Raw genomic sequence first — 54387 nt, 5'->3', positions numbered from 1 at the left:
CGGTGCGGTTCCGAAGGAATACATCCCGGGCGTCGAGAAGGGCATCAACAGCGTCATGGGTTCCGGCCCGTTCGCCGGCTTCCCGATGATCGGTGTCAAGGCCACGCTGATCGACGGCGCCTTCCACGACGTCGACTCCTCGGTGCTGGCGTTCGAAATCGCCTCCCGCGCCTGCTTCAAGGAAGCCGCTCCGCGCCTCGGCGTGCAGTTGCTCGAGCCGATCATGAAGGTCGAGGTCGTGACGCCGGAAGATTACGTCGGCGGCGTCATCGGCGATCTCAACGGCCGTCGTGGTCAGATCCAGGGTCAGGAAGCGCGCGGCGTTGCCGTCGTCATCAACGCGATGGTGCCGCTCGCGAACATGTTCAAGTACGTCGACAATCTGCGTTCGATGTCGCAGGGCCGCGCCCAGTACACGATGCAGTTCGACCACTACGAGCCGGTTCCGACCGCGGTCGCCCAGGAAGTTCAGAAGAAATACGCGTAACTCGAGCGGGTTGCACGAGACCTTAATTCAAGGCCCGCACGGGCAGGCAGGAATGGAGAGATCACATGGCAAAAGGTAAATTCGAGCGCACCAAGCCGCATGTGAACATTGGCACGATCGGCCACGTCGATCATGGCAAGACGTCGCTGACGGCGGCGATCACGAAGTATTTTGGCGAATACAAGCGCTATGACCAGATCGACGCGGCGCCGGAAGAGAAGGCGCGCGGCATCACGATTTCGACGGCGCATGTCGAGTATGAGACGGCCAACCGTCACTATGCCCACGTCGACTGCCCCGGCCATGCCGACTATGTGAAGAACATGATCACCGGTGCCGCGCAGATGGACGGCGCGATCCTGGTTGTTTCGGCCGCCGACGGCCCGATGCCGCAGACCCGCGAGCACATCCTGCTTGCCCGCCAGGTCGGCGTTCCCTCGATCGTTGTGTTCCTGAACAAGGTCGACCAGGTCGACGACGCCGAGCTTCTGGAACTGGTCGAGCTCGAGGTTCGCGAGCTTCTGTCGAAGAACGAGTTCCCCGGCGACGACATTCCGATCGTCAAGGGCTCGGCGCTGGCTGCGTTGGAAGACTCCAACAAGACCATCGGCGAGGACGCCATCCGCGAGCTGATGGCCCAGGTCGACGCCTACATCCCGACACCGGTTCGTCCACTTGACAAGCCGTTCCTGATGCCGATCGAGGACGTGTTCTCGATCTCGGGCCGCGGCACGGTGGTGACCGGCCGCGTCGAGCGCGGCATCGTCAAGGTCGGCGAGGAACTGGAGATCGTCGGCATCCGTCCGACCACCAAGACGACCTGCACGGGCGTGGAGATGTTCCGCAAGCTGCTCGATCAGGGCCAGGCCGGCGACAACATCGGCGCGCTCTTGCGCGGCGTCGACCGTGAAGGTGTGGAGCGCGGCCAGGTTCTGGCCAAGCCCGGCACGGTGAAGCCGCACAAGAAGTTCGTTGCCGAAGCCTACATCCTGACCAAGGACGAGGGCGGCCGTCACACGCCGTTCTTCACCAACTACCGTCCGCAGTTCTACTTCCGCACGACGGACGTGACGGGCATCGTGACGCTGCCGGCCGGCACCGAGATGGTGATGCCCGGCGACAACATCACCGTCGACGTCGAGCTGATCGTGCCGATCGCCATGGAAGAGAAGCTGCGCTTCGCCATCCGTGAAGGCGGCCGCACCGTCGGTGCCGGCATCGTCGTCACCATCAAAGAGTAATTTGGACTGAAACCGATCTGTCGCGGGCGCGGGAGCTGCCCGCGCCGCGCCAGAACAAGGAATTGACGCATGAACGGACAGAATATCCGCATCCGCCTTAAGGCGTTTGACCACCGGGTGCTCGACGCCTCGACGCGCGAAATCGTGTCGACCGCCAAGCGCACCGGCGCCAACGTCCGCGGCCCCATTCCGCTGCCGACGCGGATCGAGAAATTCACGGTCAACCGGTCGCCCCACGTCGACAAGAAGAGCCGTGAGCAGTTCGAGATGCGCACGCACAAGCGGCTGCTCGACATCGTCGATCCGACCCCGCAGACGGTCGATGCTTTGATGAAGCTCGATCTGGCGGCCGGTGTCGACGTCGAGATCAAGCTCTAAGGGAATGAGAGCGCGGTAAGGGGCGGTGCCCCTGGCCCGGAACTCTAAAGGAACAAGAGGCGTGGAGGGGCGATAGCCCCGACAGGGAACTCTAAAGGAATTGAACCGATGCGTTCAGGTGTGATTGCAAAGAAGGTGGGAATGACCCGCATCTACAACGATGCCGGGGAACACGTTCCCGTCACCGTTCTCCAGATGGAGAACTGCCAGGTCGTGGCCCAGCGCACGCAGGAGAAGAACGGCTACACCGCCGTCCAGCTCGGCGTTGGCCTTGCCAAGGTGAAGAACACGTCGAAGGCGATGCGCGGCCATTTCGCCGCCGCTTCCGTCGAGCCGAAGGCGAAGGTCGCCGAGTTCCGCGTCTCCGCCGACAACATGATCGACGTCGGCGCCGAGCTGACCGTCGAGCACTTTGTCGCCGGCCAGAAGGTCGACGTCACCGGCACTTCGACCGGCAAGGGCTTCCAGGGCGTGATCAAGCGTCACCACATGGGTGGCGGCCGCGCCACGCACGGTAACTCGGTCTCGCACCGCACGCACGGTTCGACCGGTCAGCGCCAGGACCCCGGCAAGGTGTTCAAGGGCAAGAAGATGGCCGGCCACATGGGCGACACCCGCGTCACCACGCAGAATGTCGAGGTCGTCTCGACCGACGCCGATCGCGGCCTGATCCTGATCCGCGGCGCGGTTCCCGGCGTCAAGGGCGCCTGGATCCTGGTTCGCGACGCCGCCAAGGTTGCGCTGCCGGCCAATGCGCCGAAGCCCGCCGCGATCCGTGCCGCTGCTGCCGCCAAGAACGAAGCCCCGGCCACTGAGGGAGCCGAATAATGGATCTCAAGATCACAACGCTGGGCGGCAAGGACGCCGGCAAGGTGAAACTCTCCGAGGAGATTTTCGGCCTTGATCCGCGCGAGGACATCCTGCAGCGCGTCGTGCGCTGGCAGCTTGCCAAGAAGCAGCAGGGCACGCACAAGGCCAAGGGCCGCGCCGAAATCGCGCGCACCGGCGCCAAGATGTACAAGCAGAAGGGTACGGGCCGCGCCCGTCACCACTCGGCTCGCGCTCCGCAGTTCCGCGGCGGCGGCAAGGCACACGGCCCGGTCGTTCGCAGCCACGAGCACGAGCTGCCGAAGAAGGTCCGTGCGCTTGGCCTCAAGCACGCTCTCTCGGCCAAGGCCAAGAGCGCTTCGCTGATCATCGTCGACGAGCTGAAGCTCACCGAAGCCAAGACCAAGGCGCTGGTGGCGAACCTCGAGACGCTGGGGCTGACCAACGCCCTGGTTATCGGCGGCGCCGAGCTTGACCAGAACTTCAAGCTGGCCGCGACCAACATTCCCAACATCGACGTGCTGCCCATCCAGGGCATCAACGTCTACGACATTCTGCGCCGCGGCACGCTGGTCCTTTCGAAGGCCGCCGTCGAGGCTCTCGAGGAGCGCTTTAAATGACCGACCTCCGTCACTACGACGTGATCGTCTCGCCGGCGATCACCGAAAAGTCGACCATGGCTTCCGAGCAGAACCAGGTCGTCTTCAACGTCGCCAAGAAGGCGTCGAAGCCGGAAATCAAGGCTGCCGTGGAAGCTCTCTTCGGCGTCAAGGTGACGGCTGTGAACACGCTCGTCCGCAAGGGCAAGATCAAGCGCTTCCGCGGCACTGTTGGCCGCCAGGGCGACGTCAAGAAGGCGGTTGTGACGCTGGCCGACGGCCAGTCGATCGACGTCGCGACGGGTCTCTGAGCAAGGCCGCGAGGACAGGACAATGGCACTTAAGAAATTCAACCCGGTAACGCCGAGCACCCGCCAGTTGGTCATCGTCGACCGCTCGGGCCTCTACAAGGGCAAGCCCGTCAAGGGCCTGACCGAAGGCCTGACCAAGTCGGGCGGCCGCAACAATTACGGCCGCATCACGGCCCGCTTCATCGGCGGCGGTCACAAGCGTTCGTACCGCATCATCGACTTCAAGCGTAAGAAGTACGACGTCGTCGGCACGGTCGAGCGTATCGAATACGATCCGAACCGCACCGCCTTCATCGCGCTGATCAAGTATGATGACGGCGAGCTGTCCTACATCCTGGCCCCGCAGCGTCTTGCTGCCGGCGACAAGATCGTGGCCGGCGAAGCGGTCGACGTGAAGCCGGGCAACGCGATGCCGCTGGCGTCGATGCCGGTCGGCACGATCGTCCACAACATCGAGCTGAAGCCGGGCAAGGGCGGCCAGGTCGCTCGTTCGGCTGGCGGTTACGCCCAGCTCGTCGGCCGCGACCAGGGCATGGCGATCCTGCGCCTCAACTCGGGCGAGCAGCGTGTCGTGCACGGCTCCTGCATGGCCACCGTCGGTGCCGTGTCGAACCCCGACCACGGCAACATCAACGACGGCAAGGCCGGTCGCACCGTGTGGCGCGGCAAGCGCCCGCACAATCGCGGCGTGACCATGAACCCGGTTGACCATCCGCATGGCGGCGGCGAAGGCCGCACCTCCGGTGGTCGCCATCCGGTTTCCCCTTGGGGCAAGCCGACCAAGGGCAAGAAGACGCGGTCCAACAAGGCGACCGACAAGTTCATCCTGCGCTCGCGTCATCAGCGCAAGAGCTAAGAAGAGGTAACGCCAAGTGACTCGTTCGATTTGGAAAGGCCCCTTTATCGACGGCTACCTTCTCAAGAAGGTGGACAAGGTTCGTGAAGGTGGTCGCAATGAGGTGATCAAGATGTGGAGCCGTCGCTCCACCATCCTGCCGCAGTTCGTCGGCCTCACCTTCGGTGTCTACAACGGCCAGAAGCACGTTCCCGTCTCGGTGAACGAAGACATGGTCGGCCACAAGTTCGGTGAATTCGCTCCGACCCGGACCTATTACGGTCACGGCGCGGATAAAAAGGCGAAGAGGAAATAATCATGGGCAAGGCCAAAGCTCCGCGCAGGCTTGCTGATAACGAGGCGCGTGCCGTTCTGCGCACGATCCGCATCAGCCCGCAGAAGCTCAACTTGGTTGCCGCGCTGATCCGCGGCAAGAAGGTCGCGACAGCGCTTTCCGATCTTGAATTCTCGGCCAAGCGGATTTCCGGCACGGTCAAGAAGACGCTGGAATCGGCGATCGCCAACGCGGAAAACAATCACGACCTCGACGTTGACGCTCTGATCGTGGCGGAAGCCTATGTCGGCAAGTCGATCGTCATGAAGCGTTTCCACGCCCGTGGCCGCGGTCGCGCCAGCCGTATCGAAAAGCCGTTCTCGCACCTCACGATCGTCGTTCGTGAAGTCGAGGAAAAAGGGGAGGCCGCATAATGGGCCAGAAAGTCAATCCGATCGGGCTGCGTCTCGGCATCAACCGTACCTGGGATTCGCGCTGGTTCGCGAACACCGGCGAATACGGCCAGCTGCTGCACGAGGACCTCAAGATCCGCAAGTATCTCGAGAAGGAACTCAAGCAGGCCGCGATCTCGAAGGTCGTGATCGAGCGTCCGCACAAGAAGTGCCGCGTCACCATCCACGCCGCGCGTCCGGGCCTCATCATCGGCAAGAAGGGTGCCGACATCGAGAAGCTTCGCAAGAAGCTGACCGAGATGACGAAGTCCGAAACGCACCTCAACATCGTCGAAGTGCGCAAGCCGGAAATCGACGCCACGCTGGTCGCCCAGTCGATCGCCCAGCAGCTCGAGCGCCGCATCGCGTTCCGCCGCGCTATGAAGCGTGCCGTTCAGTCGGCCATGCGTCTCGGCGCCGAAGGCATCCGCATCAACTGCTCCGGCCGTCTCGGCGGCGCCGAAATCGCGCGCATGGAGTGGTATCGCGAAGGCCGCGTGCCGCTGCATACGCTGCGCGCCGATGTCGACTACGGCACGGCCGAGGCGAACACGGCCTACGGTATCTGCGGCGTCAAGGTGTGGGTGTTCAAGGGCGAGATCCTCGAGCATGACCCGATGGCCTCCGAGCGCCGTGCAACCGAAGGTGATGCCGCGCATGGCGGCGGTGCTGGCGGTGAGCGTGAACGCGGCCGCCGTCGCGAGAACGCCTGAGACATTTGAGAATTTGGAGTTAGAACGATGCTGCAGCCAAAGCGCACAAAGTTCCGCAAGCAGTTCAAGGGCCGTATCCACGGTACCGCCAAGGGCGGCACCAATCTGGATTTCGGCGGTTTCGGGCTGAAGGCGCTTGAGCCGAACCGCGTCACCGCGCGCGAGATCGAGGCGGCCCGCCGCGCGATCACCCGCGAGATGAAGCGCGCCGGCCGCGTCTGGATCCGGGTGTTCCCGGACCTGCCGGTCACCTCGAAGCCGACCGAAGTCCGCATGGGTAAGGGCAAGGGCGCAGTCGACTACTGGGCGGCGCGCGTCAAGCCCGGCCGTATCATGTTCGAGATCGACGGCGTCAGCGAGGAGACGGCTCGTGAAGCGCTGCGTCTTGGCGCCGCCAAGCTCTCGGTCAAGACGCGCTTCGTGCAGCGCATCGCAGAATAAGGACAGGCGATCATGAAAGCCGAAGACATCCGGACCAAGACCCAGGATCAGCTGACCGACGACCTGGCGGCCCTCAAGAAGGAGCAGTTCAACCTGCGCTTCCAGAAGGCCACCGGCCAGCTCGAGAAGACCGCGCGCGTGAAGCAGGTCCGCAAGGACATCGCGCGCATCAAGACCATCGCCGCGGAAAAATCCGCGGCCAAGAAGGCTTAAGGACGAGAACCATGCCAAAGCGCATCCTGCAGGGCACCGTCGTCAGCGACAAGAACGAGAAGACGGTCGTGGTCAAGGTCGAGCGTCGCTTCACCCATCCGGTGATGAAGAAGACCGTGCGCATGACCAAGAAGTACAAGGCGCACGACGAGAACAACGCCCACAAGGTCGGCGACCAGGTGTTCATCCAGGAATCGAAGCCGATTTCCAAGGACAAGCGCTGGGTTGTTGTCTCTTCGGATCAGGCTTGATCCGGGCGAACAAACCGAATTTTGGACAGACCGGGGAGGGGTGAAAGAACCCGTCCCGTTAGAAAAGAAGAAGGCGGCCAGTCATGATTCAGATGCAAACAAACCTCGACGTCGCGGACAATTCCGGCGCCCGTCGTGTCATGTGCATCAAGGTGCTGGGCGGCTCGAAGCGGAAATATGCCTCCGTCGGCGACATCATCGTGGTGTCGATCAAGGAAGCCATTCCGCGCGGCCGCGTTAAGAAGGGCGATGTGATGAAGGCGGTCGTGGTTCGCACGGCCAAGGACATCCGCCGCCCGGACGGCAGCGTGATCCGTTTCGACAAGAACGCGGCCGTTCTCGTCGACAATAAGAAAGAGCCGATCGGCACCCGTATCTTCGGACCGGTTCCGCGCGAATTGCGCGCCAAGAACCACATGAAGATCATCTCGCTCGCGCCTGAAGTGCTGTAAGGAGCCGGACCAATGCAAAAGATCAAAAAAGGCGACAAGGTCGTCGTGCTTGCCGGCAAGGACAAGGGCCGTTCGGGCGAAGTCCTGTCGGTGCAGCCGAAGGAAGACACCGCGGTCGTCCGCGGCGTGAACCTCATTCGCCGTCACCAGAAGCAGACCCAGTCCCAAGAGGCCGGGATCATCACAAAGGAAGCGCCGATCCACCTGTCGAATATCGCGCTGGCCGACCCCAAGGACGGCAAGCCGACCCGCGTCGGCTTCACCATCCAGAAGGATGGCAAGAAGGTGCGCGTCGCCAAGCGTTCGGGAGAAGTCATCAATGGCTAAGGCTGAAACCAAGCAGGCAACTGCCAAGAACGAGCCGCGCCTCAAGAAGGTCTACAACGAGACCATCCGCAAGGCGATGCAGGAGCAGTTCGGCTACGACAACGACATGCAGGTTCCGCGCATCGACAAGATCGTGCTGAACATGGGTGTCGGCGAAGCAACCGCAGACTCCAAGAAGCCCTCGGTCGCGGCCGAGGATCTCGCGCTGATCGCCGGCCAGAAGGCCGTCGTCACCCGCGCCCGCAACTCGATTGCCGGCTTCAAGGTGCGCGAGAACATGCCGATCGGCGCCAAGGTCACGCTGCGCAAGGAACGCATGTACGAGTTCCTGGACCGCCTCGTGAACATCGCGCTGCCGCGCGTTCGCGACTTCCGCGGACTGAACCCGAAGAGCTTTGACGGCCGTGGCAACTATGCCATGGGCATCAAGGAGCACATCGTGTTCCCGGAGATCAACTACGACAAGGTTGATCAGGTCTGGGGCATGGACGTCATCGTTTGTACGACGGCGAAGACGGACGACGAGGCAAGAGCACTGCTCAAGGCCTTCAACTTCCCCTTCCGCCAGTAACGGCAGCGAAAAAGGAAACATCTGAAATGGCAAAGACCAGCTCAGTCGAGAAGAACAACCGGCGCCGCAAGCTCGCCGACCAGTATGCCGCCAAGCGCACGGCGCTCAAGGCCATCATCATGGATCAGTCCAAGCCGATGGAAGAGCGTTTTCGCGCCCAGTTGAAGCTTTCGGCGCTGCCGCGCAACTCGGCCAAGATCCGCATCCGCAACCGCTGCGAAGTGACGGGCCGTCCGCGCGCCTATTATCGCAAGCTGAAGCTTTCGCGTATCGCGCTTCGCGATCTGGGCAATACCGGCCAGATCCCGGGCCTGGTCAAGTCGAGCTGGTAAGGAGACACTGAGATGTCATTGAGCGATCCTCTCGGCGATATGCTGACCCGCATCCGCAACGCCTATGGCCGCAAGAAGTCGAGCGTTTCGACCCCGGCCTCGCGTCTGCGCGCCCGCGTCCTCGAAGTGCTGAAGTCGGAAGGCTATATCCGCGACTACAGCCAGACCGATTTCGAAAACGGCAAGTCCGAAATCGAGATCGAGCTGAAGTATTTCGACGGCGCTCCGGTCGTGCGCGAAATCGAGCGCGTCTCGAAGCCCGGCCGCCGCGTCTATGTCTCGGCCAAGTCGATCCCGCAGGTCGCCAACGGCCTCGGCATCGCCATCCTTTCGACGCCGAAGGGCGTCATGGCCGACCATGAAGCGCGCGAGCAGAATGTCGGCGGCGAGATCCTCTGCCAGATCTTCTGATCCGGCGCGAGATTGATGAATGGGCTTCGGTTCTCGGGATCGCGCCCGGGAACTGGACCTGAAACGAAAGAAGTGACGAGGACAACAAAATGTCTCGTATCGGAAAGAAACCCGTTTTGCTGCCGCAGGGCGTGACCGCGTCCGTCAACGGCCAGACCGTGACGGCGAAGGGCCCCAAGGGCGAGCTGAAGTTCGTGGTGAACGACGAAGTGCTGGTGAAGATGGAGAACAACGAGATCTCCGTCGAGCCGCGCGACCAGACCAAGAACGCCCGCTCCAAGTGGGGCATGTCGCGCACGCAGATCGTCAACATCTTGCAGGGCGTGAGGGACGGCTTCGAGAAGAAGCTCGAGATCACCGGCGTCGGCTATCGCGCGGCGTTGCAGGGCAAGAACCTGCAGCTGGCGCTCGGCTTCAGCCACGACGTGGTTTATCAGACGCCGCAGGGCATCACCATTACGGTGCCGAAGCCGACCGAAATCACCGTCTCGGGCATCGATAAGCAGCAGGTTGGCCAGGTCGCCGCCGAGATCCGCGAATATCGCGGCCCCGAGCCCTACAAGGGCAAAGGCGTGCGCTATGCCAACGAGCGCATCGTGCGCAAGGAAGGCAAGAAGAAGTAATAGGCCTGGCCCCGAAAAGCTGCAGACTTTTCGCAAAGGGCCAAGCCGCAGAAGTGTAACGCCGCGGGGAGCGGCCGCGGGAGGCTTGGCTTACCGCACAGGGTTGCCCCCGTTTTCTGAAGGCAAGGAACTGACATTATGGCAAGTCCCAAAGAAACCATCCAACGCCGCGCGCAGCGCGTGCGCCGCCAGCTGAAGAAGGTCGCCGGCGAGCGTCCGCGGCTTTCGGTGCACCGCACCTCGAAGAACATTTACGTCCAGGTCATCGACGATGCCAACGGCCACACGCTGGCCGCCGCGTCGACGCTGGAGAAGGACCTCAAGGGTTCGCTCAAGACCGGCGCCGACACCTCTGCCGCCGCCGCGGTCGGCAAGCTGATCGCCGAGCGTGCCACGAAGGCAGGCGTCAAGGAAGTCGTCTTCGACCGCGGCCCGTACATCTATCATGGCCGCGTCAAGGCGCTGGCCGAGGCTGCCCGCGAAGGCGGTCTCAGCTTCTAATGCATGATCCCGAACCGGGAGGTCCGCGCAGCGAAAAGTTGCAGACTTTTCGGATAAGATCATGCAAAGGAAAAATTCGCCGCTGACGACCCGAAGCGGCGTCGGCAAACAGCAACCCGTGCTTCCGGAAAAGAACAAGGACTAGGATATGGCACAGGAACGTAGAGAAGGCGGCCGCGGCCGCGAGCGCGAAGAGCGTGACGACGGCATGGTGGACAAGCTCGTCCACATCAACCGCGTCGCCAAGGTGGTGAAGGGCGGCCGTCGTTTCGGCTTTGCCGCTCTCGTCGTCGTCGGCGACCAGAAGGGCCGCGTCGGCTTCGGCCACGGCAAGGCGCGCGAAGTGCCGGAAGCGATCCGCAAGGCGACCGAGTCGGCCAAGCGCGACATGATCTTCGTGCCGCTGCGTTCGGGCCGCACGCTGCATCACGACGTCGAGGGCCGTTGGGGCGCTGGGCGCGTTCTGCTGCGCGCCGCCAAGCAGGGTACCGGCATCATCGCCGGCGGCCCGATGCGCGCCGTCTTCGAGACGCTCGGCATGCATGACGTGGTCGCCAAGTCGATGGGGTCGTCGAACCCCTACAACATGGTTCGCGCCACCTTCGACGCGCTGAAGAGCCAGATGCATCCGAAGGATGTGGCTGCCGCGCGCGGCATCAAGTACTCGACCCTTCAGGCCCGCCGCGGCACCGCCGTTGCGGCTGAAGAATAGTCGACGCTGACCAGGGATTTCGACCATGGCCAAGAAAGCTACCAAGACCATCACCGTCGAGCAGATCGGCTCGCCGATCCGCCGGCCGAAGGAGCAGCGCGCGACGCTGGTCGGCCTCGGCCTGAACAAGATGCACAAGCGGCGCACGCTGGAAGATACCCCTTCGGTGCGCGGCATGATCGCCGCCGTCCAGCACCTCGTCCGCGTCGTGGACGAGGCCTGAACGGAAGCGCAGGAGAAGAAACATGAAACTCAACGATCTGCGTGACAAGGACGGCGCCACGCACTCCAAGAAGCGCCTCGGTCGCGGCATCGGCTCCGGCTCGGGCAAGACGGCCGGTCGCGGCGTCAAGGGCCAGAAGGCCCGCTCGGGCGTTGCCATCAACGGCTTCGAGGGCGGCCAGATGCCGCTCTACCGGCGCCTGCCGAAGCGTGGCTTCAACAACATCTTCGCCAAGAGCTTCACCGTTGTGTCGCTGGCTCGTATCCAGGCCGCGATCGATGCCAAGAAGCTCGACGCCAAGGCGACCGTGACGGCCGAGGCCCTGGTTGCCGCCGGCGTCATCCGCCGCGCCAAGGACGGCGTGCGCGTGCTGTCCGACGGCGAACTCAAGGCCAAGCTCTCCTTCGACGTCGCCGGCGCCTCCAAGGCCGCGATCGAGAAGATCGAGAAGGCCGGCGGTTCGGTGAAGCTGCCGGAAGCGGCCGCCGCCGAGTAACGGCGATTTGAAGCGCGCCCGACCGGGATGATTTCGCATTTTCCGTCGAACCGCGCTTTGACCGGATGAATTGGGCGGCCGCGTCAACGCGGCCGCTTGCATGTTTACGGTCCGGAGCTTATCTCGTGAGCTTCGGTGACACGCGCCGCCTGAGCTGCGGGCATCGAGCGTGACATGGAAATCAAAAGAAGTAGAGCATGATATCGTCCGAAAACCGCTCCACACTTTTCGGCATCATGGTCTAGCGGAGAATCAGGCATGGCCTCGGCTGCTGAACAACTAGCCTCCAATCTGAATTTCGCGGCCTTCGCCAAGGCCGAGGACCTCAAGAAGCGCATCTGGTTCACCATCGGCGCGCTGCTCGTCTACCGCCTCGGCACCTATATCCCGCTTCCCGGCATCAATCCCGACGCTTTCGCCCAAGCCTTCTCCTCGCAGAGCAAGGGTGTGCTCGGCATGTTCAACATGTTCGCCGGCGGCGCCGTGCAGCGCATGGCGATCTTCGCGCTGGGCATCATGCCCTATATCTCCGCCTCCATCATCATGCAGCTGATGACCTCGGTCATCCCTTCGCTGGAAACGCTGAAGAAGGAAGGCGAGCAGGGCCGCAAGATCATCAACCAGTACACGCGCTACGGCACCGTGCTCCTGGCGCTGATCCAGGCCTACGGCATTTCGATCGGCCTCGAGGGCGGCAACGGCATCGTCAACGATCCCGGCATGTTCTTCCGCATCTCGACCGTCGTCACGCTGGTCGGCGGCACCATGTTCCTGATGTGGCTCGGCGAGCAGATCACCGCGCGCGGCATCGGCAACGGCATTTCGCTGATCATCTTCTCCGGCATCGTCGCCGGCCTGCCCCGCGCGATCTCCGGCACGCTGGAACTCGGCCGCACCGGCGCGCTGTCGACGGGCCTCATCCTCGCGATCATCGTGCTGGCCATCATCGTCATCGCGCTCATCGTTTTCTTCGAGCGCGCACAGCGCCGTCTGCTCATCCAGTATCCGAAGCGCCAGGTCGGCAACCGCATGTTCCAGGGCGATACCTCGCATCTGCCGCTGAAGCTCAACACCTCTGGCGTCATCCCGCCGATCTTCGCGTCCTCGCTGCTGCTTCTGCCGGCGACGGTCGCGGGCTTCTCGCAGACGACGAACCTTCCGGCCTGGGCCAGCACGATCCTCGCTTCGCTCGGCCACGGCCAGCCGCTCTACATGGTCTTCTATGCGGGCATGATCGTCTTCTTCGCCTTCTTCTACACGGCGATCGTCTTCAACCCGAAGGACACGGCCGACCAGCTCAAGAAGCACTCCGGCTTCATCCCGGGCTATCGTCCGGGCGAGCGCACCGCCGACTATATCGACTATGTTCTGACGCGCATAACCGTCATCGGCGCCATTTACCTGGTGCTGGTCTGTCTGCTGCCGGAGTTCCTGATTTCGGCGACTGGCGTACCTTTCTACCTCGGTGGCACATCGCTTCTGATCGTGGTCAGTGTCACGCTCGACACGGTGGCGCAGATTCAGGGTCACCTGATCGCGCACCAGTATGAGGGCCTGATCAAGAAGTCGAAGTTGCGCGGGGGGAAGAGGAGCAGATGAGGCTGATATTGCTTGGGCCGCCAGGAGCGGGCAAGGGGACGCAAGCACAAAGACTGGTAGAAAAACACGGCATCCCTCAGCTCTCGACGGGTGACATGCTGCGTGCCGCCGTCCAGGCCGGAACCGAGGTCGGCAAGCGTGCCAAGGCGGTGATGGATGCTGGTGAGCTGGTCTCGGATGCGATCGTCAACGCCATCGTCGCCGAACGCATCGATCAGCCGGATTGCGCCAAGGGTTTCATCCTCGACGGTTACCCGCGCACGCTGGTCCAGGCCGACGCGGTCGAGGCGATGCTCGCCGAGCGCGGCATGGCGCTCGACACCGTCATCGAGCTCGTCGTCGATGACAAGGCGCTGGTTGGGCGAATCGTCAAACGCGCCGAAGATGCCAAGGCCGCCGGCCAGCCGGTGCGCAAGGACGACAACCCGGCGGTGTTCGAGGAACGCCTGCGCGAATACTACAAGAAGACGGCGCCGCTGATCGGCTACTACTACGCCAAAGGCAAGCTCAAGACCGTCGACGGCATGGCCAGTATCGATGCCGTGACCGCCGAGATCGGCAAGGTCCTCGCGGCTGCGGCGAAGTAGGCCGGGCCGACAATTGAAGATTGCGCTTGACTGAAGTGGGCCGTTGGGGTATGGCGGCCCGTCTTCCTATCAGGCATGGACTTTGCTTGCCCTTGCGGGCAAGGCGGTCGCTTTGAACCAGGAAACTCCCGCAAGGGCCGGCCTCCACCGGACGCGGGGCAACTTCGACAGCGCCGGGCATGCCCGGCCCACATGGAGAAAGAGAAGAAAATGGCTCGTATAGCCGGCGTCAACATTCCGACTAACAAGCGCGTCGTCATCGCGCTTCAGTACATTCACGGCATCGGCAAGAAGTTTGCCCAGGAGATCGTCGACAAGGTCGGCATCCCGGCGGACCGCCGTGTCAACCAGCTGACCGACGCGGAAGTGTTGCAGATCCGCGAGGCGATCGACCGCGATTACCAGGTCGAAGGCGACCTGCGCCGCGAAGTCTCGATGAACATCAAGCGGCTCATGGACCTCGGCTGCTACCGCGGCCTGCGTCACCGCCGCTCGCTGCCGGTCCGCGGCCAGCGCACGCATACCAATGCGCGCACCCGCAAGGGTCCGGCCAAGGCGATCGCCGGCAAGAAGAAGTAATTTAGGGGAGTAAGGGAGTAGGGCAGTAAGGCACTGCCTTACTCCCCTACTGCCTTCCCAAGGTGGAGCCGCTGGCATTACGGCGGTGTAGAGATCAACTGAAAGGACTACCATGGCCAAGGAAGCCGCTCGTGTTCGCCGTCGCGAACGCAAGAACATTTCGTCGGGCGTTGCCCACGTCAATTCGACCTTCAACAACACCATGATCACCATCACCGACGCGCAGGGCAATTCGATTGCCTGGTCGTCGGCTGGCGCGCAAGGTTTCAAGGGTTCGCGCAAGTCGACCCCGTTCGCCGCCCAGATGGCTGCCGAGGACGTCGCCAAGAAGGCCCAGGAACACGGTATGCGCATGCTCGAGGTCGAGGTCTGCGGACCCGGCTCCGGCCGTGAATCGGCGCTCCGCGCGCTGCAGGCGGCGGGCTTCACCATCACCTCGATCCGTGACGTGACGCCGATCCCGCACAATGGCTGCCGTCCGCGCAAGAAGCGCCGCGTCTGATTTTTAAGCGCCGCGCGAACGCCATGGCGTTCCTCCGCGGTTTTCCGTGTCGCCCGCCACGATTGGATGGTGGCGGGGCAAAGGAAGGAAGACATTTATGATCCAGAAAAACTGGCAGGAACTGATCAAGCCGAACAAGATCGAGTTCTCGTCGAAGAAGAAGACGCTGACCACGCTGGTGGCCGAGCCGCTCGAGCGCGGCTTTGGCTTGACGCTGGGCAACGCGCTGCGGCGCGTGCTTTTGTCTTCGCTGCGCGGCGCGGCCGTCACCGCCGTGCAGATCGACGGCGTGCTGCATGAATTCTCGTCCATCGCCGGCGTGCGCGAGGACGTGACCGACATCGTGCTCAACATCAAGGAAATCGCCATCCGCATGGAAGGCGATGGTCCCAAGCGCATGGTCGTTCGCAAGCAGGGCCCGGGCGCCGTGCTCGCCGGCGACATCCAGACCGTGGGCGACGTCGAGATCCTCAACCCCGACCACGTGATCTGCACGCTGGACGAGGGCGCCGAGATCCGCATGGAGTTCACCGTCGACACGGGCAAGGGCTATGTGCCGGCAGAGCGCAACCGCGCCGAGGACGCGCCGATCGGCCTGATCCCGGTCGACAGCCTCTACTCGCCGGTCAAGAAGGTCTCCTACAAGGTCGAGAACACCCGCGAGGGCCAGGTGCTCGACTACGACAAGCTGACCATGACCATCGAGACCAACGGCTCGATCTCGGGCGAGGACGCGGTGGCTTTCGCCGCCCGCATCCTGCAGGACCAGCTTGCGCTCTTCGTCAACTTCGACGAGCCGCAGAAGGAAGTCGCCGCCGAAGCCGTCACCGAGCTCGCCTTCAACCCGGCGCTGCTCAAGAAGGTCGACGAGCTCGAGCTTTCGGTGCGTTCGGCCAACTGCCTGAAGAACGACAACATCGTCTATATCGGCGACCTGATCCAGAAGACCGAAGCCGAGATGCTGCGCACCCCGAACTTCGGCCGCAAGTCGCTGAACGAGATCAAGGAAGTGCTGGCGGCCATGGGCCTCCATCTCGGCATGGAAGTGCCGGACTGGCCGCCGGAAAACATCGAAGACCTCGCCAAGCGTTACGAAGACCAATATTGAGCATGAATTCCAAGGATCGGCGGCGAGAGCCGCTCGATCCGACGGTCATGCGGAAAACCATCAGAGGCCGTGGCCTCTTGAGCAACTGAAGAAGGAAAAGAGCCATGCGCCACGGTTTCAAAGGCCGTCGCTTCGCCCGCAGCGTAAGCCACCGCAAGTCAATGTTCGCCAACCTCGCCGTGTCTCTGATCGAGCACGAGCAGATCCTCACCACCCTGCCGAAGGCGAAGGACCTGCGTCCGATCGTCGAGAAGCTCGTCACGCTCGGCAAGCGCGGCGACCTGCACGCCCGTCGTCAGGTCATCGCCCAGATCGGCAATGAAGGCGTCGTCAAGCGCCTGTTCGAAACCCTCGCCCCGCGCTACGCCACCCGCAACGGCGGCTATCTGCGCATCATGAAGGCGGGCTTCCGCAAGGGCGACAACGCCGCGATGGCGGTCATCGAATTCGTCGACCGCGACACCTCGGCCAAGGGCGCCGCCGACCGCGCCCGCCTCGAGGCCGAGGGCGCCAACGAGGAAGCCGCAGCCGCCTGAGGTCAAGCGTTTTCGTCAATGACTTCAAGGGGCCTGCGGGCCCCTTTTTGCATTTGCCGGAGGGGCGGCAGGCGTGCAGATTTTTCGCCCTTGCGCGAACGCTTTTGCGCGACAAGTGTCGCATTTGTGTGCATTAGCCTTTCATTCTGCACAATCGTCAGGACAATGGCGCCCGATCTGGAGGGATTCGAGAATGCACCTCAAACGACTGTTTCTTGTTGCCGCGCTGGCGGTCTTCGCCGCGGCACCGGCCGCAAGACAGGCTTTTGCCGAGGATGCCGCCAAGCCGGCCGATCCGGGCCTCTCCGATGTGCTGACCGATCTCCTGCATGGCGTCGAAGGCGAGAACGGCACGTCCGGCCCCGACAAGCGCGTGCCGTTCGGCCGCGAGGAGGTGCAGCTCTCCTTCGCGCCGCTGGTCAAGCAGACGGCCCCGGCCGTGGTGAATGTCTATGCCTCGCAGACCGCAAAGGTGACGTCGCCTTTCGAGGGCGATCCCTTCTTCGAGGAATTCTTCGGCCGCGCCCAGCCCCGCGCGCAGTCCTCGCTGGGCTCGGGCGTGCTGGTCGATCCGAGCGGCGTCATCGTCACCAACTTCCACGTCATCAAGGACGCCGACGAGGTGAAGGTCGCGACCGCCGACGGACGCGAGTTCACCTCCAAGGTCATGCTCAAGGACGAGACGCTCGATCTCGCCGTGCTCAAGATCTCGGCCGACAAGCCGTTCCCGGTGATCGCCATCGGCGATTCCGACGCGCTCGAGGTCGGCGACCTGGTGCTCGCCATCGGCAACCCGTTCGGCGTCGGCCAGACCACCACCAGTGGCATCGTCTCGGCGCTTGCCCGCAGCCATATCGGCGTCTCCGATTCGGGCTATTTCATCCAGACCGATGCGGCCATCAATCCCGGCAATTCGGGCGGCGCGCTGATCAACATGGGCGGCCAGCTGGTCGGCATCAACACCGCGATCTACAGCCGCAGCGGCGGCTCGATCGGCATCGGCTTCGCCATTCCCTCGAACATGGTGCGCGCCTTTGCCGACGCCGCCAAGGCCGGGCTCGACTTCTTCGAGCGCCCCTATATCGGCGCCGAGTTCGAAATGGTGACGCCGCAGATCGCCGAATCTCTCGGCATGGAGAAGCCGACCGGCGCCCTGGTGTCGTCCGTGGACGCGACCGGGCCCGCGGGCAAGGCCGGCTTGAAGCCTGGCGACGTCATCCTGTCGCTCAACAACACGCCGGTCGAAAGCATCGAGGCACTCGACTACCGCATGGCGACGCTGTCGATCGGCACCAAGGCGACGTTTGCCGTGCTGAGCAAAGGGCAGCAGGCGACGTTGGAGATTCCGCTGGAGCGCGCGCCGGAAGGCGCCAAGCCCAGCGAAGTCACCTTGCGCGGTCGCAGTCCCTTTTCCGGCGCCAAGGTCACGGAGCTGTCGCCCCGGCTTGCCCAGCGCCTTGGCCTTCGCACGGATATCAAGGGCGTCACCGTCATCGATATCAGCCGCGATTCGCCGGCCGCCGATTTCGGCTTCCAGCCCGGCGATATCGTGCGCGAGGTCAACGGCACCACCATCGACACTGCGGCGACGCTGGCGCAGGTTGCTCAGCAGGACACGCGCTGGTGGCGCTTTACCGTCGAGCGCGGCGGGCAGATACTGCGCCAGGTGTTGCGCTATTGAGGCGGTCTTCCCATCTTTGAAGATCGCTTTTCAACCAAAAGACTTGCATGGCCGATCTGTTCAGTTCCGATGAACCGGAGAAAGTGGCGCCCGGGCGACCGCTTGCCGACCGGTTGCGCCCCAAAAACCTCGGCGAGGTCGTGGGCCAGGAGCATCTGACGGGTCCCGACGGCGCCCTGACGAGGTTGATCGATTCCGGTTCGCTCGGCTCGATGATCTTCTGGGGGCCGCCCGGCACCGGCAAGACGACGGTGGCGCGGCTGCTCGCCGGCGAGACCAATCTTGCCTTTGAGCAGATTTCGGCTGTGTTTTCCGGTGTCGCGGACCTCAAGAAAGTGTTCGAGGCAGCGAAGCTGAGGCGCGCCAATGGCCGCCAGACGCTGCTCTTTGTCGACGAGATCCATCGCTTCAACCGCGCCCAGCAGGACGGTTTTTTGCCGGTGATGGAAGACGGCACCGTGGTGCTGGTCGGCGCCACGACAGAGAACCCGTCCTTTGAGTTGAATGCAGCACTTCTGTCGCGAGCGCGTGTGTTGGTGTTCCGTTCGCTGGGCGAGGAAAGCATCGCCAAGCTTCTGGCCCGGGCGGAAGAAACCGAGGGCAGGGCGCTGCCGCTCGACGAAGAAGCGCGCGCGATGCTGATCCGCATGGCGGATGGCGACGGCCGCGCCTCGCTGACGCTGGCCGAGGAAGTCTGGCGCGCCGCCAAGAAAGGCGAGGTGTTCGGCCCGGAGGGCCTGCAGCGCGTCATCCAGCGCCGCGCCCCGATCTACGACAAAGGCCAGGACGGCCATTACAATCTGATCTCGGCGCTGCATAAATCGGTGCGCGGCTCCGATCCGGATGCCGCGCTCTACTATCTTGCCCGCATGTTCGATGCCGGCGAGGATCCGCTCTATCTCGGCCGCCGGCTCGTGCGCATGGCAGTGGAGGATATCGGGCTCGCCGATCCACAGGCGCTTGTCGTCGCCAATGCGGCCAAGGACGCCTATGACTATCTTGGTTCGCCCGAGGGCGAACTCGCCTTCGCCCAAGCCACTGTCTATCTGGCCACAGCGCCGAAATCGAACGCTGTCTACACCGCCTTCAAGGCTGCGACCGCGGCCGCCAAGGAGTTCGGCTCGCTGCTGCCGCCCAAACACATCCTCAATGCGCCGACCAAGTTGATGAAGCAGGAGGATTACGGCGCCGGCTATCGCTACGACCATGACGAGCCGGACGCGTTTTCGGGCCAGGACTATTTTCCGGAGAAAATGGGCCGGCGCACTTTCTACGATCCGCCGGAGCGCGGTTTCGAGCGCGATATCCGCAAGCGGTTGGAATACTGGGCAAAGCTGCGCGGCGAACGGAGCAGCTGAGTTGCGCGGCCCGGCGGTCGGCACGCTTCGTCGCGAAAGCGTCGTCGGCTTCGAATTCCTGGCCGGCGATCCGATCCCTAGGGAAAGATGGGACGAGCTTGGTTTGCCGGCCGTGCATTGAGTTGAAGTGGAGTAACATACTCCAAATATTCATCCGGGGCCGACCACCGGGACCGTGCGCGGCATTGTGCCGGGAAACAAAAAATCTTATCAAGACGCACGGCGGGCGGGGGTCGCCGTGATTTTGGCAAACGGAACAGGATCGCGCTCCCGCGCGAATGACAATGACAAAGAAAACCGTCAAGACGCTCCGCAAGGCTGCGATTGCAGTCGTGGTTCTCGCGCTCGCCGTCTACTTCATCCCGATCCTGACCGCCATCTGGGTCGTTTTCGGCCTGATCGACGTCATGCGCAACGACCAGAAGAACCGGAATCTGTTCGAGCGCTATTTCCTCGGCAATGGCCTTTTCACCTGGCTGCTGTCGCCGTTCAACCTGATCGTCGACCTTCTCTGCTACCGCAACCCCGGCGTCTGGAAGCCCGAGCAGTTCCCCGAGGACTATCAGCGCGAGATCAACGAGGTGCTGGGCGTCTTCAACGCCCGCAAGGACGAGATCATCGCCGATATCGACGCCAATTTCGGCACCGGCCGGCGTGGCATGTATGTCTACCAGTGGTACGGCAAGCACAAGATCGACAACGTTCCCGAATTCAACAAGGATTACAAATACATCAAGACGATCGCGGTATCCGTTTTCAGCAAGCGCGAATCCACGTCGTGGCATTTCGGACCGCTGCGGCTCAGCCTGCGCATCCTCTACAACCTGATCCCGGTGAAGGCGGAGATCTTCGTCCAGTGCGGCAGCAAGAAGAACTACTGGTACGACAACCCGCTGTTCATCTTCGACGACACGCTCTTCCACCGCTCGGTCAACGAATATGACGGCCGCCGCTATTGCGTCTTCGTCGACATCATCCGTCCGTCTCCGTTCCCGAGGCTGATCGCTGGCCTTCTCTCGATCGTCTCGGTCAGCGTGGAGCGCATCAATTCCGTCTTCTACAAGAACTGGAAGATGATCGGCTCGTCCAAGCCGAAGGCTGCCAACTGACTACGGCCCCGCTTCAATCCAAGGTCGGCCAGCGTGCGGCCGAACCTCGGATGGCTGCGATTGGGGTAATCGTCGCGCTTTGTTGGGTCTTTGGCTCGCACAATGCCTGCCTTAGTGCTATGGCGCCGCTTTCAAACGGAAAAGCGTATCCATGGCGGGTGTTGAACAGATCACGATTGAGGCCGGCGAGGCGGGCATGCGGCTCGACCGCTGGTTCAAGGTCCATTATCCGGGCCTCGGCTTCGGCCATCTGCAGAAATTGCTTCGGTCCGGCCAGATCCGCGTCGACGGCGGCCGGGTAAAGGCCGACACGCGTGTCGAGCCCGGCCAGTCTGTCCGCGTTCCGCCGCTCGACGTCGATAAGAAGGGCGACGCGCCGCTCACCGGTCACTCGATCCGCAACCAGGCCGATGCCGACGTGCTCGCCAAGATGCTCTTGCATGAGGACCCGAAGGTTTTCGTCTTCAACAAGCCAGCGGGGCTCGCCGTGCAGGGCGGCTCCGGCGTCACCCGCAATGTCGACGACATGCTCGAGGCCTGGCGCAATCAGAAGGGCGAGAAGCCGCGCCTCGTCCACCGCCTCGACCGTGACACGTCCGGCGTGCTGGTGGTTGCCCGCACCCGTCTTGCGGCGATGAAGCTGTCGGAAGCGTTCCGGGCGCGAGAGACCAAGAAAACCTACTGGGCGCTGGTCAAGGGCGTGCCGCCCAAGCGCGAGGACAAGATCTCGACCTGGCTGATCAAGGAGCCGACGGAGGATGGCGACCGCGTGCGCGTGGCCGCGCATGGAGAGAAGGGCGCCGACCACGCCGTCTCCTACTACCGCGTCATCGAGCAGGCGGCGCAGACGATGACCTGGCTGGAGATGGAGCCCTATACCGGCCGCACCCACCAGCTTCGCGTTCACGCCGCCTATATAGGTTGCCCGATCATCGGCGACCCAAAATATTTCGAGGCAGATACCAACTGGGATTTCCCGGGCGGCATTCAAAACCGCCTGCACCTGCATGCGCGCCGCATTATCATCCCGCATCCGGACCGGGGCGTCATCGACGTCACGGCGCCGATGCCGCCGCATATGCGCCAGAGCTGGAACCTGATCGGCTTCGACGACCAGAGCGCGGAGGACTGACTTGGCTGTCGCCCCCGCATTGGATCGTCGCGATGCAGTCGACATGGCCGCGGCTGTCATCATGGTCGGACTGACCTTTTCCTGGGGCCTGAACTACGTCGCCGCCAAGGTCTCATACGCAGGCTACGACCCTGTCTTCGTCTCGGTCGCACGATCGCTCATTGGGGGAGCCTGCGTGCTTGGCTGGTGCCGGCTGCGCGGCATCAAGCTGTTCGAAGCGGATGGGACTTTGCCCGCCGGCATCGTCGTCGGCGTGCTCTTCGGCGTCGAGTTCCTGTGCCTCTATATCGGGCTCGAATACACCACCGTTGCCCGCAACACGCTCCTGGTCAACACCATGCCGTTCTGGGTCCTGATCGGCGGCCATTTCCTGCTTGGCGAGCGCATCAATCCGCGCAAGCTCGGTGGGCTTGTTCTCGCCTTCTGCGGCCTGGCGGCGGTTTTCTCCGACGGCATCACTGCCGGCAGCGACGCGACGCTGACGGGTGACCTGCTCAGTCTCGGCTCGGGCATTCTCTGGGCGGCGACCAGCATCTTCATAAAGCGGTCGAAACTGGTGGAAACCAACGCCGAAAAGCTTCTGCTCTACCAGCTGGCGGGTGCAACTGTCGTTGGCCTGCTTGTGATGCCTTTCGCCGGCCCGCCGATCCGTGCGCTTGCCGCCTTGCCGACACTGGCGCTGCTCTTCCAGTCTTTCTATATCGTCGCCTTCACCTATGTGTTGTGGTTCTGGCTGCTCACGCGTTATCCGGCCGCCGGTCTGTCGAGCTTCGCCTTTCTGTCGCCGGTGTTCGGCGTCCTGTGCGGTGCGGTGTTGTTGGGCGAGCTGCCGACGACCAGGATTTTCCTGGCGCTCGGCCTGATCGCCGCCGGTCTGATCATCGTCAATCGCCCAGCGCGCAGGCAGCCCGCACCATAGATCAGCTCGCCGAACGGCAAGCTGCTCCATCTCTTTGTTTTGACGCAATTCCGGACGGAAAACCGCTTCACACTTTTCCCGGAATTGCTTTAAGGAGTTCGGCATGCGCGACATCCTCGAAGACCTCGAAGCCGGAAAGCTGCTTTCCGACCCCGATCCCGTGCGCCGCGCCCAGATCCAGATGAAGACGCCGCTGCCGAAGCGTTTCTACAAGGCTGTTTCGGTGGCTCCCGTCGAGAATGGCTTTGCCGTTCATCTGGACGGCCGGCCCGTGCGCACGCCGGGCAAGGCTGTGATGGTGCTGCCGACCGAAAACGCCGCGGCGCTCGTTGCCGATGAATTCAGCGCACAAGGCGAGGTCATCGATCCCGTGACGATGCCTGTCATGCGGCTGGTGAACACCGCCATCGACGGCGTCGCCTCGGATCCGCAGGCGGTGCTGGAGGACGTGCTGCGCTTCGCCTCGTCCGATCTTTTGTGTTACCGCGCCGATGGCCCGCAGGGACTGGTCGATCGCCAGAACAAGTTCTGGGATCCGGTGCTGGACTGGGCACGCGGCAGCCTCGGCGCGCGCTTCAACCTTGCCGAAGGCGTCATCCATGTCGAGCAGCCGCGCGAGGCGATCGCCGTGCTCGGCGCGCATCTTGGCCAGCGTGTCGAGCCGATGCGGCTGGCCGCCATTCATGTCATGACCGCGCTGACCGGTTCGGCGCTGCTGGCTTTGGCCGTCGATTTCGGTCACCTCGACGGCGAGGAAGCTTGGGCTGCCGGCCATGTCGACGAGGACTGGCAGATCGAGCATTGGGGCCAGGATGCGGAGGCCGTTGCGCGCCGCTCGGCACGCAAGCGCGACATGATGGCGGCGGTCAGCCTGCTCGAAGCGCTGCAGGCCTAGAGCAATTCAAGCGCGGCGCCGCTTTCGCAGCGCACCTAATACCAAAGTCATAATCCCATCGTCGCGGTGCCTTTCGCCCGCCCTTTCTGTCATTTTTTCCTTCGTTGGCTGCGTCTTTGAGTCCGCGTTCGGAGGAGCGCGGACGGTGGCGCGCAGCCATCGAGGACAGACGGGATCTCACGGGAGGATACATCAATGGCAATGGCTTCGACCGCCGGCGGAACCAGCCGCGGCATGACGCGGGAGGAGAAGAAAGTCATCTTCGCCTCCTCGCTCGGCACCGTTTTCGAATGGTACGATTTCTATCTCTACGGCTCGTTGGCCGCCTTCATCGGCTCGACCTTCTTCAGCCCGGCGATTCCCGAGGCAACGCGCAACATCTTCGCGCTGCTTGCCTTTGCCGCCGGCTTCCTTGTCCGACCGTTCGGCGCGTTGCTTTTCGGCCGCATCGGCGATCTCGTCGGCCGCAAATACACCTTCCTCGTCACCATGACGATCATGGGCCTGTCGACCTTCCTGGTCGGCTTGCTGCCCGGCTACGCAACCTTGGGCATCTTGGCTCCCGTGATCCTGATCGGGCTGCGCATGTTGCAAGGCCTGGCGCTCGGCGGCGAATATGGCGGTGCTGCGACCTATGTCGCGGAGCACGCGCCTGACGACCGTCGCGGTTTCTATACGTCGTGGATCCAGACGACGGCGACGCTCGGCCTTTTCCTGTCGTTGATCGTCATCCTGATTGTTCAGGGCTCGCTCAGCAAGGAAACCTACGCTTCCTGGGGCTGGCGCATTCCCTTCATCGTTTCTTTCGTGCTGCTTGCCGTTTCGATCTGGATCCGGCTGTCGCTCTCGGAGTCGCCAACCTTCCAGCGCATGAAGGAAGAGGGCAAGGGCTCCAAGGCGCCGCTCTCGGAAGCCTTCGGTCAATGGAAGAACGCCAAGATCGCGCTGCTGGCGCTGCTCGGCCTCACCGCTGGTCAGGCCGTGATCTGGTACAATGGTCAGTTCTATGCGTTGTTCTTCCTCACGAACGTGCTCAAGGTCGACGCGCAGTCGGTCAACATCATGATCGCGATTGCGCTCGCCATCGGCTCGATCTTCTTCGTCGTGTTCGGCTGGCTGTCGGACAAGATCGGCCGCAAGCCGATCATCATGGCAGGCCTTGCGCTCGGCATCGTCTGCACCTTCCCGCTGTTCAAAGCGCTGACCTGGGCCGCCAATCCGGCTCTGGCCACCGCGCAGCAGAACACCCGGGCGACGGTGACGGCAGCGCCCGGCGACTGCAAGTTCCAGTTCAACCCGGTCGGCACGGCAAAATTCACGACATCCTGCGATATCGCGACTTCGTTCCTGACCAAGAACTCGGTGCCTTATGATGTGGTGACCACGGCAGCCCCAGGCACCGCAGCCTCGGTCAAGATCGGCAACGAGACGGTGGAATCCTATGACGCCGTCGCCGCCGGCGATCAGGCCAAGGCCAAGGACGCGGCCTTCGCCAAGGCGGTGAACATGTCGCTTCAGGACGGCGGCTATCCGTTGAAGCGCGCCGCGGCCAAGGTGCCCGACCAGAAGCTCGACGCCTTCATCGCGGCCAATCCCGAGCTGAAGCTCGACGCGGCGGCCATCCGCGGCGGCGAGAAGGCGGCGGTTCCGACCGACAAGGCGATCGCCGACAAGCTCCTGACCAAGGATGAGGCAGCCGGTGCGCCGGAAGTCACCGTCTACACCGTCCCGGGCGGTGGCGCCTTCGCCATGACTGCCGATCCGGCAGCGATCAACTGGCCGCTCACGATCGGTATCCTGTTCATCCTGGTGCTGTTCGTCACCATGGTCTATGGGCCGATCGCCGCGATCCTGGTCGAGATGTTCCCGACCCGCATCCGCTACACCGGCATGTCGTTGCCCTATCACATCGGCAATGGCTGGTTCGGCGGCCTGCTGCCGGCGACGGTGTTCGCGCTCAGCGCCTATAAGGGCGATATCTACTACGGCCTCTGGTACCCGGTGATCATCGCGGCGATGTCGCTCATCATCGGCATGATCTTCGTCAGGGATACGCTCGGCACCGACCTCCACGCCAAGGACTGACCTCGATCGTCCGCTCAAAAGAAGAAAGCCCGGCGCGAGTGGTCGCGCCGGGCTTTTCCGTTCATGAAGCTCAAAGAGGCGATCAGCTCTTGCGCTGATTTTCTTCCTCGACGGCTGCTTCATGGTACCAGCCGTCAAAGTCGGCATGCTCGCCGCGAAGCGTCGCAAGCTCTGCCGCGAATTTGGCCTTGGCGCCTAAATTTGCGGCAGACTTGCGTCCTGCCAGCGGGAACATCAGGATTTTTGCCGACGGACGCGGCTGCACGACTTGCATTGGCGACCTCCTTGCTTGTCCGGGGACTTGCCGATTCAACTTATCAAGCAAGATAGGTTCTGCGATTCGTTTAGGCAATATGCCTACAAAAAGATCATTATTTGCCAATTATTTATGCAGAAATATCGATTGAGTGATCCGAGCGCACAAGTGAGGCGGCTGAGCAAAATCAACGCCTTGCCATGACCCATTTTGCCGCACCCGCCGAAGGCGGAGTGGCATACGAATTGCTTTTTAATCATCGGCAGGCCGGCAAGCCCGGCCATGCGTTGACGCCGCCCACTTGCGGCGCCCAAGCAACGAGAGGCACTGGAATGACCAAATACAAGCTCGAGTATATCTGGCTCGACGGATACGTCCCGACCCCCAGCCTGCGCGGCAAGACCCAGATCAAGGAATTTGCCGAGTTCCCGACGTTGGAGCAGCTGCCGCTGTGGGGCTTCGATGGCTCGTCCACCAACCAGGCCGAGGGCCACAGCTCCGACTGCGTGCTGAAGCCCGTCGCCGTCTATCCGGATCCGGCCCGCACCAATGGCGTGCTGGTCATGTGCGAAGTCATGATGCCCGATGGCGTGACGCCGCATGCCTCCAACAAGCGCGCCACCATCCTCGACGACGAGGGCGCCTGGTTCGGCTTCGAGCAGGAGTATTTCTTCTACAAGGACGGCCGTCCGCTCGGCTTCCCGGAGAGCGGCTATCCGGCGCCGCAGGGTCCTTATTACACCGGCGTCGGCTACAAGAATGTCGGCGATGTCGCGCGCAAGATCGTCGAGGAGCATCTCGACCTGTGCCTCGCCGCCGGCATCAACCATGAAGGCATCAACGCCGAAGTGGCGAAGGGCCAGTGGGAATTCCAGATCTTCGGCAAGGGCTCCAAGAAGGCCGCCGACCAGATGTGGATGGCCCGCTACCTCCTGCTGCGCCTGACCGAGACGTATGGCGTCGACATCGAGTTCCACTGCAAGCCGCTCGGCGACACCGACTGGAACGGCTCGGGCATGCACTGCAACTTCTCCACCTCCTACATGCGCGAAGTCGGCGGCAAGGCCTATTTCGAGGCGCTGATGGCCCAGTTCGACAAGAACCTGATGGATCACATCGCCGTCTACGGCCCGGACAACGACAAGCGCCTGACCGGCAAGCATGAAACCGCGCCGTGGAACAAGTTCAGCTACGGCGTCGCCGATCGCGGCGCTTCGATCCGCGTGCCGCACTCCTTCGTCAAGAACGACTATAAGGGCTATCTGGAAGACCGCCGCCCGAACTCGCAGGGCGACCCCTACCAGATCGCCTCGCAGGTGCTGAAGACGATCTCCGAGGTTTCGACCGCGGCCGTTTCGGCTGCCGCCTGATTTCTGGCGGCGCGGAGCTGCAGGGTGAGCACTGCGGCGTGACGACAACGAAGCCTCGGCGGAAACGCCGGGCTTTTTTGTTCAGCCCTGGGTTCTTCCGCCCCCTTTGTCTCCGCCTCATTTGTCTTTTCGGCTCGGCAGTTTGGGCCGGCTCGACCTCAGAACATCAGCGGCATGGTGATCTTGTCCACGAATGACGAGAACTTGCGTTTTCGGGATTCGTCCTCTTCAATCCAAACCAGCACTTCCATCAAAGCCGCGTATGCCGCTCCCATCAGTTGGCTGTCGCGACCAACGTCGGCCGGGCTTCCCTTGTCTCCGTGGAAGAGGTTGTTCCGAACCTGCTTAACGCTCTCAATGAGCCCTTGAACATCCTGCGTGTATGTCCGGGTAGCCCATTCAGCTTCGGGCGGGTTAGGCGGGGCGGCCCGTTTGAATTTTAGCTGACTCGGGGGGTTGCTAATGAGAATGCGTATAGCTGGTTTCCCCAGCACATGGCTGAAAAAGTCGGGACCTAGAGCCAGTGCGAATTCTTTCCAATCTGGGTCAGCAGAGTTGTAAGAGCCGCTCTTGATAAATTCACTCCTCTTCATGGCATATTCGAAGCGGGAGAACAGCTTGAAGAGTGCAATGCTCTCTATGGCGAATTTCTCGCGCTCTAGTTCTTTGTCTAGTACCGGAACATCCACAACTGCCCTCCATCCTATCCACGGTGCTAGGTAACACGGATCAGGAGCCGCGTGGACGTACCTGACGTCGCGCAGCATGGATTCCCGGTCTCCACAAACCATCCCTCCACAGCTATCCCTCCACAGCTATCCTTCGCCTGCTTGATCTTTGTCGGCACGGGGGACACCCTCCCGCGACATGATTAGCAGACGAGACTCATCCGACTTGGAGATCTTCAAGCCTTTCTTCGGGAGGAGAGGGGATGGCGCCTGGGAAATTCAGGCGATGGCATCTGTTCCTTTAAAACCCAAAAACGCGGCCGACGCCGACTTTTACGCCATCGAGAACGACATGTTCGTCGCGCACCCTAACATCATTGGGACAATCCATTCCGTGCTCGCGCAGAGCATCGTGCCGATCGTCGCGCATGTGCCTGGTGAGACCCACCTACGATGTTTAGGCACTGGCTTTTTTATTAGCTGCACAGGCCTTCTGATCACGGCAGCGCATGTGATCACCGACCCGATCGACCGCCAATATGGAAACACGCGAGAGGTAGATGAACAAACATGGCACTTCGGGCGGCTAAAGCTTGGCGTTATGCTCCCGGTGAGTCCATTGGCCGGATTCAAAGGTTATGTCTTCCGCGACATTGAATGGGCCGGTTTCCTCGGAGAACGAACTACATTCCCACTCCCCATTCGCGGTGTTGAGATCAAACTTACCTCTGACACCGCCTTGTGTAAGGTTACGCAGCTTGCCGAGGGGATTCCCCACCAGCCGCTTCCAATGATCCAGCCCGGACTGCGGGGAGTTGGTATCGCCGTAGGCAAGTCGGCTACCGCCGTCGGTTATTCAGGGATGCAAGATATCGGGCTTGCAATGGAAAATTCCAACGTAGCGTCTGGGGATTTTCGCTTTGAACTACATGTCTCGAAAGGGACGGTTTTAGAGAGGTTCCCCGACAACGCGGAAAAACGACAGGTCCCCACTCCTGGAGCCTGCTTCTCGGCTTCAATGAAATTGCCGGCAGGTATGAGTGGGAGTCCGATTTTCGACGACGAACGAATTTACGTTCATGGCGTCGTCAGCAAGGGTTGGGAAGACGAGTCAGGCCCTATCAGTCTCGGCTACGGATCTATGCTTGGTCATTCATTGGGAATACCTATCCGGGTCTTCGACGGTAAGACGCTGCTCGACCTCGTGAAGGATCGTGAACACGGTATTCCCAAACTCTTTATACCGGACGCCTAGTAGACATGCGCAACTTCTTCCGCAAATCAAGCAAGGTGACGGCCGCGACGGCGCGCAAGGTGACAGGGTTCAGCACTCCGTTGGGTGGCATCCAATGGTCCGACCCCGGACTAGGCGAAAGCGAGATCGTACGCCGCTTCCTCATGTTTCTCGAAGATCGACGCGTCCTCTACAATCCCTTCGATATGGAGACCGAGGCAGAGGTGGGTCATCCGATCCACCAGATACGCGAGGAGGGCACCAAGACCATTCAAGCGCTTTCCGCCGATGCGTTCGCCGTCGTGCCTCTTCGCGCGATCCGTGAAGCCGGGCGACGGTTCCATGATGAGGGGCACGAGGATTATTGCCACTTCGATTATCAGTGGCGCGGGAGCCATGCCCGCCCAGCCTTTTCATTGCTTTGGGAGCCTTCCGGGCAACCGTAGGGCATCAAGTGGCGGCGGTCCTCGCAGGCCGCTACGGGATCGATGTCGAAGGCCCGCTGGCATCGACTATGCCGACCCTTTGCGATGCGTCACAGCTGCCTGACGAATAACGCCGGCAGTATCTGGACGCACTGCAGGCCGAGCGGAGCGCGTTGCATTAGACGTCAGTCCGTCCGACGGTCTGTCCAAACAAAAACCCCAGCGTTTTTTGCGCCGGGGTTTTTCCTTGTGGCTTAGGCGATCGCTCACACCGAATAGTACATGTCGTACTCGACGGGGTGCGGGGTCATTTCGAAGCGCATGACCTCGGCCATCTTGAGCTCGATGTAAGAGTCGATCTGGTCGTCGTCGAAGACACCGCCGGCCTTCAGGAAGCCGCGATCCTTGTCGAGGCTCTGCAGCGCTTCGCGCAGCGAGCCGCAGACGGTCGGGATCTTTTTCAACTCCTTCGGCGGCAGATCATAGAGGTCCTTGTCCATCGGCTGCCCCGGATGGATCTTGTTCTTGATGCCGTCGAGACCGGCCATCAGCATGGCGGCGAAGCCGAGATAGGGGTTCGCGCCCGGATCGGGGAAGCGGACCTCGACGCGCTTCGACTTCGGCGAGTTGCCGAACGGAATGCGGCACGAGGCCGAGCGGTTGCGCGCCGAATAGGCGAGCAGCACCGGCGCCTCATAGCCGGGCACCAGACGCTTGTAGGAGTTGGTGAGCGGGTTGGTGAAGGCGTTGATCGCCTTGGCGTGCTTGATGATACCGCCGATGTAGAACAGGCAGCTCTCCGACAGGCCGGCATATTCGTTGCCGGCGAAGGTCGGCTTGCCGCCCTTCCAGATCGACTGGTGGACGTGCATGCCCGAGCCGTTGTCGCCGAACACCGGCTTCGGCATGAAGGTGGCCGTCTTGCCGTAGGCATTGGCGACCTGGTGCACGACATACTTGTAGATCAGCATCTTGTCGGCGTTGCGCACCAGCGTGTCGAACTTGATGCCGAGCTCGTGCTGTGCGGCGGCGACCTCATGGTGGTGCTTTTCGACCCGCACGCCCATTTCGGCGAGCACGGTCAGCATCTCGGAGCGCATGTCCTGGCAAGAATCGATCGGCGGCACCGGGAAATAGCCGCCCTTGATGCGCGGACGGTGGCCGAGATTGCCGGTCTCGTAATCGGTGTCGTCGTTGGACGGCAGTTCGGTCGAATCCAACCGGAAGCCGGTGTTGTAGGGGTCGGCCTTGTACTTGACGTCGTCGAACACGAAGAACTCGGCCTCCGGGCCGACATAGATCGTGTCGCCGATGCCTTCGGACTTCATATAGGCTTCGGCCTTCTTGGCGGTGCCGCGCGGATCGCGGTTATAGGCTTCGCCCGAGACCGGATCGAGGATGTCGCACAGGATGACCATGGTCGACTGCGCGAAGAACGGATCCATGTGGACCGTATCCGTGTCCGGCATCAGCACCATGTCGGACTCGTTGATCGCCTTCCAGCCGGCGATCGAGGAGCCGTCGAACATGACGCCGTCGGCAAACATGTCTTCCTCGACCTCGACGACATCCATCGTCACATGTTGCAGCTTGCCCCGCGGATCGGTGAAGCGCAGGTCGACGAATTTCACGTCGTTGTCCTTGATCTGCTTCATGATGTCTTTGGCTGTCGTCATGTCATTTCTTCCCTGTGTGATGACGTCCGGAATGATTGAAGGTCGGTCAGATGGCGTCGATGCCGGTCTCGCCGGTACGGATGCGCACGACTTCCTCTATGTTGGAGACGAAGATTTTTCCATCGCCGATCCGGCCGGTCTGCGCCGCCTTGCGGATGGCCTCGATGGCGCCTTCGACGGCCTCGTCGCCGAGCACCACTTCGATCTTCACCTTGGGCAGGAAGTCGACGACATATTCGGCGCCTCGATAAAGCTCCGTGTGTCCCTTCTGGCGGCCGAAACCCTTGGCCTCGGTGACGGTGATGCCTTGCAGTCCGGCCTCCTGAAGCGCTTCCTTCACTTCGTCCAGCTTGAATGGCTTGATGATCGCTTCGATCTTTTTCATGTAAAAAGTGGCCTCCACTGCCAAGAAGACGGGTTGTGTGGCCCGCTTGCGCCTCCATCAAGCACGAACCGTGCCAATCCTGAGGAGCGCAGGCGGCGAGGGGCGTTTTCGAGCCCATGCTGCGTCCGGATGCACATTCGCGTCATCCGCTGCATCGGATGCGTCATGGACGCCCAAATCCTATACATCGCTCCTCCTCACCTCTGCACAAAAAATGGGCAGACAGCGCAACTTGCAAGCAGAACCCCTCTCGGACGCGACGGCATGTGCAAGATAATGCCGCAATCGCGCTGGTTTGCTTCGAACCGAAAACTGGACAATGCTTGATCGTATGGAGATCGGCAATCCCATGCACAATGAACTTCTATCGCCGGCCGAAATGGCCGAGGCCGACAGACTGGCAATCGCGGCCGGTCCGCTCGACGGCTATCGCTTGATGCAACGTGCCGGGGAGGCGGTCGCTGCCGTCGCGCTGGCGCGTTATCCGGCCGCAACGAGGGTGCATGTGTTGTGCGGCCCCGGCAACAATGGCGGCGACGGCTATGTCGTGGCGCGGCTGCTGGCCGAGGCGGGCGTGGATGTAGCTCTGTGGACATCCGGCGAACCGCGGGCAGGCAGCGATGCCGCGCTTGCGGCGGCTGACTGCACTCTGGAACGGCACCTGCTTTCGGCCTTCTCCGCGGAGGCTGGCTCGCTGGTTGTCGATGCGATCTATGGCGCAGGCTTGTCGAAGCCGCTATCCGGCGACGCCAAAGGCGCGGTCGACATCGTGACGGCGATGAACCTGCCGGTTGTCGCGATCGACCTGCCTTCGGGCGTCTCCGGCGAAAGCGGCGAAGTCCTCGGCCCGGCATTTCGCGCGCTCCTCACGGTGACGTTCGCGCGAAAGAAGCCCGGGCACCTGCTTCTGCCGGGCCGAGAGCGATGCGGCGAGATTGTGTTGGCCGACATCGGCATTCGTGACGAGATTATCGACGCTGTCGCGCCGCGAGCCTTCGAGAATCGACCCGCGCTCTGGATCGCGACCTTTCCCGCGCCGGCCGTCGACGCGCACAAATACAAGCGCGGCCACACGAGCGTCTTTTCGGGCGGCCCATCCGCGACGGGCGCGGCGCGCCTTTCGGCGCTTGCGGCAGCCCGAAGCGGGGCAGGGGCTGTCACCGTGCTCTCGCCGGCGAACGCCATGCAGATCAACGCGGCGCATCTGACCTCGATCATGCTGCGCAAGGTCGATGCGATCGAAGATGTGCATGACCTTATCGGCGATCGCAGACCATCCGCCTTCGTCCTCGGCCCCGGTTTCGGCATCGGCGACAAGGCGCGCGATTTCACCCTTGCCGTGCTCGCCAAGAACCGCCAGGACGGCGGCGTCGAGGGCCTCGTGCTCGACGCCGACGGCATCACGTCTTTTCGCAACGCGGCCGCGACGCTGTTCGAGACAGCCGGCAGGGCTGGCGCGCCGGCCCTGATCATGACGCCACATGAAGGCGAGTTCGGCAGGCTGTTTGCGGACATTGCGGGTGACAAAGCTCTGTCCAAACTGGCCAAGGCGCGCGAAGCTGCGCGACGCGCCAACGCAGTGATCGTCTACAAGGGCGCCGACAGCGTGATCGCCTCGCCGGATGGCCGCACCGCGATCAACAGCAATGGCGCGCCCTGGCTCGCCACCGCCGGCTCGGGCGACGTGCTGGCGGGCATCATTGCCGGGCTTCTCGCGCAAGGCATGCCGGCCTTCGAAGCGGCTTGCGCCGGCGTCTGGATCCACGCCGAGGCCGGCAGCCGTTTTGGGCCGGGTTTGATAGCCGAAGACCTGCCTCTGGCCATGGTGCCGGTTCTTCGCGAACTGGCGGAGAGCGCGGTCCGATGAAACGGCTGGTGCTCTCTATCGTAGTCCTTCTCCTGGCTCTATCCGCTACGCAGTCGGCGCGCGCCGCCGACCGCCCGATCATCATCGTCGACGACCCGCGCATCCTCGCCACGCTCGACGCCAGGGGATACGGTTTCGCCGGCCTGTTCGGCGTCGACGGCAGCGACGACCTGAAATCCCTCTACGATGAGGCACCCGCCTACCACGCCATCGTCGACACGGTGGCCGGCGATGTCGCCGCGTTGCGCGGCGAAATGAAGGCTGGCGGCCGCACTCTCTATGAAGTGACCGACGGCAATGTCGGCCGCATCATCGACATGCGCTGGCTGAAGACGAACGCGGCGCGCTTCCGCCTTGTCGGCGTCGTCAACCGGCTCGACCGGCGCGACTTCGCAGCACTTGGCAACGAGACGAGCTGCGGCGAGGTGCGGTTCATCTATCGCCTGGCCTACAGCTTCAAGAAGAACGGCAAGCAACTGGCCTCGCGCCTGCCGTTCAACTTCAGCGCGATATACCGCGTCGCTCAAGACGCCGATGGCGGCTGCGTGGGCGCTGCCGGCCGCTGGACGCCGCAGCTCGACGAAACGGTCGATGCCGGCTGGCTGACCGGCGGGCCGCTCGAGAAGACTAACCTTTCCTTCAAGCAGCTCGAGCTCAACGCGCAGGTTGTGCGCTTTCCTTCCGGCCAGGAAACCGAGTTCGGCGGGCAGGCCGCTTACCTGATGCGCATCTTCGGCATCGATGGTTCGGCGGTCGGCGAGAAGCCGCTGGAAAATACGCCGGACACGGCCCGGCTTGCCGAGGATGCTGAGCTCAAGGCACGGCTTGCCGACTATGTTCGCGCCAGTGCCGCGGCCGTCGATCTCGGCGTCTACGAAATCCCGGATGAATTTCTCGCCCGGAAAGTCATCTCCTGGTCGACCTTCGGCAGCGCCAGGCAGGCCAATCATCCGTTCACGCCGTTGTTCGACCCGAAGGACTTTGCCGGGCTCGACTATTCCAATCTGAAACTGGTACGCACGCCGGAAGCTCTGGTCGAGCGACTCGACAACGGCGCCTGCCAGGGCTGCCATCAGGCGGGCTCGACCGCCGGCTTCCATTTCATCGGTCTGGACGACGCCACGACCTCACCGTTGAACCGCCTTGAGGTCGGCATCTCGCCGCATCTGCATGCCGAGATCCCGCGCCGCGAGGCGTGGCTCAAGGCGACCGCCGAGGGCAAGGAGCCCAACCGCTTCCGCCCGCTCTCCTTCGCCCCGCCAGCCGCCTGGAAAGATGCAGGAGAGGTCGATTACACGCCGGCCGAAACGGCGATGCCATGCCTGATGCCGGAAGACGCAAGTCGCTTCGGCGGCACCTGGCAATGCGGCGCCGGCACGGTTTGTATGCCGATCGCCACCGCTTCGGGCGTAAGAACCAAATTGGCGCAATGCCTGCTGCCCAGGGAGAGCGACAAAATATTTTCCGGCCACCCATGCCTGACCGGAACTATCGCCAGCAACAGCGCACAGCCTTTCAACGACCGCTACAAGATCACCGGCCAGTTCGCTGCCTTCGCGCCGGCGATCTCGCGCACCGCCTATACCTGCCGGCCGCCGAAGATCGGCGTTCCAGGCGGCTTCGCCTATCGCGCCTGCGATGACAAGGATCGCGCCTTCGCCGCCTTCAAACCCGGCAAGCCGATGCCCAGCGAGATCTGCGGACTGGTCGGCGGCAAGAAGTTCGACATCTGCGTGGCCACCAACAATTTCGACCAATGTCTCGGTGGCGCCGTCAACCACGGCAACCGCCCGGCGTGCTCGGCCGATCATTTCTGCCGCGAGGACTATATGTGCCAGTCGCTGGCGGCGGACACGCCGGGCGCCGGCAAGGTCAAAGGCATAGGTTTCTGCTCGCCGACCTATTTCATTTTCCAGATGCGCATCGACAACCACGCGACGCCATGGGCGACCACGGCTCACGCGAGCACGGGTGCGGGTTTCGGAGCGGCGGCCGAGGAATAAGTCAGGCGAATTGCGGCGCGTTTTTTCGGATCGCTGCCGCGAGCGCCTCGCGAACCCTGTCTTCGGTCACCGCGCGCGTGTTCTCCACCCAACCCGGCGTCGAAATCGGCGGCTCGAGGAAGATCACCTGCCCGTTGACCGGACCGTGCACATAGGCTCGGTTCGAACCGTAGATGAGCACGCACGGACCGCCCAGCGCGCCGGCGGCATGGGAAATGCCGCCGTCGACGCCGAGAAAGACGGTCGAGGCCGCGATCTGGCACATCGCTTCCGCAATATCGGGTGTGGAGGTGAAATCGATCGCCTCAGGCAGTCGCGCCTTTATTTCCGCCGCGGCCTGCCGCTCGCGCGGCCCGCCGATCAGCCAAACCGACCAACCGCGGGCAGCATGGTCGCGCGCGATCGAGACGAAGCGTTCGATCGGCCATGAGCGCTTGTTGGCAAAATCCGAAGTGTAAAGCGCGAGCGCCGGCCTGTCCGGGTCGACGCCATTGCGCCGACGCCAACCGGAAAGCTCCTCGGCGGAGACCACCAATTGCGGAGCCGGCAACGGCCCGTCTTCGGCTGGCCTTTTGCCGAGACGTGCGATTGCGCAGACCTGTTCCGCCAGCCGCGTTTTGCGCGGGCCGAAGGCCACCATCGCTTTCAGCCAGCCGGCGGGCAGGCGGTTGACGATGCCGAACTGGAACTCGCGCGGATAGCCAACGCGCTCCGGTATTCCGGCAAGCCACGGCACCAGCGAAGCTTTGGTGCTGCTGGTGAGCATATAGGCCGCCTGATAATCCTCTTCGCGCAGTTTTCGCGACAGGCGCGCCCGCTCTTTCAGCCCTGGCTTCCAGTCCTTCTCCGCTATCCAGACCTTGCGAACATGCGGCATCAGCCGCGCCAGCGGCGCGGCGATCCTCGAGGTGATGATATCGATCGGCTGCCCCGGGGATCTCTCGGCGATGATCTGGATAGCCGCGTGGCAGCGGATGAAGTCACCGATCGCCGGCAGACAGAAAACCAGGATGGGGCGCAATGCGCGATACCTTCTCGATCCGGAACGGCCATCGCCGACGGGAAATGCCTGCATGATTTGTCACGGAAGCGCTTCGCCATCAAGAATGCGGTGGTAGAGCTCGACATAGGCTTTTGCGGCCTTCTCGATCGGAAACCTGTCTGCCGCGGATTCGCGGCATCTTTGCGCTGGCAAACCGCCAATTTCGCCGAAGCCGCGCGCAAACTCCTCATCCGTGTCGAAGAAACGGCCGGTGTCGGCATCGACGGTTTCGGGCAGCGCGCCGCGTGCCGTCGTGAGGACCGGCGTGCCGCACAGCATCGATTCGACCGGCGCATTGCCGAATGGCTCTTCCCACGAAATCGGGTTCAGAAAGGCCTTGGTCTCGCCCAGCAGGCGCACCTTCGGTTCGCCATCGACCATGCCGTGATAGCGGAAGCGGGACGACAGGCTTTTGAAGAAGACACCCTCGCGGCGGGTCTTGCTGCGGCCCAGCAGCTTCCAGCGCGAGCCGCCGGCGATATCGAGCTTGAAATCGTATTTTTTCGCGAGGTCCACCGCGCGGTTGAGACCCTTTCCGGCCCGCGCGATGGCCGCCATGAAAAACAGATGTTCGTTCTTCGACGGCGCCAGGCGATAGGCATCGACCGGAAAGCCGTTGTAGACGAAGGTCTTGCGGCCATGCAGCTCGGCATGGCGGGCGCTGATGAAGCTCCAGTTCGGCTGCGGCCTCGGATAGTCCGGCAGGTGGCCGCGCTCGGTATTGAGCGTCGGAAAGGGCACCTCGACCTTCCAGGCATGGAGATGGACGATGTCAGCGTCCTTGGGAACGGCCGCGCGGCACTCGTCATTGGTGACCGCGTGGCGGACCTCGCACATCGGATGCGACGACCCCGGGCCGGCGATCAGCGTCACCTGATGCCCCATCTTGACCAACTCCGTGGTCAGCCATTCGACCTGCCGCTGGATGCCGCCATAGCCCTTGCACGGAATAAGGCCCTGGGCCGCAAGTGTTATTCGCATTTCGTCTCCGCGCTCATGCTAGCGGTTGTTTTCCTCTCGGCTGATGGAGGAGGCATTCTCACAGCGGAATGTTGTCGTGCTTCTTCCAGGGATTCTGCATGTCCTTGTTGCGCAACATGCGCAGCGCCCGCGCGACGCGGCGCCGGGTCGAATGCGGCATGATCACCTCGTCGACATAGCCGCGTTCGGCGGCGACGAAAGGCGACAGGAAGCGATCCTCGTAAGTCTTTGTATGCGCGGCGATTTTCTCTGGATCGCCGATGTCCTTGCGATAGATGATCTCGACCGCGCCCCTGGCGCCCATCACGGCGATCTGTGCCGTCGGCCAGGCATAGTTCATGTCGCCGCGCAGATGCTTCGACGCCATCACGTCATAGGCGCCGCCATAGGCCTTGCGGGTGATCACGGTGATCTTCGGCACGGTCGCCTCGGCATAGGCGAAGAGCAGCTTCGCGCCATGCTTGATCAGCCCGCCATATTCCTGCGCGGTGCCCGGCAGGAAGCCCGGCACGTCGACGAAGGTGACGATCGGAATAGAAAAACAATCGCAGAAGCGCACGAAACGCGCCGCCTTGCGGCTGGCGTCGGAATCGAGCACACCTGCCAGCACCATCGGCTGGTTGGCGACGAAGCCCACCGTGCGGCCGTCGACCCGGCCGAAGCCGGTGACGATGTTTTTGGCAAAGCTCTGCTGGATCTCGAAGAAATCGCCTTCGTCGGCAACCTTCAGGATCAGTTCCTTGATATCATAGGGTTTGTTGGCATTGTCCGGGATCAGCCGGTCGAGCGACAGGTCGTGGTCCGTCACCGACTGGTAGCACTCGACCTCGGGAATTTCGGCGGTGTTGGAGGCCGGCAGCAGATCGACCAGCCGGCGCATCTGTAAGAGCGCCTCGACGTCGTTGTCATAGGCGCCGTCGGCGATCGAGGACTTGGTGGTGTGGACGGATGCGCCGCCGAGGCTTTCGGCGGTCACCGTCTCGTTGGTCACTGTCTTTACCACGTCCGGCCCGGTGACGAACATGTAGGAGGTGTCGCGCACCATGAAGATGAAATCGGTCATGGCAGGCGAGTAGACGTCGCCGCCGGCGCAGGGACCCATGATCAGCGAGATCTGCGGAATGACCCCGGAGGCAAGCACATTGCGCTGGAAGATCTCCGCATAGCCGCCGAGTGCCGCCACGCCTTCCTGGATACGCGCGCCGCCGGCGTCATAGAGGCCGATGATCGGCGCGCGATTGCGCAGCGCCATCTCCTGGACCTTGATGACCTTCTCCGCATGCGCCTCCGACAGCGAGCCGCCGAACACGGTAAAATCCTTGGCGAAGATATAGATCGGGCGACCGTTGACGGTGCCCCAGCCGGTGACGACGCCGTCGCCGGCGATCTTGGTCTTCTCCATGCCGAAATCGGTCGACCGGTGCTCGACATACATGTCGAACTCTTCGAACGAGCCCTCGTCGAGGAAGACCTCGATACGCTCGCGAGCGGTGAGCTTGCCCTTCTTGTGCTGCGCCTCGATGCGGTCCTTGCCGCCGCCCATGCGGGCAATCTCGCGGCGGCGCTCGAGTTCCTTCAGCACGTCTTTCATCGCTGGTCCCCAAAACGGATAAGTGATTTGTGGTAATCGCCAGGATAGGGGAGCGCAAGCGCCCTCATTTTTGTTGCACTGCAACATGAAGCCCCTTGCATTTCGGGCCGGACTCGGCCATATGCAGCGGCATAGGCGCTTGGGCCGGGAACGAATCCGGCCTTCTCGACGAATGAGACTGGTTGCGTCTGTTTTCCCTCTTTCCGGCAAATCGGCCCTGGTCGATCGGCAAGCTGGCGAAAAAGCCCCGAGGCATGATGCTTGCGGGCACGACAGCGCAGCCGCGCGGACGATCGTCCGCCGCCTTGTCGTTCCATGATAATTTATCCGACGGCAGGTTGCGCCCTGCCGCCATTGATGTTTGCGGCCACAAGGCCGCGTGAAAGAAGAATATTTTGACCAACGAAAACATGGCGGAACTGAATGGTTTCGCCGCACTTGGAATTTCGGGCGCGTTGCTGAAGGCCACTCATGCCGCCGGCTTCGCCGATCCCAAGCCGATCCAGATGCAGGCGATCCCGCCGCAGTTGGAAGGCCGCGACATTTTTGGCATCGCCCAGACCGGCTCCGGCAAGACCGCGGCCTTTGCGTTGCCGATCCTGTCCAAGATCATCGGGCTCGGCACCAAGCGCCGGCCGAAGACGACGCGTGCGCTCATCCTGGCGCCGACGCGCGAGCTCGCCGTGCAGATCGAGGACACCATCAAGATCCTCGCCAAGGGCGCGCATGTCTCGACCGCGCTGGTGCTCGGCGGCGTCTCGCGCTTCAGCCAGGTGAAGAAGGTTGCGCCCGGCGTCGACATTCTGATCGCCACGCCCGGCCGCCTGACCGACCTGGTGCGCGAGGGCGACCTTATCCTCGCCGACACCAAATGGCTCGTCCTCGACGAGGGCGACCGCATGCTCGACATGGGCTTCATCAACGACGTCAAGCGCATCGCCAAGGCGACCGCGCCGGACCGCCAGACGGCACTGTTCTCGGCCACCATGCCCGATGAGATCGCAGAGCTTGCCAAGGGCTTGCTGAAGAACCCCGTCCGCATCGAAGTTTCGCCGCAAAGCACCGCGGCAGTCGAGATCGTGCAGAGTGTGGTGCTCGCCCGCACCAAGCAGAAGCGCCAGGTGCTGTCCAAGATGCTCGCCGACGAGGCAATGCGCTCGGTGATCGTGTTCTCGCGCACCAAGCATGGCGCCGACCGCGTCACCAAGGACCTGGCCCGTGACGGTTTCGAGGCTGCCGTCATCCACGGCAACAAATCGCAGAATGCACGCCAGAAGGCGCTCAACGATTTCCGCGACGGCTCGGTTCGCATCCTGGTCGCCACCGACATCGCGGCACGCGGCATCGACGTGCCCGGCATCAGCCATGTCGTGAATTTCGACCTGCCGGACGAGGCGGAGAGCTACGTCCACCGCATCGGCCGCACCGGCCGCAACGGCAGGGACGGTATTGCGATCACGCTTTGCGATCCTTCGGAGAACGCCAAGCTGCGGCAGGTCGAGCGTATCATCCGCATGAAGCTGCCGGTTGTTGCCGACCATCTCGGCAGCCCGGATCCGCAGCGCGACCCCAGGGAAAAGACCGAGCGTCATTTCGAACCGGCCAATGATCGCGAACATCACGGCGCCCGTCGCGATGGCCGCCGCCCTGGCAACGGTGGCGACAACAAGCGTTTCGGCGGTAAACCTCATGGCGAACGCGCTCCGAAGCCGCAGGGCGAACGCCCGGCTGCCGCCAAGCCGAATGGCTCGAGCAAGCCTGACGGCTTCAAGCGCTTCAAGGGCAACAACAAGCGCCGCTTCGGCGGCAAGCGTCCGGCGAACCGGGCCGCTTAAGCCCAGCAGAACCACGCGAACAGGAACGGCCGGAGCGATGCTTCGGCCGTTTTTCATTTCACTGGCCCGAGTTCACTGGCCTGACTGCTGCTGCATCAGCGCCTTCACCCACACCACGATGCGCTGGGTGAGAAAGGCCGTGGTCTGCGGCGACAGCACATCGCCGGCGATGACGTGATTGTCCGGATCGCCGGTATCGTCGACCGGCACCAGCTCGTGCTGAGCTCCCCAGCGTCCGGCAATCTCGCGCGTCCGGTCGGGTCGCACCACCTTGTCGGAATACGAGAAGATGAACAGGGCCGGGATCGTCGCCTTCTCGACCGGCGCGCCATAAGCGAGTTCCGTGAGCGCGGCCATCGGCAGCACCGCCTTCATCGGATATCTGGTGGTCCAGAATTTTTCGTGGAGCGCGTTGCGCGGGGGGAAACTGCGCTCCTTGCCGCCAACGAGATCGGCGAGTTGCCCGCCCCAGGGCATGGTCAGCAACTCGGCGCCGGAGGCCTTGACGCCGAAGTTGGGCGATATGAACGCGATCGCGGCGACATCGTCCGAAGCGCCCGGCTGCGTTGCGGCCCACGCCGCGAGCGAGCCGCCGGTCGAGGTCCCGATGACGATCACCTTGTCGCCGATGGCGCGGCCGATGGCCAACGCCTCCTCATAGTCGTTGATCCAGGCATTGACGCTGCCTTGCGCCATTGCCGCGCCGTCCTGACCGTGACCGGTCAGGCGCGTGTAGAAGAGGTTGGCGTCCAGTTCATCCGCAATGTCGTCCGGCAAGGGGCGGACCTCGCCCTTCGAGGCGGAAAAGCCATGGATATAGACGATGGCCAAGGGCGTCTTGGCATGGACCATCGGGTTCGCCCAGATGATCTCCTTGTCGAGCCCGTCGCGGATGTGGGGCACGGCAGCCTCTTCACGCGCCAGATAGGCCTGCGGATCGTCGCCGATCGCCGACGGATTGAAACGGATCGTCGTATCGACCGACACGCGTGGGCCAAGGACGAAACCGGCGACCAGGACGACTGCAAGGCCAAACACTGCAAGCACGATCCGCCGCCCCATTACAGTCTCCAAGCAATGATTCTCAACCTATGGCCGTCCCCGCCGGCAGGCAATTGCCGTTTCGCCGGCTTATGTCGCCTTGTCGCCGGGCGGATCTTTTTTGCCGGGCAGCCTGCGGTCGAAATGCAATGGCCGCCCCCACCAGTGGGTGGTGAGACCAATGACGAACCGGCAGATCGGCCGCGGCAGCAGGCTGAGCAGTTTCAGGGGCAAGCTTACGTGGTACGGGAAGGTGACTTCGAAGCCGCCCTTCCTGATGCCGCGCGCCATGCGGCGTGACGCGCGATGCACAGGCATGAGGCCCGGCATCGGCAGCTTGTTCTTTTCGGTCAGCGGCGTGTCGACGAATCCCGGATTGATGACCTGAACGCGGATGTTCATCTTGTCGAAGTCGTATTTCAGCGACTCCGCCAGGATGTTGATCGCGGCCTTGGTGCCGCCATAGGCCGCCGTGGTCGGCCAGCCGCAATAGGCGGTGACCGATCCGACCAGGACGACATGGCCGCGTCCGCGTACGCGCATATGCTCGACGACCGGCACCACGCCGTTGACGATGCCGAAATAGTTCACGGCGAAAGAGCGATGGAAATCGCGCACCACCAGGTTCTCGCCGGGTGTGGCGATATAGTTGCCGGCGTTGAAGACGGCAAGCACGATCGGCCCCATCTGTTCTTCGATCGCGGCGGCCGCGCGCGCCATGCCCTGCTCGTCGGTCACGTCACAGGGAAAGGACTTCACATGTCCGGACATCTGCGCCGTTTCGACGATCAGCGTGTCGGCTGGATCTTCCGGCAGCGACGTCACCGCGACGGCATAGCCTTGATTGGCGAGATCCTTGGCCAACGCCCGGCCAAGGCCGCTGCTGCCGCCCGTGATCCAGGCGACACCGTCTTTCGGATTGGCCCGGTAGAGTGCCATGGGATGTCCTGCGAATGTTCCGGTTTGCTCTAGCGGCGGAGAAATCGGTTGAAAAGAGCGGTTTTGCGCATGACGTTGAAATGATCGCGAGCATTGCACCATCCGGAATGCGACTGGACCAGGCAAAATCTTGCCTTGAAACCGCGGCTTCCGGTTTTTAGGGTCTCGCCGCACACATGAAGGAATCCCGCATGCCCCGTTCTGTGATCGAAGCGATCGGCAACACGCCCCTGATCCGGCTCAACAAAGCCTCGGAAGCGACCGGTTGCGAGATCCTCGGCAAGGCCGAGTTCATGAATCCGGGGCAATCGGTGAAGGATCGGGCCGGCCTGTTCATCATCCGCGATGCCGAACAGCGTGGGCTCCTGAAGCCCGGCGGGCTTATCGTCGAAGGCACTGCCGGCAACACCGGCATCGGCTTGACGCTGGTCGCCAAGGCGCTCGGCTATCGCACCGTGATCGTCATCCCCGACACGCAGAGCCAGGAGAAGAAGGACACGATCAAGCTGCTTGGCGCCGAACTGATCGAAGTGCCGGCGGTCCCCTACAAGAACCCCAACAATTACGTGAGGCTGTCGGGCCGCCTTGCCGAGCAACTGGCGCGCTCGGAGCCGAACGGTGCGATCTGGGCCAACCAGTTCGACAATGTCGCCAACCGCGACGGCCATATCCGCACGACCGCGCAGGAAATCTGGGCTCAGACCAACGGCAAGATCGATGGCTTCGTCTCGGCCGTCGGCTCCGGCGGCACGCTCGCCGGTGTCGCGCTCGGGCTCAAGGGCAAGAGCAAGGACGTCAAGATCGCGCTCGCCGATCCGCTGGGCGCCGCGCTCTACAGCTTCTACACCAGCGGCGAACTGAAATCCGATGGCAGCTCGATCACCGAAGGTATCGGGCAGGGCCGCGTCACCGCCAATCTGGAAGATTTCACGCCGGATTTCTCCTACCAGATCCCGGACGAGGAAGCGTTGCCGATCATCTTCGACCTGATCCAGGAAGAGGGGCTCTGCGTCGGCGGCTCGACCGGCATCAACATCGCCGGCGCCATCCGGCTGGCGCGCGAGCTCGGTCCCGGCCACACCATCGTGACAATCCTTGCCGACTACGGCACGCGCTACCAGTCCAAGCTCTTCAATCCGGAGTTCCTGCGCGGCAAGAATCTTCCGGTGCCGGGCTGGATGGAAGAGAAGACCGACATTTCCGTGCCGTTCGAAAAGGTGGCATGATGGTGCGCAAGACCGAGACGCTGTTTCGCGACGACGCCTATCAGAAGTCGGCGGAGGCCGAGGTTGTCGCCGTCAACGACCGTGGCGGCATCCTGCTCGACCGGACAATCTTCTACGCCACGTCGGGCGGACAGCCGGGCGATACCGGCATGCTCGAACGTGCCGACGGCGGCCGCATCGCGATCGCCGCCACCATCACCGGCGAGACCAAGGACGAGATCATCCATGTGCCGGCACCGGAGCACGCGCTGCCCGCTGTCGGCGAAAGGCTGAAGCTCTTGATCGACTGGGAGCGGCGGCACCTTCTGATGCGCATGCATTCCGCCTGCCACCTGCTGACCGTGGTCTGTCCGTTTCCGATCACCGGGGCGGCGGTTGCCGAGGACGACAGCCGCGTCGACTTCGACATTCCCGACGCCGGCTTCAGCAAGGAGGATGTGACGGCGAGGCTGATGGAGCTCGTGCGCGCCGACCATCCGATCTTCACAAGGCTGATCACCGACGAGGAGCTCGCCGCCAATCCCGGCCTGGTGAAATCGAAGAATGTGCGGCCACCTGTCGGCACCGGCAATATCCGCCTGGTCTGCATCGGCGACAACGGTTCGATCGACAGCCAGCCCTGCGGCGGCACGCATGTGAAGTCGACCGGCGAGGTCGGCGAGATCCATATCGGCAAGATCGAGAAGAAAGGCCGCGAGAACCGGCGCTTCCGTATCCGCTTCGGATCGATACCGGCGAATTGACGTTGAGGCGAGGCGGGGCAGGGAGAACAAAAATGGCGCAGGACAGCCCTTTCATCGTCGACGCCGACTGGCTGGAAAAGCAGCTTGGCGAGCCCGGCCTCACCATCATCGACGCGTCTTGGTACCTGCCGGCGCAAAAGCGCGACGCTCGCGCCGAATACGATGCCGCTCACATTCCCGGCGCGCGCTTCCTCGACCAGGATGCGGTTTCCGATCCGGATTCGAAACTGCCGCACACATTGGCCTCGCCGCAGCACTTCGCCCAATATGTCGGCGCCATGGGCGTTTCAGCCGACGACACGATCGTCGTCTATGACGGTCCAGGCCTGTTCTCGGCGCCGCGCGCCTGGTGGATGTTCCGCGTCATGGGCGTCTTCCAGGTCTACATCCTGAACGGCGGCATCGACCGCTGGAAGGCCGAGGGGCGACCCGTGACGGCTGAGCCGACGAAGATCGCGCCAAGCGTCTTCCACGCCGATTTCGACGCGGGCCGGGTTGTCGGGCTCGACGAGATGCGCAGGATCGTCGGCGGCCGGAAGAGCCAGATCGCCGACGCGCGCTCTTCAGGCCGCTTTGCCGGCACCGATCCGGAGCCGCGCCCAGGCGTCCGTTCGGGCCATATGCCTGGCGCGCGCAATGTTCCGATCACGGCGCTTGCCGAGAATGGCGAGCTGCTGCCCAAGGATCGCTTGCGCAAGGTGATCGAGGGCGCCGGCATCGACCTGTCGAAGCCGGTCGTCACGTCCTGCGGCTCGGGCATCACCGCGGCGGCGATCACGCTGGCGCTGGAGACGCTCGGCCATACCGACAACCGGCTTTACGATGGTTCCTGGACAGAATGGGGCGGTCTCGGCGACACGCCGGTGGTGACGGGGAAAGAATGATGGAAAACGGCGCGCTGCAAGATATCGATGTCACGGTCACGTTCCTGGAGATGCATGCGGCGCCGGCGGTTTCGCCGCCAATCCCCTACAACCGCCAGATCGCGCTGCTGAAGACGAAAGATATCCCGCTCCATTTCTACCGCTATCTGATGGATCGCGTTGGGCGAAAATGGCACTGGGTCAATGTGCTGAGGCTGAGCGACGAGGAGCTTGCCGCCGGCCTGCACCGCGAGGACCGCGACATCAGGGTGCTCTATCTCGACGGCGCTCCCGCCGGCTTCTTCGACCTCAAGCCGCATCTGCCGGACGAGGTGGATCTCGCCTATTTCGGCATGATGGAGCATGCGCACGGCCAGGGCATCGGCCGCTGGTTCCTTGGCGCCGCGATCTCGGCGGCCTGGGCGCATGGGCCAAGGCGCGTCACCGTGCAGACCTGCACGCTCGACCATCCGGCGGCTCTCCCACTGTACCAGAAGCTCGGCTTCACGCCGGTGGCGCAGAAGAAGGAGGTCGTGCATCCGTTGAGCTTCGCCGAGCGCTCGGCCAGCGTCATGCGAGGCTAAGCCGTTCAAGCAATTCCGAACGGCAAGCTATAACGTCTCACCGCCTGAACGCCTCGTTCATCGCCGCTTCAGACTGTCTTTGCCATTGTCCCGGCCGCATTACGAGGCCGGGCTTGTAGGAGAAAAGACATGCTGACCCGACGTACATTCGCCGTAGCCATGATCGCGGCAATTGCCATGCCGAGCCTGGCATCCGCGCAGGCGACCACGCCTTCGGCTGCCACGATCGAGCGCCAGCTCGACGCCGCGCCCAGGAAGAAGCTACGCCCGAACGAGCGCGTCACCATTCGCGAGTTCAAGCGCCGGCCCGATCTGCGGCGCATGGCGCGCTCGATCGACATCCAGTCGATCAATTTCGAATTCGGCTCGGCCGCCATCGCCCCTTCGCAATACGGCAAGGTCGAAATCATTGCCGACGCGCTCCATCGCATCTTGCGGCGCGACCGTGGCGCCCGCATCCTGATCGAAGGCCATACCGACGCCGTGGGTTCTTTCGAATCGAACCAAGTCCTCTCCGAACGCCGCGCCGCGTCGCTGAAGCGGACGCTGGTGGGTGAGTTCGGCGTGCCCGCCTTCGCGCTGGACACCGTCGGCAATGGCGAGGAATTCCTGCTTGTGCAGACCCAGCAGGAGAACTGGCGCAACCGCCGCGTGACGCTGCGCCGCTTCGACGATTTCGTGCGGTGACGCTCAAGCAGACAATGTCGATATTGGGAGCCCGGTTGTTCAAAGCGGCCGGGTTCTTTCACATGCCCGCGCCGGCAGTCAGGAATCGGGTGGGAGCCATCGTCGAGGAGGCATAATTTCCGGAGATCGACACCGGAGATCTGCCATGAGCATCCAGTTCAAAGCCTTGCCGACCGAAGCCGTGCGCGCCTTGCAGCGGGGAGGGCCCGATGCCTACGGCCGCACCCCGGAGCACCGCATCTCCGACGGCGACGGCGTACCCTGCAGGCACTGCATGAAGAATGTCGCCGCAGGCAAAGGCTACCTGATCGTGGCTTACCGGCCGTTCCCGCAACTGCAGCCTTATGCCGAAACCGGCCCGATCTTCCTCCACGCCGAGGAATGCGAGCGCGCCGCCGAGGGCGATGCGCTGCCGGAGATGCTCGAAAGCAGCGACTATATCGTCAGGGGCTATGGCGAGGACGATCGCATCGTCTATGGCAGCGGCGCCGTCACGCCGACCGGCGAGATTGCCGCCCGGGCGCGGACGCTGTTTGGGCGCGACGACATCGCCTACATCCATGTCCGCTCGGCCCGGAACAATTGCTATCAATGCCGCATCGAGCGGGCATGACCCAAAAAAGAAGCCCGCCGATGGTCGGGCGGGCCGTTGGAGGGTCTGACAGAAGCTGTCGGCCAGTGCTGTCCGGGCCGGACTTGTCCGACCCGGCAGCTCAGGCCGCCAGTAACGGTCCGTCTCTAGGCATCTTTCTCGTCGAGCGAATGTGAAGCATTTCACACAAGGCCGCATAATGGCGGAAGAACGAAAAGAAGCGCATTTTCAAGACCGTCGTATTCTCGTCGTACTACTGCGCTAAAACGCAGCGGTTGCGATGTGTCGACCGCGGATGGACCGGCGGCAGATCGCGACAGTCGAAGAAGCGGGGCTTTTTGCTCCGCTTTTTTGTTGACCGGATTTTTCGACGGAAGCGCAGTTTCCGCGCAAGAAAAAACCCGCCGGAATGACCCGGCGGGCGACTGAAGGAAATCGTTGCAAATGATCAGGCGGCAAGGACCGCCTTCGGTTCGACCATTTCGTAGCCGAGCGCCTCAGCGACGGCGCGGTTGGTGATCTTGCCCTTATGAACATTGAGGCCGTTGCGCAAATGGTGGTCGTCGACCAGCGCCTTGAGGCCCTTGTCGGCGAGCTGCAGGCCATAGTGCAGCGTCGCGTTGTTGAGCGCGTGCGCCGAAGTGACCGGCACGGCGCCAGGCATGTTTGCCACGCAATAGTGGATCACGCCGTCGACCTCATAGGTCGGATCGGCGTGCGTCGTGGCATGCGAGGTCTCGAAGCAACCGCCCTGGTCGATCGCGACGTCGACCAGCACCGAGCCCTTCTTCATACCGGAAAGCATTTCGCGGGTGACGAGCTTGGGCGCCGCGGCGCCCGGGATCAGCACGGCGCCGATGACGATGTCGGCCGAGAAGCATTCTTCCTCCAGCGCTTCGACGGTCGAGTAGCGTGTGTGGACGCGGCCGCCGAAGATGTCGTCGAGCTGGCGCAGACGCGGGATCGAGCGGTCGATGATGGTGACGTCGGCGCCGAGGCCGACAGCCATCTTGGCCGCATGCAGGCCGACGACGCCGCCGCCGAGCACGGTGACCTTGCCGGGCAGCACGCCGGGCACACCGCCGAGCAGCACGCCGCGGCCGCCATTGGCCTTCTGCAGCGCAGTCGCGCCGGCCTGGATCGACAGGCGGCCGGCGACTTCCGACATCGGCGCGAGCAGCGGCAGGCCGCCGCGGTCGTCGGTCACGGTCTCATAGGCGATCGCGGTGACGCCCGAGCCAAGAAGACCCTTGGTCTGCTCCGGATCCGGAGCCAGATGAAGATAGGTGTAGAGGATTTGGCCGTCGCGCAGCTGGACCCATTCGTTTGGCTGCGGTTCCTTGACCTTGACGATCATGTCGGACTTGGCGAACACGTCGGCGGCCGTCTTGGCGATAGTGGCGCCGGCGGCGCGATAGGCGTTGTCGTCGGCGCCGATGCCGGCGCCAGCACCGGTCTCGACCAGCACTTCATGGCCATGCGCGACATATTCGCGGACCGAGCCCGGCGTCAGGCCGACGCGATATTCATGGTTCTTGATTTCCTTGGGGCAGCCGACACGCATTTTTCTTCTCCCTGTCCGCGCCCTTCAGGGGGCGCTCTCACTGTCGCTCGTGCATGTCACCGGGTCGAAAAAGCGGAGGGTGGACACGCAGTAACCGCAGTCAACCACGAATCGTTCCGTATGTGTTTGCGAATGCACTTGCGGTAATGGTCGCTCTTCGATAATCGTTGCGTAAAATGACTTGAAATTCGCAGGAACCACGAAAAATGCGGCTCGACAGGATTGATATCGCCATTCTGGAGTCTTTGCAGAAGGATGGCCGGATCCCCAATGCGGCGCTCGCGGAGAAGGTCGGCCTTTCCCAATCGGCCTGTTCGCGCCGGCTCGACAATCTGGAGAAGTCCGGAACCATCCGCGGGTACCACGCGCGGCTGTCCAATTCCGCGCTCGGCCACCAGATGACGGCGATTGTGCACATATCGCTGTCGGGGCAATTCGAAAAGACGCTGTCGGATTTCGAGGCGGCGATCAAGCGCTGCCCGAACGTGCTCTCCTGCCATCTGATGTCGGGCGAATACGACTACATCCTGCGCATCGCGGCGAAGGATCTCGTCGACTATGAGCGCATCCACAAGGAATGGCTGTCAGCCATGCCGCACGTCACCAAGATCAACTCGTCCTTCGCGCTGCGCGAGATCGTCGATCGCACGGCGGTCGGGCTGCGGCCTGAGATGGCTTAAACCGCTGCGGCTTCGGTCACCACAGTAGTCATTGGGATATCGTGCGGCTGCGGGTAGATGGTCGGGATGCGCTGCAATTCGTAGCCGACGCCGATCACCAGCGGCCTGAACGGCATTGCGGCAAGCGTGCGATCGTAAAAGCCGCCGCCATAACCCAGCCGATAGTTACCTGGATCGATGCCGACGATCGGCGAGATCACGATGTCGGGCAGCACCGGGTCGCCCTCGGCCGGGATCGGAATGTTCCACACGCCCTTTTCCAGCCGGTCGCCCTGTTTGTAGGCGCGAAACACCAGCGGCTGTCCCTTCTCGATGACGACGGGCAGCGCGGTGCGCCCACCGCGCTCGTTGATCGAGGCCATCCAGCCACGCAGATCCGGCTCGCCGCGAAACGGCCAGTAGAGGCTGACCATCCGGCCGGCTATGTCTCCGATCAGCGCGTCGAGGCCGTCCGCGATGCGCGCAGACATGGCCGCGCGCGCATCGGCTGAGACGACAAGGCGGGCGCCGATGAGCCGCTCGCGCTCGGCCTTGCGCCAGCGTCTGACATCCGTCCAGTCGGAGAACGGCTCCCGGTATTCCGGGTCGAGTTCATGCATGAAGCAGGGCGGCGAGGCGTATTGCGCCGGCCCTTCGTCGTCACGGGTGTCAGCCATGCTTGGCTCCTGTCGATTTGTTTCACGCTATACTCATGGCTGTGCGGTCGCATGTGCATTCACGACGCCGCGCGACGACTCCCGGGCATGGTTATTGCCCGATCCAACATTGTTGCAGCGCACAAAAATACTTACATCACGGGTGACGGTTACACTTGGCGAGACGGAATGAAATGAGCGAAACCGAGCATAACGTCGTTGTCGTCGGTGCCGGCTTCGGCGGCCTCGAACTCACGCGTGCGCTGGCGGGAGGTCCGGTGCGCATCACCATGATCGACAAACGCAACCACCATCTTTTCCAGCCGCTGCTTTATCAGGTGGCGACGACGTCGCTTGCGACCTCTGAGGTTGCCTGGCCGATCCGTCATCTGCTGCGCAGGCGCAAGGACGTGACGACGCTTCTCGGCAATGTCACCGGCGTCGACCGCGCCGGCAAACGCGTGCTGCTCGAAGACGGCAGCTCGGTTCTTTATGACACGCTGGTGCTCGCCACCGGCGCGCGCCACGCCTATTTCGGCCATGACGAGTGGGAGCCGTTCGCGCCGGGTCTGAAGACGCTCGAGGACGCCACGACGATCCGGCGACGCATCCTGCTGGCCTTCGAGCAGGCGGAGCGCGAAACCGATCCAGCGAAGCGCCAGGCCCTGCTGACGCTGGTCATTGTCGGCGGCGGGCCGACCGGTGTCGAACTCGCAGGCACCATTGTCGAGCTCGCGCATGACACACTGCGCGGCGAGTTCCGCAACATCGACACCCGACAGGCGCGCGTCGTGCTGATCGAGGCCGGCGACCGGATCCTGGCCAATTTCGCGCCGCAGCTTTCCGACTATGCCCGCAAGGCGCTGGAACGGCTGGGCGTCACCGTCGAGCTCGGGCGCCCTGTCACGAAACTGGATGCCGAAGGCGTCGTCTTCGGCGACGCGCACCTGCCGGCAAGGACGATCATCTGGGCGGCGGGCGTTGCCGCTTCGCCCGCGGCCGAATGGCTGGGGGCGGCGGCCGACCGGGCGGGCCGGGTGCTGGTCGAACCCGACCTCACTGTGCCCGGCAATCCAGACATTTTCGTCATCGGCGACACCGCGCATGTGCTGCGGCCGGATGGAAAGCCGGTACCGGGTGTGGCGCCGTCGGCCAAGCAGGAGGGCAAACACGTCGCCGCGACGATCAAGGCGCGGCTGGCCGGCGACACCGCGACGTGTCCTTTCCGCTACAAGCATGCCGGCGACCTGGCGACGATCGGCAAGCGCGCCGCTGCCATCGATTTCGGTTGGATCAAGCTCACCGGCTGGCCCGCCTGGTGGCTCTGGGGCATAGCGCACATCTATTTCCTGATCGACTTCCGCAACCGCCTGGCGGTCTCGCTTAGCTGGCTATGGATATATCTTACCGGCCAGCGCAGCGCGCGGCTGATCACCCAGGGCGACGACGACAAGAGCTGATTTCCTCGCCGTCATCGGCTTCATCGAGACGTCACCTTCTCGTGATCGAAAGGCCTTTCGCGCGCGTGGACTCGAAGCCTCATCAGCGCCATGCTCCATGCCTGGGGCAGGGTCGTCGCGTTGTCGAAGAGGAGAAGAAAATGTCACGGCTGCCCATCTCCCGTCGCGGATTCTCCCGTCGCGAATTCCTGGCTGGCGCCGCTGCCGGCGGCGCGCTGATCATGCTGCATCCGTTCTCCGCCCGCGCCGCGGCCAATCAGGCGCATCTCAGGATCATGGAGACGGCCGACATCCATGTGAACCTGCTGCCTTACGATTACTACGCCGACAAGGCGAACGACACGATGGGCCTGTCGCGCACCGCCTCGCTGATCGACGCGGTGCGCAAGGAAGCCGTGAATTCGATGCTGATCGACAATGGCGACTTGCTGCAGGGCAGTCCGATGGGCGACTACATAGCCTACGAGAAAGGCATGAAGGACGGCGACCTGCACCCCGTCATGAAGGGCATGAACGTGCTCGGCTATGAATGCTCGACGCTCGGCAACCATGAATTCAATTATGGGCTGTCCTTTCTCGACAAGGTGTTGGCCGGCGCCAACTTTCCCTTCGTCTGCGCGAACCTGATCCGCGGCACCACGCTTGCCGCGAACCCGCGCGACGACAAGCTCTACCTCAAGCCCTATGTCATCCTCGACAGGAAGATCAAGGATGGGTCAGGGGCCGAGCAACCGATCAGGATCGGCGTCATCGGCTTCGTGCCGCCGCAGATCATGGTCTGGGACCTGAAGAACCTCGAAGGCAACGTCCAGACGCGCGATATCGTCGAGGCGGCCAAGGCCTGGGTGCCGCAGATCAGGGAGGAAGGCGCCGATATCGTCATCGCGCTTTCGCATTCCGGCATCGATATCAAGCAAGGCGACAAGATGGAGAACGCCTCGTTCTTCGTCGCCGGCGTCGAGGGCATCGACGCGGTCTTCACCGGCCACCAGCATCTGGTCTTCCCCGGCAAGAAGGATTTCCAGGCGCTCGCAGGCGTCGACACCGAGAAGGGCACGCTGCAGGGCAAGCCGGCCGTCATGGGCGGCTTCTGGGGTTCGCATATGGGTCTGATCGACCTGCTTCTGGAGCGCGACGGCTCGAAGTGGCGGATCGTCTCGGCCACCTCCGAGGCGCGGCCGATCTATGAGCGCGTCGACAACAAGAACAAGGCAACAGTTGGCGACGACAAGCGCATCATCGCGGCGCTCGAGCAGGACCACGAGGCAACCCTTGCCTATGTCCGCCGCCCCGTCGGCAAGACATCGGCGCCGCTCTACTCCTACTTCGCTCTGGTGGCCGACGATCCGTCCGTCCAGATCGTCAACCAGGCGCAGACCTGGTATCTCAAGAACATATTGAAGAGCACTGAGTGGAAGGACGTGCCGCTCCTGTCGGCGGCGGCGCCCTTCAAGGCCGGCGGCCGCAACGGCGCCGACTACTATACCGACGTTCCCGCGGGCGATATCGCCATCAAGAATGTCGCCGACCTCTATCTTTACCCGAACACGGTGCGCGCCGTCGAAATCACCGGCACCGAGGTGAAGGAATGGCTGGAGATGTCCGCCGGCATCTTCAACCATATCGAGCCGGGCAAAGCGGATCAGCTGCTGATCAACACAGACTTCCCATCCTATAATTTCGACGTCATCGACGGCATCACCTACCGGATCGACCTGTCGCAGCCGCCGAAATACGATGCCAAGGGCGGCGTCGCGAACGCCGGTTCCAATCGCATCGCCGACCTGAAATTCAACGGGAAACCGATTGATCCGGCAGCGAAATTCGTCGTTGCCACCAACAATTACCGCGCTGGCGGCGGCGGCAATTTCCCCGACATCGACGCCTCGAAGATCATCTACGAAGCGCCGGACACCAACCGCGACGTGATCGTGCGCTACGTCGTCAGCGAGGGCACGATCAACCCTTCGGCGGACGACAACTGGTCCTTCGCGCCGCTGCCCGGCGCCAGCGTCGTCTTCGAGACCGGACCGGGCGCCAAGGATTTCATCGCCGACGTGAAATCCTTGAAGATAGAGCCTGCCGGCGATGGCGAGGCGGGCTTTGCCAGATATCGCATCACGCTTTGACGTCGTGCCGCGTCGACGCGGCTGCCTAGGCGGCCGCCCGCGCCGCCGCTGACGGGAAAGCGCTTCAGGCAAAAAGCAGTGAACTGCCAAAATCGCTGCCCCGGCCGCTCTGGTTCCGGCTGTCCGCATGGGATAGTTTTAGCCATGCGT

Annotated in this window: 64 protein-coding genes (2 of these 64 running past the window's edge); 52 read left to right on the top strand and 12 right to left on the bottom strand. The window is 62.9% G+C overall.

Annotation, left to right across the window (positions count from 1 at the left end; all coding sequences use genetic code 11):
* From fusA to FJ430_RS21320, 36 genes are all read left to right on the top strand, one after another.
* Window positions 1–487: the end of an elongation factor G gene (gene fusA, locus FJ430_RS21495; protein ID WP_140646984.1), read on the top strand. 1604 nt of this gene lie to the left of the window's left edge; the window shows 487 of its 2091 coding nt (coding positions 1605–2091); the start codon falls outside the window, past its left edge; it ends in the stop codon at window positions 485–487.
* Between the two features lie 65 nt (window positions 488–552).
* On the top strand, window positions 553–1728 hold the full coding sequence (gene tuf, locus FJ430_RS21490; protein WP_140646975.1) for an elongation factor Tu: 1176 nt from the start codon (window positions 553–555) through the stop codon (window positions 1726–1728).
* A gap of 69 nt (window positions 1729–1797) precedes the next feature.
* Window positions 1798–2106: a 30S ribosomal protein S10 gene (gene rpsJ, locus FJ430_RS21485; protein WP_006205468.1), complete on the top strand. Its 309-nt coding sequence runs from the start codon at window positions 1798–1800 to the stop codon at window positions 2104–2106.
* 108 nt (window positions 2107–2214) lie between these two features.
* Window positions 2215–2934 carry a 50S ribosomal protein L3 gene (rplC, locus tag FJ430_RS21480; protein WP_127252190.1) on the top strand — a complete coding sequence of 240 codons (720 nt, stop codon included), beginning with the start codon at window positions 2215–2217 and terminating at the stop codon, window positions 2932–2934.
* On the top strand, window positions 2934–3554 hold the full coding sequence (rplD, locus tag FJ430_RS21475) for a 50S ribosomal protein L4 (RefSeq protein WP_140646283.1): 621 nt from the start codon (window positions 2934–2936) through the stop codon (window positions 3552–3554). Before rplC ends, rplD begins: the two co-directional genes overlap by 1 nt.
* Window positions 3551–3844, top strand: a complete 294-nt coding sequence (locus FJ430_RS21470; RefSeq protein WP_040983033.1) for a 50S ribosomal protein L23 — start codon at window positions 3551–3553, stop codon at window positions 3842–3844. The genes rplD and FJ430_RS21470 overlap by 4 nt, the downstream gene beginning before the upstream one ends.
* A 22-nt stretch (window positions 3845–3866) precedes the next feature.
* Window positions 3867–4700 carry a 50S ribosomal protein L2 gene (gene rplB, locus FJ430_RS21465; protein ID WP_095818138.1) on the top strand — a complete coding sequence of 278 codons (834 nt, stop codon included), beginning with the start codon at window positions 3867–3869 and terminating at the stop codon, window positions 4698–4700.
* 16 nt (window positions 4701–4716) lie between these two features.
* On the top strand, window positions 4717–4995 hold the full coding sequence (rpsS, locus tag FJ430_RS21460) for a 30S ribosomal protein S19 (protein ID WP_015317982.1): 279 nt from the start codon (window positions 4717–4719) through the stop codon (window positions 4993–4995).
* A gap of 2 nt (window positions 4996–4997) precedes the next feature.
* Window positions 4998–5387, top strand: coding sequence for a 50S ribosomal protein L22 (gene rplV / locus FJ430_RS21455; RefSeq protein WP_006205462.1), 390 nt, complete (start codon window positions 4998–5000; stop codon window positions 5385–5387).
* A complete protein-coding gene (gene rpsC, locus FJ430_RS21450) occupies window positions 5387–6118 on the top strand; it encodes a 30S ribosomal protein S3 (RefSeq protein ID WP_140657155.1) in 732 nt (243 codons plus the stop codon). Before rplV ends, rpsC begins: the two co-directional genes overlap by 1 nt.
* A gap of 27 nt (window positions 6119–6145) precedes the next feature.
* Window positions 6146–6559: a 50S ribosomal protein L16 gene (gene rplP, locus FJ430_RS21445; protein ID WP_027170364.1), complete on the top strand. Its 414-nt coding sequence runs from the start codon at window positions 6146–6148 to the stop codon at window positions 6557–6559.
* Window positions 6560–6571: 12 nt separating this feature from the next.
* Window positions 6572–6772: a 50S ribosomal protein L29 gene (gene rpmC, locus FJ430_RS21440; protein WP_137934271.1), complete on the top strand. Its 201-nt coding sequence runs from the start codon at window positions 6572–6574 to the stop codon at window positions 6770–6772.
* An 11-nt stretch (window positions 6773–6783) separates the two neighbouring features.
* The gene (rpsQ, locus tag FJ430_RS21435; RefSeq protein ID WP_023675136.1) at window positions 6784–7023 is read left to right on the top strand and encodes a 30S ribosomal protein S17; all 240 of its coding nucleotides are present in this window, start codon (window positions 6784–6786) and stop codon (window positions 7021–7023) included.
* Between the two features lie 83 nt (window positions 7024–7106).
* Window positions 7107–7475: a 50S ribosomal protein L14 gene (gene rplN / locus FJ430_RS21430; RefSeq protein WP_006205457.1), complete on the top strand. Its 369-nt coding sequence runs from the start codon at window positions 7107–7109 to the stop codon at window positions 7473–7475.
* A 12-nt stretch (window positions 7476–7487) separates the two neighbouring features.
* Window positions 7488–7802 (top strand): 50S ribosomal protein L24, encoded by a 315-nt coding sequence (rplX, locus tag FJ430_RS21425; RefSeq protein ID WP_095765510.1) that lies wholly within the window; start codon window positions 7488–7490, stop codon window positions 7800–7802.
* On the top strand, window positions 7795–8373 hold the full coding sequence (gene rplE, locus FJ430_RS21420) for a 50S ribosomal protein L5 (protein WP_095765509.1): 579 nt from the start codon (window positions 7795–7797) through the stop codon (window positions 8371–8373). The genes rplX and rplE overlap by 8 nt, the downstream gene beginning before the upstream one ends.
* Before the next feature lie 26 nt (window positions 8374–8399).
* Window positions 8400–8705: a 30S ribosomal protein S14 gene (gene rpsN / locus FJ430_RS21415; protein WP_042642199.1), complete on the top strand. Its 306-nt coding sequence runs from the start codon at window positions 8400–8402 to the stop codon at window positions 8703–8705.
* 12 nt (window positions 8706–8717) lie between these two features.
* Window positions 8718–9116, top strand: a complete 399-nt coding sequence (gene rpsH, locus FJ430_RS21410) for a 30S ribosomal protein S8 (RefSeq protein ID WP_042642201.1) — start codon at window positions 8718–8720, stop codon at window positions 9114–9116.
* Between the two features lie 89 nt (window positions 9117–9205).
* Window positions 9206–9739 carry a 50S ribosomal protein L6 gene (gene rplF / locus FJ430_RS21405; protein WP_140646281.1) on the top strand — a complete coding sequence of 178 codons (534 nt, stop codon included), beginning with the start codon at window positions 9206–9208 and terminating at the stop codon, window positions 9737–9739.
* Between the two features lie 138 nt (window positions 9740–9877).
* Entirely contained in the window at window positions 9878–10240 is a 363-nt protein-coding gene (gene rplR, locus FJ430_RS21400; protein WP_140646280.1) for a 50S ribosomal protein L18, read from the top strand.
* 148 nt (window positions 10241–10388) lie between these two features.
* On the top strand, window positions 10389–10952 hold the full coding sequence (gene rpsE / locus FJ430_RS21395) for a 30S ribosomal protein S5 (protein ID WP_032933400.1): 564 nt from the start codon (window positions 10389–10391) through the stop codon (window positions 10950–10952).
* 25 nt (window positions 10953–10977) lie between these two features.
* Window positions 10978–11175, top strand: coding sequence for a 50S ribosomal protein L30 (gene rpmD, locus FJ430_RS21390; protein WP_027170355.1), 198 nt, complete (start codon window positions 10978–10980; stop codon window positions 11173–11175).
* A gap of 22 nt (window positions 11176–11197) precedes the next feature.
* A complete protein-coding gene (gene rplO / locus FJ430_RS21385; RefSeq protein ID WP_140708828.1) occupies window positions 11198–11671 on the top strand; it encodes a 50S ribosomal protein L15 in 474 nt (157 codons plus the stop codon).
* A gap of 258 nt (window positions 11672–11929) precedes the next feature.
* Window positions 11930–13270 carry a preprotein translocase subunit SecY gene (gene secY / locus FJ430_RS21380; protein ID WP_140657159.1) on the top strand — a complete coding sequence of 447 codons (1341 nt, stop codon included), beginning with the start codon at window positions 11930–11932 and terminating at the stop codon, window positions 13268–13270.
* Window positions 13267–13857: an adenylate kinase gene (locus FJ430_RS21375; RefSeq protein ID WP_140708830.1), complete on the top strand. Its 591-nt coding sequence runs from the start codon at window positions 13267–13269 to the stop codon at window positions 13855–13857. Before secY ends, FJ430_RS21375 begins: the two co-directional genes overlap by 4 nt.
* 210 nt (window positions 13858–14067) lie before the next feature.
* Window positions 14068–14436, top strand: a complete 369-nt coding sequence (gene rpsM / locus FJ430_RS21370) for a 30S ribosomal protein S13 (RefSeq protein WP_140646276.1) — start codon at window positions 14068–14070, stop codon at window positions 14434–14436.
* A 112-nt stretch (window positions 14437–14548) separates the two neighbouring features.
* Window positions 14549–14938, top strand: coding sequence for a 30S ribosomal protein S11 (gene rpsK, locus FJ430_RS21365; RefSeq protein ID WP_006205444.1), 390 nt, complete (start codon window positions 14549–14551; stop codon window positions 14936–14938).
* A 97-nt stretch (window positions 14939–15035) separates the two neighbouring features.
* Window positions 15036–16046, top strand: coding sequence for a DNA-directed RNA polymerase subunit alpha (locus tag FJ430_RS21360; protein WP_040983001.1), 1011 nt, complete (start codon window positions 15036–15038; stop codon window positions 16044–16046).
* Between the two features lie 104 nt (window positions 16047–16150).
* Window positions 16151–16582, top strand: coding sequence for a 50S ribosomal protein L17 (gene rplQ, locus FJ430_RS21355; protein WP_140646275.1), 432 nt, complete (start codon window positions 16151–16153; stop codon window positions 16580–16582).
* Window positions 16583–16775: 193 nt separating this feature from the next.
* Window positions 16776–18263 carry a DegQ family serine endoprotease gene (locus FJ430_RS21350; RefSeq protein WP_140646274.1) on the top strand — a complete coding sequence of 496 codons (1488 nt, stop codon included), beginning with the start codon at window positions 16776–16778 and terminating at the stop codon, window positions 18261–18263.
* A 47-nt stretch (window positions 18264–18310) separates the two neighbouring features.
* Entirely contained in the window at window positions 18311–19621 is a 1311-nt protein-coding gene (locus FJ430_RS21345; protein ID WP_140708832.1) for a replication-associated recombination protein A, read from the top strand.
* 284 nt (window positions 19622–19905) lie between these two features.
* Window positions 19906–20730: an aspartyl/asparaginyl beta-hydroxylase domain-containing protein gene (locus FJ430_RS21340; protein WP_140708834.1), complete on the top strand. Its 825-nt coding sequence runs from the start codon at window positions 19906–19908 to the stop codon at window positions 20728–20730.
* Between the two features lie 151 nt (window positions 20731–20881).
* The gene (locus FJ430_RS21335) at window positions 20882–21862 is read left to right on the top strand and encodes an RluA family pseudouridine synthase (protein ID WP_140708836.1); all 981 of its coding nucleotides are present in this window, start codon (window positions 20882–20884) and stop codon (window positions 21860–21862) included.
* 43 nt (window positions 21863–21905) lie between these two features.
* Window positions 21906–22781 (top strand): DMT family transporter, encoded by an 876-nt coding sequence (locus tag FJ430_RS21330; protein ID WP_140646292.1) that lies wholly within the window; start codon window positions 21906–21908, stop codon window positions 22779–22781.
* A 103-nt stretch (window positions 22782–22884) separates the two neighbouring features.
* On the top strand, window positions 22885–23676 hold the full coding sequence (locus FJ430_RS21325) for an ATP12 family chaperone protein (protein WP_140646270.1): 792 nt from the start codon (window positions 22885–22887) through the stop codon (window positions 23674–23676).
* A gap of 195 nt (window positions 23677–23871) precedes the next feature.
* On the top strand, window positions 23872–25761 hold the full coding sequence (locus FJ430_RS21320) for an MFS transporter (protein WP_140708838.1): 1890 nt from the start codon (window positions 23872–23874) through the stop codon (window positions 25759–25761).
* An 82-nt stretch (window positions 25762–25843) separates the two neighbouring features.
* Here FJ430_RS21320 and FJ430_RS21315 read toward each other — a convergent pair whose 3' ends face one another.
* A complete protein-coding gene (locus tag FJ430_RS21315) occupies window positions 25844–26035 on the bottom strand; it encodes a DUF2735 domain-containing protein (RefSeq protein WP_140657175.1) in 192 nt (63 codons plus the stop codon).
* Between the two features lie 314 nt (window positions 26036–26349).
* Here FJ430_RS21315 and FJ430_RS21310 point away from each other — a divergent pair, with 314 nt between their 5' ends.
* Window positions 26350–27387 carry a glutamine synthetase beta-grasp domain-containing protein gene (locus FJ430_RS21310; RefSeq protein ID WP_140708840.1) on the top strand — a complete coding sequence of 346 codons (1038 nt, stop codon included), beginning with the start codon at window positions 26350–26352 and terminating at the stop codon, window positions 27385–27387.
* 158 nt (window positions 27388–27545) lie between these two features.
* On the opposite strand, the gene FJ430_RS21305 is transcribed toward FJ430_RS21310, so the two are convergent.
* Complete coding sequence (locus FJ430_RS21305) at window positions 27546–28154, bottom strand: hypothetical protein (RefSeq protein WP_140708842.1); 609 nt, start codon at window positions 28152–28154, stop codon at window positions 27546–27548.
* Window positions 28155–28281: 127 nt separating this feature from the next.
* On the opposite strand from FJ430_RS21305, the gene FJ430_RS21300 reads away from it, so the two are divergent.
* The gene (locus tag FJ430_RS21300) at window positions 28282–29310 is read left to right on the top strand and encodes a trypsin-like peptidase domain-containing protein (protein ID WP_181175522.1); all 1029 of its coding nucleotides are present in this window, start codon (window positions 28282–28284) and stop codon (window positions 29308–29310) included.
* A gap of 5 nt (window positions 29311–29315) precedes the next feature.
* Entirely contained in the window at window positions 29316–29735 is a 420-nt protein-coding gene (locus tag FJ430_RS21295) for a DUF6650 family protein (protein ID WP_140708846.1), read from the top strand.
* Between the two features lie 245 nt (window positions 29736–29980).
* On the opposite strand, the gene glnA is transcribed toward FJ430_RS21295, so the two are convergent.
* Window positions 29981–31390, bottom strand: a complete 1410-nt coding sequence (glnA, locus tag FJ430_RS21290) for a type I glutamate--ammonia ligase (protein WP_140646263.1) — start codon at window positions 31388–31390, stop codon at window positions 29981–29983.
* Between the two features lie 46 nt (window positions 31391–31436).
* Complete coding sequence (locus FJ430_RS21285; RefSeq protein WP_018428041.1) at window positions 31437–31775, bottom strand: P-II family nitrogen regulator; 339 nt, start codon at window positions 31773–31775, stop codon at window positions 31437–31439.
* 349 nt (window positions 31776–32124) lie between these two features.
* On the opposite strand from FJ430_RS21285, the gene FJ430_RS21280 reads away from it, so the two are divergent.
* A complete protein-coding gene (locus FJ430_RS21280) occupies window positions 32125–33642 on the top strand; it encodes an NAD(P)H-hydrate dehydratase (RefSeq protein ID WP_140708982.1) in 1518 nt (505 codons plus the stop codon).
* Window positions 33639–35645, top strand: coding sequence for a hypothetical protein (locus FJ430_RS21275; protein WP_140708848.1), 2007 nt, complete (start codon window positions 33639–33641; stop codon window positions 35643–35645). Before FJ430_RS21280 ends, FJ430_RS21275 begins: the two co-directional genes overlap by 4 nt.
* A gap of 1 nt (window position 35646) precedes the next feature.
* Here FJ430_RS21275 and waaF read toward each other — a convergent pair whose 3' ends face one another.
* The 4 genes from waaF to FJ430_RS21255 form a co-directional block, all read right to left on the bottom strand.
* Entirely contained in the window at window positions 35647–36720 is a 1074-nt protein-coding gene (gene waaF / locus FJ430_RS21270; protein ID WP_226891816.1) for a lipopolysaccharide heptosyltransferase II, read from the bottom strand.
* Between the two features lie 6 nt (window positions 36721–36726).
* Complete coding sequence (locus tag FJ430_RS21265; protein WP_140708850.1) at window positions 36727–37668, bottom strand: glycosyltransferase; 942 nt, start codon at window positions 37666–37668, stop codon at window positions 36727–36729.
* A gap of 58 nt (window positions 37669–37726) precedes the next feature.
* A complete protein-coding gene (locus FJ430_RS21260) occupies window positions 37727–39259 on the bottom strand; it encodes an acyl-CoA carboxylase subunit beta (RefSeq protein ID WP_140708852.1) in 1533 nt (510 codons plus the stop codon).
* Between the two features lie 64 nt (window positions 39260–39323).
* Window positions 39324–39671, bottom strand: coding sequence for a hypothetical protein (locus FJ430_RS21255; RefSeq protein ID WP_140646259.1), 348 nt, complete (start codon window positions 39669–39671; stop codon window positions 39324–39326).
* Here FJ430_RS21255 and FJ430_RS21250 point away from each other — a divergent pair.
* A complete protein-coding gene (locus FJ430_RS21250; protein WP_140708986.1) occupies window positions 39670–41094 on the top strand; it encodes a DEAD/DEAH box helicase in 1425 nt (474 codons plus the stop codon). The two genes, FJ430_RS21255 and FJ430_RS21250, sit on opposite strands and share 2 nt — an antisense overlap.
* 72 nt (window positions 41095–41166) lie before the next feature.
* Here FJ430_RS21250 and FJ430_RS21245 read toward each other — a convergent pair whose 3' ends face one another.
* The gene (locus FJ430_RS21245) at window positions 41167–42156 is read right to left on the bottom strand and encodes an alpha/beta hydrolase (RefSeq protein WP_140708854.1); all 990 of its coding nucleotides are present in this window, start codon (window positions 42154–42156) and stop codon (window positions 41167–41169) included.
* A 69-nt stretch (window positions 42157–42225) separates the two neighbouring features.
* On the bottom strand, window positions 42226–43074 hold the full coding sequence (locus FJ430_RS21240) for an SDR family NAD(P)-dependent oxidoreductase (protein WP_140657192.1): 849 nt from the start codon (window positions 43072–43074) through the stop codon (window positions 42226–42228).
* A 191-nt stretch (window positions 43075–43265) separates the two neighbouring features.
* Here FJ430_RS21240 and FJ430_RS21235 point away from each other — a divergent pair, with 191 nt between their 5' ends.
* From FJ430_RS21235 to FJ430_RS21210, 6 genes are all read left to right on the top strand, one after another.
* The gene (locus FJ430_RS21235; protein ID WP_140708856.1) at window positions 43266–44300 is read left to right on the top strand and encodes a cysteine synthase A; all 1035 of its coding nucleotides are present in this window, start codon (window positions 43266–43268) and stop codon (window positions 44298–44300) included.
* Window positions 44297–45043 carry an alanyl-tRNA editing protein gene (locus FJ430_RS21230; protein WP_413467795.1) on the top strand — a complete coding sequence of 249 codons (747 nt, stop codon included), beginning with the start codon at window positions 44297–44299 and terminating at the stop codon, window positions 45041–45043. Before FJ430_RS21235 ends, FJ430_RS21230 begins: the two co-directional genes overlap by 4 nt.
* A 32-nt stretch (window positions 45044–45075) precedes the next feature.
* Complete coding sequence (gene sseA / locus FJ430_RS21225) at window positions 45076–45927, top strand: 3-mercaptopyruvate sulfurtransferase (protein WP_140708858.1); 852 nt, start codon at window positions 45076–45078, stop codon at window positions 45925–45927.
* Window positions 45927–46490, top strand: a complete 564-nt coding sequence (locus FJ430_RS21220) for a GNAT family N-acetyltransferase (protein WP_140646287.1) — start codon at window positions 45927–45929, stop codon at window positions 46488–46490. The genes sseA and FJ430_RS21220 overlap by 1 nt, the downstream gene beginning before the upstream one ends.
* 129 nt (window positions 46491–46619) lie before the next feature.
* Window positions 46620–47177 carry an OmpA family protein gene (locus FJ430_RS21215; RefSeq protein ID WP_140708860.1) on the top strand — a complete coding sequence of 186 codons (558 nt, stop codon included), beginning with the start codon at window positions 46620–46622 and terminating at the stop codon, window positions 47175–47177.
* Window positions 47178–47322: 145 nt separating this feature from the next.
* Entirely contained in the window at window positions 47323–47790 is a 468-nt protein-coding gene (locus tag FJ430_RS21210; RefSeq protein ID WP_140708862.1) for a DUF1203 domain-containing protein, read from the top strand.
* A gap of 427 nt (window positions 47791–48217) precedes the next feature.
* Here the strand turns inward: FJ430_RS21210 and ald are convergent, their stop codons facing one another.
* Window positions 48218–49333 carry an alanine dehydrogenase gene (gene ald / locus FJ430_RS21205; RefSeq protein WP_095765477.1) on the bottom strand — a complete coding sequence of 372 codons (1116 nt, stop codon included), beginning with the start codon at window positions 49331–49333 and terminating at the stop codon, window positions 48218–48220.
* 206 nt (window positions 49334–49539) lie between these two features.
* On the opposite strand from ald, the gene FJ430_RS21200 reads away from it, so the two are divergent.
* Window positions 49540–50013 carry an Lrp/AsnC family transcriptional regulator gene (locus FJ430_RS21200; protein WP_140708864.1) on the top strand — a complete coding sequence of 158 codons (474 nt, stop codon included), beginning with the start codon at window positions 49540–49542 and terminating at the stop codon, window positions 50011–50013.
* Here FJ430_RS21200 and FJ430_RS21195 read toward each other — a convergent pair.
* Entirely contained in the window at window positions 50010–50669 is a 660-nt protein-coding gene (locus FJ430_RS21195; RefSeq protein ID WP_140708866.1) for a 5-formyltetrahydrofolate cyclo-ligase, read from the bottom strand. The genes FJ430_RS21200 and FJ430_RS21195 overlap by 4 nt on opposite strands.
* A 173-nt stretch (window positions 50670–50842) precedes the next feature.
* Here FJ430_RS21195 and FJ430_RS21190 point away from each other — a divergent pair, with 173 nt between their 5' ends.
* From FJ430_RS21190 to FJ430_RS31640, 3 genes are all read left to right on the top strand, one after another.
* The gene (locus FJ430_RS21190; protein ID WP_140708868.1) at window positions 50843–52108 is read left to right on the top strand and encodes an NAD(P)/FAD-dependent oxidoreductase; all 1266 of its coding nucleotides are present in this window, start codon (window positions 50843–50845) and stop codon (window positions 52106–52108) included.
* A 140-nt stretch (window positions 52109–52248) separates the two neighbouring features.
* Window positions 52249–54237 (top strand): bifunctional 2',3'-cyclic-nucleotide 2'-phosphodiesterase/3'-nucleotidase, encoded by a 1989-nt coding sequence (locus FJ430_RS21185; RefSeq protein ID WP_140708870.1) that lies wholly within the window; start codon window positions 52249–52251, stop codon window positions 54235–54237.
* Between the two features lie 144 nt (window positions 54238–54381).
* Window positions 54382–54387, top strand: the beginning of a protein-coding gene (locus FJ430_RS31640) for a hypothetical protein (protein WP_264296002.1). Its footprint extends 123 nt past the window's final position; the window shows 6 of its 129 coding nt (coding positions 1–6); it begins with the start codon at window positions 54382–54384; its stop codon lies off the right edge, out of view.

The sequence above is a fragment of the Mesorhizobium sp. B2-8-5 genome (assembly GCF_006440675.2).
In the GTDB taxonomy this organism is placed as follows: domain Bacteria; phylum Pseudomonadota; class Alphaproteobacteria; order Rhizobiales; family Rhizobiaceae; genus Mesorhizobium.
This window is presented reverse-complemented; position numbering and strand designations above follow the sequence as displayed.

Excerpts from the sequence above, each read along its gene's own strand:
- tuf (WP_140646975.1), top strand. The coding sequence starts at position 553 with ATGGCAAAAGGTAAATTCGAGCGCACCAAGCCGCATGTGAACATTGGC.
- rpsJ (WP_006205468.1), top strand. The coding sequence starts at position 1,798 with ATGAACGGACAGAATATCCGCATCCGCCTTAAGGCGTTTGACCACCGG.
- rplC (WP_127252190.1), top strand. The coding sequence starts at position 2,215 with ATGCGTTCAGGTGTGATTGCAAAGAAGGTGGGAATGACCCGCATCTAC.
- rplD (WP_140646283.1), top strand. The coding sequence starts at position 2,934 with ATGGATCTCAAGATCACAACGCTGGGCGGCAAGGACGCCGGCAAGGTG.
- FJ430_RS21470 (WP_040983033.1), top strand. The coding sequence starts at position 3,551 with ATGACCGACCTCCGTCACTACGACGTGATCGTCTCGCCGGCGATCACC.
- rplB (WP_095818138.1), top strand. The coding sequence starts at position 3,867 with ATGGCACTTAAGAAATTCAACCCGGTAACGCCGAGCACCCGCCAGTTG.
- rplV (WP_006205462.1), top strand. The coding sequence starts at position 4,998 with ATGGGCAAGGCCAAAGCTCCGCGCAGGCTTGCTGATAACGAGGCGCGT.
- rpsC (WP_140657155.1), top strand. The coding sequence starts at position 5,387 with ATGGGCCAGAAAGTCAATCCGATCGGGCTGCGTCTCGGCATCAACCGT.
- rplP (WP_027170364.1), top strand. The coding sequence starts at position 6,146 with ATGCTGCAGCCAAAGCGCACAAAGTTCCGCAAGCAGTTCAAGGGCCGT.
- rpmC (WP_137934271.1), top strand. The coding sequence starts at position 6,572 with ATGAAAGCCGAAGACATCCGGACCAAGACCCAGGATCAGCTGACCGAC.
- rpsQ (WP_023675136.1), top strand. The coding sequence starts at position 6,784 with ATGCCAAAGCGCATCCTGCAGGGCACCGTCGTCAGCGACAAGAACGAG.
- rplN (WP_006205457.1), top strand. The coding sequence starts at position 7,107 with ATGATTCAGATGCAAACAAACCTCGACGTCGCGGACAATTCCGGCGCC.
- rplX (WP_095765510.1), top strand. The coding sequence starts at position 7,488 with ATGCAAAAGATCAAAAAAGGCGACAAGGTCGTCGTGCTTGCCGGCAAG.
- rplE (WP_095765509.1), top strand. The coding sequence starts at position 7,795 with ATGGCTAAGGCTGAAACCAAGCAGGCAACTGCCAAGAACGAGCCGCGC.
- rpsN (WP_042642199.1), top strand. The coding sequence starts at position 8,400 with ATGGCAAAGACCAGCTCAGTCGAGAAGAACAACCGGCGCCGCAAGCTC.
- rpsH (WP_042642201.1), top strand. The coding sequence starts at position 8,718 with ATGTCATTGAGCGATCCTCTCGGCGATATGCTGACCCGCATCCGCAAC.
- rplF (WP_140646281.1), top strand. The coding sequence starts at position 9,206 with ATGTCTCGTATCGGAAAGAAACCCGTTTTGCTGCCGCAGGGCGTGACC.
- rplR (WP_140646280.1), top strand. The coding sequence starts at position 9,878 with ATGGCAAGTCCCAAAGAAACCATCCAACGCCGCGCGCAGCGCGTGCGC.
- rpsE (WP_032933400.1), top strand. The coding sequence starts at position 10,389 with ATGGCACAGGAACGTAGAGAAGGCGGCCGCGGCCGCGAGCGCGAAGAG.
- rpmD (WP_027170355.1), top strand. The coding sequence starts at position 10,978 with ATGGCCAAGAAAGCTACCAAGACCATCACCGTCGAGCAGATCGGCTCG.
- rplO (WP_140708828.1), top strand. The coding sequence starts at position 11,198 with ATGAAACTCAACGATCTGCGTGACAAGGACGGCGCCACGCACTCCAAG.
- secY (WP_140657159.1), top strand. The coding sequence starts at position 11,930 with ATGGCCTCGGCTGCTGAACAACTAGCCTCCAATCTGAATTTCGCGGCC.
- FJ430_RS21375 (WP_140708830.1), top strand. The coding sequence starts at position 13,267 with ATGAGGCTGATATTGCTTGGGCCGCCAGGAGCGGGCAAGGGGACGCAA.
- rpsM (WP_140646276.1), top strand. The coding sequence starts at position 14,068 with ATGGCTCGTATAGCCGGCGTCAACATTCCGACTAACAAGCGCGTCGTC.
- rpsK (WP_006205444.1), top strand. The coding sequence starts at position 14,549 with ATGGCCAAGGAAGCCGCTCGTGTTCGCCGTCGCGAACGCAAGAACATT.
- FJ430_RS21360 (WP_040983001.1), top strand. The coding sequence starts at position 15,036 with ATGATCCAGAAAAACTGGCAGGAACTGATCAAGCCGAACAAGATCGAG.
- rplQ (WP_140646275.1), top strand. The coding sequence starts at position 16,151 with ATGCGCCACGGTTTCAAAGGCCGTCGCTTCGCCCGCAGCGTAAGCCAC.
- FJ430_RS21350 (WP_140646274.1), top strand. The coding sequence starts at position 16,776 with ATGCACCTCAAACGACTGTTTCTTGTTGCCGCGCTGGCGGTCTTCGCC.
- FJ430_RS21345 (WP_140708832.1), top strand. The coding sequence starts at position 18,311 with ATGGCCGATCTGTTCAGTTCCGATGAACCGGAGAAAGTGGCGCCCGGG.
- FJ430_RS21340 (WP_140708834.1), top strand. The coding sequence starts at position 19,906 with ATGACAAAGAAAACCGTCAAGACGCTCCGCAAGGCTGCGATTGCAGTC.
- FJ430_RS21335 (WP_140708836.1), top strand. The coding sequence starts at position 20,882 with ATGGCGGGTGTTGAACAGATCACGATTGAGGCCGGCGAGGCGGGCATG.
- FJ430_RS21330 (WP_140646292.1), top strand. The coding sequence starts at position 21,906 with ATGGCCGCGGCTGTCATCATGGTCGGACTGACCTTTTCCTGGGGCCTG.
- FJ430_RS21325 (WP_140646270.1), top strand. The coding sequence starts at position 22,885 with ATGCGCGACATCCTCGAAGACCTCGAAGCCGGAAAGCTGCTTTCCGAC.
- FJ430_RS21320 (WP_140708838.1), top strand. The coding sequence starts at position 23,872 with ATGGCAATGGCTTCGACCGCCGGCGGAACCAGCCGCGGCATGACGCGG.
- FJ430_RS21315 (WP_140657175.1), bottom strand. The coding sequence starts at position 26,035 with ATGCAAGTCGTGCAGCCGCGTCCGTCGGCAAAAATCCTGATGTTCCCG.
- FJ430_RS21310 (WP_140708840.1), top strand. The coding sequence starts at position 26,350 with ATGACCAAATACAAGCTCGAGTATATCTGGCTCGACGGATACGTCCCG.
- FJ430_RS21305 (WP_140708842.1), bottom strand. The coding sequence starts at position 28,154 with ATGCTGCGCGACGTCAGGTACGTCCACGCGGCTCCTGATCCGTGTTAC.
- FJ430_RS21295 (WP_140708846.1), top strand. The coding sequence starts at position 29,316 with ATGCGCAACTTCTTCCGCAAATCAAGCAAGGTGACGGCCGCGACGGCG.
- glnA (WP_140646263.1), bottom strand. The coding sequence starts at position 31,390 with ATGACGACAGCCAAAGACATCATGAAGCAGATCAAGGACAACGACGTG.
- FJ430_RS21285 (WP_018428041.1), bottom strand. The coding sequence starts at position 31,775 with ATGAAAAAGATCGAAGCGATCATCAAGCCATTCAAGCTGGACGAAGTG.
- FJ430_RS21280 (WP_140708982.1), top strand. The coding sequence starts at position 32,125 with ATGCACAATGAACTTCTATCGCCGGCCGAAATGGCCGAGGCCGACAGA.
- FJ430_RS21275 (WP_140708848.1), top strand. The coding sequence starts at position 33,639 with ATGAAACGGCTGGTGCTCTCTATCGTAGTCCTTCTCCTGGCTCTATCC.
- waaF (WP_226891816.1), bottom strand. The coding sequence starts at position 36,720 with ATGCAGGCATTTCCCGTCGGCGATGGCCGTTCCGGATCGAGAAGGTAT.
- FJ430_RS21265 (WP_140708850.1), bottom strand. The coding sequence starts at position 37,668 with ATGCGAATAACACTTGCGGCCCAGGGCCTTATTCCGTGCAAGGGCTAT.
- FJ430_RS21260 (WP_140708852.1), bottom strand. The coding sequence starts at position 39,259 with ATGAAAGACGTGCTGAAGGAACTCGAGCGCCGCCGCGAGATTGCCCGC.
- FJ430_RS21250 (WP_140708986.1), top strand. The coding sequence starts at position 39,670 with ATGGCGGAACTGAATGGTTTCGCCGCACTTGGAATTTCGGGCGCGTTG.
- FJ430_RS21255 (WP_140646259.1), bottom strand. The coding sequence starts at position 39,671 with ATGTTTTCGTTGGTCAAAATATTCTTCTTTCACGCGGCCTTGTGGCCG.
- FJ430_RS21245 (WP_140708854.1), bottom strand. The coding sequence starts at position 42,156 with ATGGGGCGGCGGATCGTGCTTGCAGTGTTTGGCCTTGCAGTCGTCCTG.
- FJ430_RS21240 (WP_140657192.1), bottom strand. The coding sequence starts at position 43,074 with ATGGCACTCTACCGGGCCAATCCGAAAGACGGTGTCGCCTGGATCACG.
- FJ430_RS21235 (WP_140708856.1), top strand. The coding sequence starts at position 43,266 with ATGCCCCGTTCTGTGATCGAAGCGATCGGCAACACGCCCCTGATCCGG.
- FJ430_RS21230 (WP_413467795.1), top strand. The coding sequence starts at position 44,297 with ATGATGGTGCGCAAGACCGAGACGCTGTTTCGCGACGACGCCTATCAG.
- sseA (WP_140708858.1), top strand. The coding sequence starts at position 45,076 with ATGGCGCAGGACAGCCCTTTCATCGTCGACGCCGACTGGCTGGAAAAG.
- FJ430_RS21220 (WP_140646287.1), top strand. The coding sequence starts at position 45,927 with ATGGAAAACGGCGCGCTGCAAGATATCGATGTCACGGTCACGTTCCTG.
- FJ430_RS21215 (WP_140708860.1), top strand. The coding sequence starts at position 46,620 with ATGCTGACCCGACGTACATTCGCCGTAGCCATGATCGCGGCAATTGCC.
- FJ430_RS21210 (WP_140708862.1), top strand. The coding sequence starts at position 47,323 with ATGAGCATCCAGTTCAAAGCCTTGCCGACCGAAGCCGTGCGCGCCTTG.
- ald (WP_095765477.1), bottom strand. The coding sequence starts at position 49,333 with ATGCGTGTCGGCTGCCCCAAGGAAATCAAGAACCATGAATATCGCGTC.
- FJ430_RS21200 (WP_140708864.1), top strand. The coding sequence starts at position 49,540 with ATGCGGCTCGACAGGATTGATATCGCCATTCTGGAGTCTTTGCAGAAG.
- FJ430_RS21195 (WP_140708866.1), bottom strand. The coding sequence starts at position 50,669 with ATGGCTGACACCCGTGACGACGAAGGGCCGGCGCAATACGCCTCGCCG.
- FJ430_RS21190 (WP_140708868.1), top strand. The coding sequence starts at position 50,843 with ATGAGCGAAACCGAGCATAACGTCGTTGTCGTCGGTGCCGGCTTCGGC.
- FJ430_RS21185 (WP_140708870.1), top strand. The coding sequence starts at position 52,249 with ATGTCACGGCTGCCCATCTCCCGTCGCGGATTCTCCCGTCGCGAATTC.